Below are 57,030 nucleotides of genomic sequence, written 5' to 3'. Positions count from 1 at the left end.
GGTCCGGAAGGTAGACCGCTGCGCCCCCGCCGTCGCGCCGGGGTCGTCCCCGTTCCGCTCCCGTCGCGGCCCGCACACGAGGAGCCGGGAACCCGTCCCGGGTGCCCGGCTCCTGGTGACCTGGCGAGGGTCGTCCCTAGGCGCGCGACGGGCGCGCGACCCGGTCGTTGACGGGGCCCAGCGCGATGACCAGGCCGACGATCGCCGTGGCGATGTGCAGCACGTTGTCGGCGGCGTTGACGTTGAGGAAGTCCCAGCTCTGACCGATGGCGATCAGGCCGTAGACGAAGGCGGCGGCGTAGCCGACGGCGAGCAGCCAGCCGTAGGTGCGGGCACCGGCCAGCGTGCGCGACAGGGCGATGCCGGCCAGGCCGATGACGATGTGCACGATGTTGTGCAGCGGGTTGATCATGAAGATCAGCAGCATCTCGTCCTGGGCGTTGTCGGCGAAGTTGTCGAAGCCGGTGACGAAGAAGCCGACGATCCCGACGAGCAGGTAGACGACCCCGAACGCGAGCGCGAGGGTCTGGGGCCAGGCCTTGGCCGGGCGGGCGCCGGTGTTGCCTGCGGGTGCAGCCATCTGGGTCCTCCGAGTGGGTGGTGCGCGACCGAGTGGCGCGCGTCGTTGCTCCGGTTACCCCGGCGGGTCGTGGAGAACCGGAACTCATCCATTCGGACGAGGGTCGTGTCCGGACCGTGATCCGCGGGGCGGTGGTGCACGGGGTCTTCGCGCCGCACCGCCGTCCCGGTTCGGTCCTCACCCCTCGGGGGGACCCCGCCGGCCGGGCACGCGCGCGGCGTGCCCGGGCCGGGGGCTCAGGGACGCGGTGTCGGCCGGGGCCGGCGGACGACGAACGGGCCGATGGCCAGCAGGTCGACCGGCGCGGAGCCGAAGCACTCGAGGGCGTCGCGGGGGTCGTCGACCATCGGCCGGCCGGCGGTGTTGAGGCTGGTGTTCACCACGACCGGCAGCCCGGTGCGCCGCTCGAAGGCGGAGATCATCCGGTGCACGAGCGGCTCCGTGCCGGCGTCGATCGTCTGGATCCGCGCGGTGCCGTCGACGTGGGTGACGGTGGGGATGCGGTCGCGCCACTCCTCGGCGACGTCGTGCACGAAGAGCATGTACGGCGAGGGGATCGGCCCCCGGCTGAAGAGCTCCGGCGCCCGCTCCAGCAGCACCATCGGCGCCACCGGGCGGAACTGCTCGCGGCCCTTGACGTCGTTCATCCGCTCCAGGTTGGCCTCGAAGCCGGGGTGGGCCAGCAGCGACCGGTGGCCCAGCGCCCGCGGGCCGTACTCGCTGCGGCCCTGGAACCAGGCCACGATGCCGTTGTCGGCGAGCACCTCGGCCACGGCCTCGGCCACGTCGTCGGGCCGCTCGTAGTCGATCGCCGCGGTCTGCAGCCGGCGCTCGATCTCGTCGTCGCTCCAGCCGCGCCCGAGCGCCGCGCCGGGCATGGGCTCGGTGCGCTCGCCGAGCTCGGCGGCCACGTGCAGGGCCGCGCCGAGCGCGGTGCCGGCGTCCCCGGCGGCCGGCTGGACCCAGACGTGCTCGAACGGGCCCTCGGCGAGGATGCGGGTGTTGGCCACGCAGTTGAGCGCGGTGCCGCCGGCCATCGTGAGGGTCTTCTCGCCGGTCTGCTCGTGCACCCAGCGGGCCAGCTCGACCAGCACCTCCTCCAGCCGCGTCTGCACGCTGGCGGCGAGGTCGGCGTGGTCCTCGGTCCACCGCTCGTCCTTGCCGAGGCGGGGGGCGAACTCGGCGAAGTCGATCTTCTCGGTCACGAAGCCCCCGTCGCCGGTGGCCCGGACGAGCTCGGACAGCTCGCCGAGGAAGCGCGGCTTGCCGTAGGAGGCCATCGCCATGACCTTGAACTCGTCGGAGCTGCGCAGGAACCCGAGGTGGTCGGTGAGCTCCTCGTACATCAGGCCCAGCGAGTGGGGGAGGGCCTGCCCGGCGAGGATCTCCAGCTGCCCGTCCACGTAGCGCCCGGCGAGGTGGCTGTGCGCCTCGCCGCGGCCGTCGAGCACGAGCACCGCGTTGTCGCGCTGCGGCGCGGCCTTGCCGGCGGAGGCGGCGTGGGCGACGTGGTGCTTGACGAAGTGCACCTTCGCCGGGTCCAGGCCCGGCAGCGCGTGGGCGAGGAAGTCCGGCGCCATCTGCGCGTACCTCTTGCGCATGACGTCGCCGTCGTCGAAGAGCCCGGTCTCCTCGGGGGTGACCATCAGCGCCGGGTCGAAGGAGTACGCGACCGCGTCGAGCTCCTCGGGGCGGATGCCGGCCTCGGCCAGGCACCACGCCGCCGACAGCTCGGGCAGCTCCCACGCGCTCCAGGGCAGCGGGCGCTTGCCGTGCTTGCGCCGGCTGAACCGCTCCTCCTCGGCCGCGGCCACGACCCGCCCGTCGACGACGAGCGCCGCCGCCGGGTCGTGGTAGATGGCGTTGATCCCCAGGACCTTCACCCGTGCACTCCTCCCAGCCGGGCGCCGTGCCCGGGCATCTGCTTGATCATCGACGTGCCGGGGCGGTCGCGCAGGGCGAGCGCCCGATGGGGTGGACCCGGCGACCGCTGCTCAGCCGCCGCGGACCTGCAGCAGGTCGTTGCGCTCGACCGCGGCGAGCGCCAGCGTCTTGTAGCCGACCTCCTCGAAGAGGACCACGACGCGGTCGTCCTCCACCCGCATGACCACGCCGGCGCCCCACTCGGTGTGCACCACCGGGGTCTCGGGCGGGAACGGGGTGTCGGCGTCCCCCCCGGCGGGCTGCTCGTGGGAGGTGCCGGCCGAGCAGTTGTCGCAGTTGCCGCACTGCTCCTCGAGCTGCTCGCCGAAGTAGCCGAGCAGGTACTGGCGGCGGCACTCGGTGGTCTCGGCGTAGCCGCGCATCATCTCCACGCGGCTCTGGTCGACGCGCTCGTGGTGCTCGGCCAGCTCGCGGGCCGCGCGGGCGGCCTCGCCGGGCGCCGGAGCACCCTCGGCCGGGTGGGCGGCGCCCTCCTCGTCGAGGACGACGGCCGACACCTGCTCGAGCAGGTTGAGGTCGCGGGCCAGCGGGGTGGCCGGGCGGCCGGTCTCCTCGCGCAGCTGCTTGACGTCGACGCCGTCGTCCACGCCCGCGGCCGGCGCGGCGGCGACCAGCCCGGCCACCTGCTGCAGCTCTTCCTCGGCCGGCGCGCCCGCGGCGAAGAACCGGCGCAGGCCGAGGTCCTCCTGCCGGTACACCAGGACGGCGAGCGCGGGCTCGCCGTCGCGGCCGGCCCGGCCGATCTCCTGGTAGTAGCTGTCGACGGAGTCGGCGGGCTCGGCGTGGACGACGAAGCGGGTGCCGGGCTTGTCGATGCCCATCCCGAAGGCGGTGGTGGCGACGACGACGTCGAGCTCGTCGTCCATCCAGGCGCGCTGGGTGTCCTCGCGCTCGCTCTTCTTCAGGCCCGCGTGGTACGGCCGGGCGCGCAGACCGCGGTCGGTGAGCGCCTCGGCGAGGTCGAGGGTGCCCTTGCGGGTGGCGCTGTAGACGATGCCCGGTCCGCGGCCGGCCTCCACCTCGCCGGCGGCCCGGTCGATCACCGCCTGCCGCTTGGCGTGCGCGTCGGCGTGCTGGTCGACCTCCAGCCGGATCTCGGGACGGTCGAACCCGGCGACGACGACCTCGGGGTCGCGCATCGACAGGCGCTCGACGATCTCGGCACGGACCGGGGGAGCGGCGGTGGCGGTCAGCGCCAGCACGGTGGGGTGGTCGAGCTGCTCGACGACCTGGCCCAGCCGCAGGTAGTCGGGGCGGAAGTCGTGGCCCCACGCGGAGACGCAGTGCGCCTCGTCGACCACGAACAGCGCGGGTGCGGCCTCGCGGATCGCCTCGACCACCTCGGGCTTGGCCAGCTGCTCGGGCGCGAGGAACAGGTAGCGGACCGTTCCGTCCGCCAGCCCCTCGAGTGCCTCGCGCTGGTCGCCGGCGGAGAGGCTGGAGTTGAGCTGGGCGGCCCGGCCGACGGCGTCGCCGAGCTCGGCGAGCCGCTCGACCTGGTCGCGCTGCAGCGCGATGAGCGGGGAGACCACCAGCACCGGGCCGTCGAGCAGCTGCCCGGCCACCTGGTACACCGCCGACTTCCCGGCGCCCGAGGGCAGCACGGCCAGCGTGTCCCGGCCGGCGAGCACGGACTGCATGGCCTGCTCCTGGCCCGGGCGGAACCCGTCGAAGCCGAGGACGTCGCGGGCCGTCTCCCTCAGCCGACGGGTCCGGACGGAGGCCGAACCCCCGGCGGGGTTGTCCTGCTTCTCTCGGGGCACCGGCACGCGCTGCCCGGGGCCCGAGATCGGCAAACGGAACGCTGATGGGCACGGAGCGTTCCCGCGGGAACGCGGCGGTCAGGTGTGGGGCGCCCCGTGTCCGGTTCCCTCGTTCCCGGTTGCCCCGTTCCCTCCCGCGAGGCGCCGGAGCAGGTCGCGGTGGTTCATGAGGACCCCGACCGCGTACCGCAGGTCCATCCGCTCGCCGCTCACCGGCATCGTGTCGGCGAGCGACGGCTCGCCGACAGGGAACAGCGCCTGGCGCATCGCAGCGACGCCCTGCTGCACGGACCCCGATCGACGCGGGCGCGCGGGTGCCCGGCCGGCGCGTGGACCGGCGGGGGAGCGCCTCGGCCGGGGCGCTGGACCACCCGGGCGGCTGCTGCCGGACCCTCGTCGTCCGGCCGTCGTCCGCCGCCGCTGGGCGGACCGTGTCGGCTGGGCCTCACCGGACTGGCATCGGGCGGCCACTGGTCGGCGGCCGATCTCGGCGTCGATGGGGTGGACGCCGGTGAACGGGTCGGCGGTCGTCGGCCCGTCCGCCGCGTCCCCGGCGACCGGGTGGTCGTCGAGGCCGGCCAGGCCGCCGTCGAAGGCGGCGTCGGCGGTGCCCCAGACGTGGCGTCCGTCCGGGGCGGTGACGACGAGCCTGCCGTCGACGCGGGTCATCACCAGGTCGAGGTCGTGCACCAGGCCGTGGTCGACGTCGCACAGCAGCACCAGGTTGGTCAGGTCGGTGCGCCCGCCGAAGAGCCAGTGCCGCAGGTGGTGGGCGTGCAGTCGCTCGATGCGCGTCTCCGGGCAGCCGGGCCGCGCGCACCCGCCGTCGCGGCGCAGCAGCGCCCGGCGCTGTCCCTTGCTGGCGCGCCGCCGTCTGCGGCCCAGCGCGAGGGGTTGGCGACCGCGCTCCAGCATGGTCACCACCGTGGCGTCGCAGAGCACGCGCCGGGCCTGGGCCGCTGTCAGGGCGGGGCCGCCGTCGAGGTGCGCCCGTCCGGCGGCGGAGTCGTCGGCGAGGACCGCGGCGTCGACGTGCACGACGACCTCGCGCCGGGGCGGGTCACCGGGACGGCGGTCGGCGTCGACACCGGCGCGGGCCAGGGAGGCGAGGGCGCTCAGGCGGCGGGCGGTGCTGCGCTCACGGGCCAGTCCGGCCAGCTCGTCGTCGTCTGCGCAGCGGCGGTGCAGCTCCTGTCGCTCCTGCCGGTCCGAGCCCTGGGCCGGCCCTGCCGCCCGGGTGCGTGCGTTCTGCGCGCGTTCGCGCCGGGCCTCGCGCTCGGCGACCGACTCGATGGCGGCCAGCACCTCGGCGCCGGGCTCGGGGCGCATCCGCAGCCGGAGGACCAGCATCCCGTCGTCGTCCCAGGAGTGGTCGAAGGACTCCCGGCTCTCGGGCCGGTCGGTGTCCGGGCGGTCGGCGCGGCGCCAGGAGCGGACGAAGCGCTCCAGCTGGGCGGCGGTGACCGTCACGGCGAGGTCGAGCAGCGGCTGCTCGGTGTCGGGCTCGGCAATGCGGGTCAGGGCCCGCACCTTGGAGTACGACAGCCGCCCGTCGGCGAACGCCGCCTCGACGAGAGGGAGGGACTGCAGGGCCCGGGCCACGCGGACGTGCTCGCGGGCCGCGCCCGGTGCCAGCCCGCACTGCCAGGACAGCCAGTGCCCGCACGAGCGGGTGCCCCAGCCGTGCCAGCCGCCGCGCTCGTCGAACTCGGCGACCAGGCGCAACCAGGCAGCGGTGGCGGCGGCGAGGCGGACGGCGCCGGCGGTGATGGCCCGGGCCAGTTCGGTCAGCGGACTGCCGGACGGGTGCGGGGTGCTGCTCGGCTCGGACACGACGCCTCCTGATCGATCACGTGTTCGGATAATACGTGTCGACAGTGACAGAAACCGCAGCTCAGGTCGGTAGTAGCGTTCCCGCGGAGACGCGGCCGGGCACGTTCCCGCGGAGACGCGGCCGGGCACGTTCCCGCGGAGACGCGGCCGGGCACGTTCCCGCGGAGACGCGGCCGGGCACGTTCCCGCGGAGACGCGGCCGGGCACGTTCCCGCGGAGACGCGGCCGGGCACGTTCCCGCGGAGACGCGGCCGGGCACGTTCCCGCGGAGACGCGGCCGGGGCGGCTACCGCAGGTGGCGGGAGCCGACGTCGGCGGCCTCGGCGGCGGAGCGGCCGGCCCACCAGCCGGCGCCGTCCACGGACGAGCTGCTGCGGCTGCTGCGCACGCCGGGGAACAGCTCGGTGAACGCCTCGTCGACGGCCTCCTGCCGGGAGCGCAGCACGGGGAGCAGGTCCACACCGCGGTCCGTCGCCGCGGCCCTCGTCGCCTGCTCACGGGCGCTGGTCAGCCGCTCCCCGACACGGCCGGCGTAGCCCAGCAGGAACGCGCGTCGGAAGGAGCGGGAGGCCGAGCGCCGTCGTGCCGCCCGCTCGGCCGCGCCGAGTGCCTGGCCCGCCTGGAGCAGCAGCGAGGTGAACAGCAGCTCGACCGCGTCGAGGTCGGCGGGGACGCCGACCAGGGTGGCGATGCCCAGGTCCGGGTACCAGACGAGCCGGACGCCGTTGGCGCGGGCGACCACGTCGAGCAGCTGCACCTTCGCCCGGACGTACGGGTCCACGACGTGCACCCGGCGGGTGGCCACGTCGACGCGGCGTGGTGCGGTGCCGCCGTCCAGGAGCGCCGTGTCCACCGCGTAGCGGGTCATCAGCTCCTGCGCCTTGCCGGTGAGAGCCTCCGCCTCCTCGGGGAAGTCCGTGGACTCCGCCTTGGCCAGCAGCGCGCGGATCCGCCGCAGCACCCGTGCGTCGTCGCGCGGGGACGCCACCGCCGGACGGCGGGGACCTGCCTCCCTCCCGGCACCCCAGGCGGACGGCGGGGGCACCAGCCGCTCCACACGGGGGAGCGTGCGCAGCGTGGTCGCCAGCCGCAGCACCTCGCGCCACGCCTCGCCCGCCGGTCGCCCCTCCGCCCGGTGCCAGGCCGCGACCACGGCCGGGGCGCCCGCGGTCAGCGCCCCGAGCTCACCCAGCTGCGCCAGGCACGGCTCCGGCGCCCGCGACGCCGCGTCGGTCGCCCGGGCGTCCTCGGTGACCAGCGCCACCGCCAGCCGCGCCGTCCGGGCGCTCGACCCGCGGCCGACCGCGTGCGCGACGTCGGCCGGCTGCCAGCCCCGCTCCCAGACGTCGGCGAGGGCCGACAGCAGCGCGCCGGTGGCGGCGCCGGAGGCGTCCACGCCGGGGTCGCGCGCGGCCAGGACGCCGGCGACCCCGTCCGTGTCGTCGCCGCCGGGACGCCAGTCGCCCCCGAGCAGCAGGTCGCGGAGCCAGGCGTCGTCGGCGGTCGGGGTCCTCATGCCCGCGATGCTGCCCCGGCGGCCGCGCGCGACCCGGGAGGCCTGTGGACGCCGGGCCGTCGTCCACAGGCCTCCCGGAGCGTCACCGCGGACGGCGGAGCCAGTCCCGCTCGATCCGCTCCGCGCCCGCCGGCCGCCCCAGGAGGAAGCCCTGGGCCTGGGGGCACCCCAGCTCCCGGAGACGCCGGAGCTGCTCCTCGGTCTCCACGCCCTCGGCGGTGACGGTGGCGCCCAGGTGCCCGGCCAGCGCGAGGACGGCGGACACGATCGCGTCGGTCGGACGGTCGCCCGGTAGCCGCGCGACGAAGGAGCGGTCGAGCTTGAAGGCCTGCGGTGTCCGCTCCCGCAGCGCGGCGAAGCTGGAGTACCCCGTGCCGAAGTCGTCCACGGCGAGGATGACGCCGGCCGCGGTGAAGCGCTCCAGGGCCGCCCGCGACCCCGGCTCCATGGCGCAGGACTCGGTCATCTCCAGCTCCAGGGCGTCCGCGGGCAGCCCGAGGCGGTCGAGCAGGTCGAGGACGCGCGGGGCGAAGTCGGCCGGCAGCAGCTGACGCGTCGAGACGTTGACCGCCACCCGCGGCGTGGCCTCGGGACCGAAGACCCGTCGCCACCGCGCGGCCTGGCCGCAGGCCTGCTCGAGCACCTGCAGGCCGAGCTCGTGGATCAGCCCGGTCTCCTCGGCCGCGGGGATGAACTCGGCCGCCGGGACGTCCCCGCGCTCGGGGTCGTGCCACCGGGCGAGCGCCTCCACGGCCGCCAGCCGGCCGTCGGCCACCCGCACGATCGGCTGGTAGGCGACGGTCACCGCACCGGCCCCCACCGCGTGGCGCAGCGCGGCGCGCAGTCCCAGCCGGTCCCGGGTCTGCCGGCGCAGCGGCTCGTTGAAGACCTCGTAGCGGTTGCCCCCGGCCGCCTTGGCGCGCTGCAGGGCCATGTCGGCCGCCCGGAGCACCTCCTCGGCGTGCCCGTCCCCGTCCGGGCCGGCCGCGCTCCCGCGCTCCTCGCGGAGCCGCGGCCGGGCCAGCCCCTCGGCGTCGGCGACCGCCACCCCGACGCTGCCGGTCACGACGACCTCCCGGCCGTCGAGGGCACACGGCTCGGCCAGCGCGGCGAGCAGCCGCTCGGCCACCCCGGCCGCCTCCTCGACGCCGGTCACGCCGTCGAGGAGGACGGCGAGCTCGTCACCGCCCAGGCGGCTGACCAGGTCGCCGGGCCGCACCGCCCCCTCCAGCCGGCGCGCGACCGCGACCAGCAGCTCGTCGCCGGCGTCGTGCCCGAGCTGGTCGTTGACCCCCTTGAAGCCGTCGAGGTCGCAGTAGAGCACCGCGAACCGGCCGTCTCGACTGCGCTCCGCGCGGTGCGCCGCGACCTCCAGGCGGTCCATCAGCAGGACCCGGTTGGCCAGCCCCGTGAGCGAGTCGTGCACCGCCGCGTGCTCGGCGGCCGCGACGCTGGCCTGCCGGCCGGTGACCAGCGCGCCGAGGGTCAGGCCGGCCAGGGTGAGGGTCACCAGCCCGAGCTGCAGCCGCAGCGGGCTGTCCACGACGTCCCGGCCGACCAGGGCCACGGCGACGGCGTTGGCCCCGAGGACGGCGAACACCACCCGGGGCAGCCCGCCGCGGACCGCGATCCAGATCAGCGGCACGTACACCAGGTAGGCCAGGTCCAGCCCACCGACGGCCGGTTCGCCGTAGGCCAGGTACACCGTCGCGAGCAGCAGGGTGGCCTGCCCGGCGATCTCCAGCCGCTCGTCCAGCACCCGGGCGGCGAGCCGGCCGGCCCACCGCGGCCGGACCCGGCCCGGCCACACGGGGCGCTCGTGCCCGGGTGCGCCCCGGGGCGGACCGTCGAGCGGCGGCCGGTCCCGCCACAGCGCGGGCACCGCCCGGCTCGCGACGAGCAGCGCGGGGGTGAGCACCCCGACGCCCGTGGCCCGGCCGGACCAGAAGCCGAGGACGCCGCGGAACAGCTCACCCCAGGTCAGCAGCCCGGCGACCGTGTACTGCAGGACCTGGACGACCGCCACGACGAACGGCCCGGCGACGGCGGCCAGCGCCAGCAGCCAGACCACGTCGCGCTGACCGGGCAGCCGCGGGTCGATCCGCAGGCGCCGGAGCAGCAGCCAGGCCGCGGTCGTGTAGACGACGGTGCTGACGACGGCGCTGAGCCAGATGCTCACCCAGCTCACGTCCGGCCCGCTCACCACCAGCCCGTGCAGCGGGTCGGTCAGCAGCAGGAGCGGGGCGTAGCGCAGCCCGAACACCAGCAGCAGGGCGAAGCTCAACCCGGTGGGCGGGTACCACAGCGACACCTCCTGCCGAGCCTGGAAGACGCTGGCGACGACGTCCAGCCCCAGCCAGAGCCCCAGGTACGCCACCGAGACGATCAGCGGACCGCGCCACCGGCGCATGCTCGTCGCGTCCCCCTGTCCCCCTCGGCCGGACGGCCGCCGGCTGCGTCCTCCCTGCCCCGGGCGGACGGCCCTACACCCGGGGGCGCGCGGGGCCGGCCACTAGCCTGCCGCGGTGACGACCAGCTACCGGATCGCCGAGGCCGCGGCCCTGCTCGGGGTCAGCGACGACACGGTGCGCCGCTGGATCGACAGCGGCCGGCTGCCCGCGTCGCGCGAGGGTGGCGGCCCGGCGCACGTCGACGGTGCCGACCTCGCCCGCCTCGCCGCGGACCTGCACGAGGCGCCCGAGCCCGGCGCCACCCGCGGGTCGTCGGCCCGCAACCGGCTGGCCGGCATCGTCACCCGCGTCGTCCGCGACACCGTGATGGCGCAGGTGGAGATCCAGGCCGGGCCCTTCCGGCTGGTCTCGCTGATGTCCCGCGAGGCCGCCGACGAGCTGGGCCTCGAGGTCGGCGTCCGCGCCGTCGCGACGGTGAAGGCCACCCAGGTCAGCGTCGACGTCCCCTGATCTGCGGACAGCGCATCCGAGTGGCCGGCCGCACCAGCGGAGCTGAATCGTCTACTGTCCCGCACGTGCGGAGTGGGCGGATCCTGGCGGGACTGGCGACCCTGGCGGTGGTGGTGGCCGGGTGCGGGGGAGGCGACGACGACGCTGCGGCCTCGACGGCGGCGGCGTCCGCGAGCGGCCCGACCGGCACGGTGACCGTCTTCGCCGCCGCCTCGCTCACCGACGTGTTCACCGACCTCGGGCAGCGGCTGGAGGAGGAGCACGACGGGCTCACCGTGCAGTTCAACTTCGCCGGCAGCTCGGCGCTGGCCACCCAGCTGACCCAGGGCGCCCCCGCCGACGTGTTCGCCTCGGCCAACGGCACGCAGATGGCGGTGGTCACCGACGCCGGCCTGGCCGAGGGCGAGCCGGCCGTCTTCACCGCCAACGTGCTGCAGATCGCCGTCCCCGCGGGCAACCCGGCCGGCGTCACCGGCCTGGCCGACTTCGGCCGCGAGGACCTCACCGTCGCCGTCTGCGCCCCCGACGTGCCCTGCGGGGCGGCCTCGGCGGACGTCTTCGCCGCCGCCGGGGTCACGCCCCGCCCCGACACCCTGGAGGAGGACGTGCGCGCCGCGCTCACCAAGGTCGAGCTCGGTGAGGTCGACGCCGCGCTGGTCTACACCACGGACGTCGTCGCCGCCGGGGACGCCGTCGAGGGCATCGCCGTCCCCGAGGCCGAGGACGCCGTCAACGACTACCCGCTGTGCACGCTGGCCGCCGCGCCCAACCCCGAGGGCGCGCGGGCCTTCGTCGACCTGGTGCGCTCCGAGGAGGGGCAGCAGGCGCTCGGGGCGGCCGGCTTCCGGGCGCCGTGAGGCGGGAGCGCACCCCGGCGCCGCTGCTGGTCCCCGCGGCCCTCGCGGTCGCCTTCCTCGTCCTCCCGCTGGCCGGGCTGCTGGTCCGGACGCCGTGGTCGCAGCTCGGCACGCTGCTCACCGCGCCCGGCGTCGGGCAGGCGCTGCGGCTGTCGGTCGTCTCGGCGACCCTGGCCACCCTGGTCTCCGTCGTCCTCGGCGTGCCGCTGGCCTGGGTGCTCGCGCGGTCGCGGGCGCGCGGGCGGGCGGTGCTGCGGGCGCTGGTCACCGTGCCGCTGGTGCTGCCGCCGGTCGTCGGCGGCGTCGCGCTGTTCCTCGTGCTGGGCCGGCAGGGCATCGTCGGCAGCTGGCTGGCCGAGACCACCGGGATCACCATCCCGTTCACCACGGCCGCGGTGGTCATCGCCGAGACGTTCGTCGCGATGCCGTTCCTCGTCATCAGCGTCGAGGGCGCGCTGCGGGGCGCCGACGTCCGCTTCGAGGACGCCGCCGCCACCCTCGGCGCCGACCGTTGGACCACCTTCCGCCGGGTCACCCTGCCGCTGGTCGCGCCCGGCGTCGCGGCCGGCGCGGTGCTGTGCTGGGCGCGGGCGCTGGGCGAGTTCGGCGCCACGATCACCTTCGCCGGCAACTTCCCGGGGACGACGCAGACGATGCCGCTCGCGGTCTACCTCGCCCTGCAGCGCGACCCGCAGGCGGCGATCGTGCTGTCGCTGGTGCTCCTGGTCGTCTCGGTGGCCACCCTGCTGCTGCTCCGCGACCGCTGGCTGGGCCGGGGCGCCGCGGCGTGACGCTGGCCGCGCACGTCGTCGTCCGCCGGGGCCCGCTCACCGTCGACGTCGCCCTGGACGTCGCCGACGGCGAGGTGCTCGCCGTCCTCGGGCCCAACGGCGCGGGCAAGTCCACGCTGCTGCGCGTGCTGGCCGGCCTGCTGCCGCCCGACGGCGGCCGGGTCGCCGTCGACGGCCGGCCGTGGGACGACGTGGACGCCGGCGTGCGCCTGCCCGCCCACCGGCGCCCGCTCGGGATGGTCTTCCAGGACCACCTGCTGTTCCCGCACCTGTCGGTGCTGGACAACGTCGCCTTCGGCCCCCGCACGCGCGGGGCGTCGAGGGCCGCGGCGCGGGAGGCGGCGGCCGCCTGGCTCGACCGCGTCGGGCTGGCCGACCTGGGCGCCCGCCGGCCCGGGCAGCTCTCCGGCGGGCAGGCGCAGCGCGCGGCACTGGCCCGCGCACTGGTCGGCGACCCCGCGCTGCTGCTGCTCGACGAGCCGCTGTCGGCGCTGGACGCCCGGACCCGGCTGGCCGTCCGCGCCGAGCTGCGCCGGCACCTCGCCGAGTTCGGCGGCAGCACCGTGCTGGTCACCCACGACCCCGTGGACGCGACGGCACTGGCCGACCGGGTGCTCGTGGTCGAGGACGGCGCCGTGGTGCAGGCCGGGACGCCGGCCGACGTCGCCCGGCACCCGCGCACCGACTACGTCGCCCGGCTGGTCGGGCTCTCGCTGCTGCCGGGCACGGGGGAGGGGCTGGCCGTGCGGCTGGCCGGCGGCGGGGTGGTCGCCGTCGCCGAGCCCGCGGCCGGCCCCGTGCTGGTGGCCATCCGCCCGGAGTCGGTGGCGCTCTACCCGTCGCGGCCGGGAGGCAGCCCGCGCAACGCCTGGCCGGCGCGGGTGGCCGGCGCGACGCCCCACGGCTCCACGGTGCGCTGCGAGCTCGACGGCGAGGTGCCGCTGCTCGCCGACGTCACCGCGACCGCGTTCGCCGAGCTGGGGCTGGCCCCGGGCTCGCCGGTGTGGGCGGTGGTCAAGGCCTCCGAGGTCACCGTCTACGCGCGCTGAGACGGGGCGCGCTGCAAGGGTGGGGGGCATGAGCACGGTCGCCGGGCTGGTCCTCGCCGCGGGCGGGGGCCGCCGCTACGGGATGCCCAAGGCGCTGGTCGAGTATGGGGGCAGCTTGCTGGTCGAGCGGGCGGTGCGGACGGCGCGGGCGGTGTGCGACCCGGTGCTCGTCGTCCTCGGCGCCCGCGCGGTGGAGGTCTGGCGCACCGCCGACCTCACCGGCGCCACCGTGCTGGCCAACCGCGACTGGGGGACCGGCATGGCCTCGAGCCTGCGCACCGGCCTCGACGGGCTGCGCGGCTGGCCCGGGGCGGTCGACGCCGCGCTGGTCACGCTGGTGGACACGCCGGGGATGACGCCGGAGGCGCTGCGCGCGGTCGCCGCGCACGCCGCTCCGGACGCGCTGGCGGTGGCCGCCTACGACGGCGTCCGCGGCCACCCGGTGCTGCTCGGGCGCGAGCACTGGGCCGGGGTGGCCGCCACCGCGACCGGCGACGAGGGCGCCCGCCGCTACCTGTCCGCGCACGCCGTCACCGAGGTCGACTGCACCGGCCTGGCCGACCCGGTCGACCTCGACGTGCCGCCCGGCGGGGTAGCTTCGGCGCCGTGACCGCCGGCCTCCTCATCGCCCGAGTCGTCGACGAGCCGCTGTCGGTCGCCGAGCACGAGCAGGCGGTGTCCGACCGCGGTGCCGGCGCTGTCGTCTCCTTCTCCGGGGTCGTCCGCGACACCGACGGCGGCCGGTCGGTGACCGAGCTCGAGTACGTCGGGCACCCCACCGCCGAGGCGGTCATCGTCGAGCTGGCCGAGGAGTTCGCCGCGCGGCCCGAGGTGCGCGCGGTCGCCGTCTCCCACCGGGTGGGGCTGCTGGGCATCGGTGACGTGGCCCTCGCCTGCGCGGTCAGCGCGGCACACCGCGGCGAGGCCTTCCGTGCCTGCGCCGAGCTCGTCGACGAGGTCAAGGCGCGGCTGCCGATCTGGAAGCGGCAGGTCTTCACCGACGGCGCCGAGGAGTGGGTCGCCTGCCCCTGAGGGCACCCGTGACCCGTGACCGGACCGTGGCCGTGGGTGCGGCCGAGGTCCTTGACCCGGCCGGTCGCCCGTGGCACAACAGGCGCTGGCTCCAAGGGTGGGGCGCGGTCTCGGGGGCACGTCACCGCAGCGGACGGGAGGTGCAGGCCCGTGGTCGCGCCGCAGCGGGACGCCCACCTGGAGGCGATGCCGCTCTGCTACGTCTCCGTCGACGCCGCCTGGCGGGTCACCTACGTCAACGCCGCCGGTGAGGCCGTCCTCGGCCGGACCTGGGACGAGCTGGTCGGCACCGACTGGTGGGCGGCCTTCCCGGCCACCGTGGACAGCGAGTTCGGCCGCGCCTACCGCCAGGCCGTCGCCACCGGGCACGCGCAGACCGTCGAGGCCTTCCACCCCGCGCCGCTGGACCGCTGGTTCGAGGTCCGCGCCGTGCCGCTGGCCGCCGGCGGCCTCGCGCTGTACCTCTCCGACGTCACCGACCGCCGGCTGGCGCAGGACCGGCTCGCGCTGCTGGCCCGGGTGGGCGCCGAGCTGACCGGCACGCTGGACCTGGCCGAGGCGGTGCGCCGCATCCCGCGCCTGGTGGTGCCCGAGCTCGGCGAGGGCTGCCTGCTCACCGTGCTCGACGACGAGGGACGCCCCCGCGACCTGGGGTCGTGGCACCGCGACCCGGCCCTCCGCGACGTCCTGGCCCGCTACGCCGCGGTGCGGCTGCCCGCCATGCCCGCGGCGGCGCCGGTGGTGCGGGCGCTGGCCGGGCAGACCGTGGCCGCCGACGGCGCCGACGTGCTGGCCGCCATGCCCGACTCGGAGGCGCACGGGCTCTACCGCACGCTGGGCACCCCCGCGGTGCTCGCCGTGCCGCTGCCCGGCCGCGAGCGGGTCATCGGCGCGCTGACCTTCCTCGCCGGCGCCACCCCGGTCGACCCGCTCACCGCCCGCGAGGTGGCCGGCCGGGTGGGCCTGGCGCTCGACAACGTCCGGCTCTTCGCCCGCCAGCGCCAGCTGGCCGAGGCGCTGCAGCGCAGCCTGCTCACCCGCCCGCGCCGGTCGGAGCTCGGCCGGATCGCGGTGCGCTACACCCCGGCCGCCGAGGCCGCCCGGGTCGGCGGCGACTGGTATGACGCCTTCGTGCAGCCCGGCGGGGGCACCACGCTGGTCATCGGTGACGTCGTCGGGCACGACACCGCGGCGGCCGCGGCGATGGGCCAGCTGCGCTCGCTGCTGCGCGGCATCGCCGTCTACAGCGACGCCGGCCCGGCCGAGGTGCTGCGCGGGCTGGACACCGCGATGGCCACCCTCGGCGTCGACACCCTGGCCACCGCCGCCGTCGCCCGCTTCGAGCGGACGCCGCAGGACGCCGCGGCCGGGCGCACGCGGATGTGCTGGTCCAACGCCGGGCACCTGCCGCCGCTGCTGCTCCGGCCCTGCGGCACCCCGGTCGCGCTGCCCGAGGGTCCCGGCGACCTGCTGCTCGGCGTCGACCCGCAGAGCCCGCGCACCGAGTCGGAGGTCGCCCTGGAGGCCGGGACGACGGTGCTGCTCTACACCGACGGCCTGGTCGAGCGGCGCGGCAGCGACCTCGACGCGGGCATGGCCCGGCTGGTGGCCGCCGCCCGTGAGCTGGCCGACCGGCCGCTCGGCGCGCTCTGCGACGAGCTCATCGAGCGGCTGGTGCAGGGCCGGCCCGAGGACGACGTCGCCCTGGTCGCCCTGCGCCTGGGCGGCTGACCGCCCTCGGCGCGGGTCAACCGACGGTGCGGCCGTCCTCGTCGGTCCGCCGGGGCGTGCCGGAGCCGCGGGCGGCCTCCCCGGCGCGCTCCTCCTCGAGCTCCACCTCCGCCTCCAGCCGGTGCGCCTCCCCGGCCACCTGGGCCGCGGCGTCGCCGTGCGACTGGCCGTAGACCTCCTCGGCCCGGCCGAGCAGTTCCTCCGCCTTGGCCTTGGCCCTGTCGATGAAGCTCATCGCGCTCCCGTCCTCTCCTGACCCCGGTGGGCAGCGTCCCGGATCTCGCCCACGAGCTCCTCCAGGATGTCCTCCAGCGCCACCACGCCCACCACCCGGCCACCATCGGTCACCGCGGCGAACTGTGCCCGCCCGGCCTGCATCACGCCGAGGGTGCGCCGCAGGTCGTCGGCGGCGGCCACCCGCGGCAGCGGCCGGGTGATGTCGCGGACCCGCGGCTCGGGGGCGCCGTCGGGCACCAGCACGTCCTTGACGTGGACGTAGCCGAGCAGCCGGTCGCCCTCGGCCACCGGGAAGCGGGAGAAGCCGGTGGCCGCGGCCGCCCGCTCGACGGCGGCGGTGCCCTCGCCCGGGGCGACGACGGTCAGCGCCGAGCGCGGGATGAGCACCGAGCGGGTGTCGCGGTCCTCCAGCCCCAGCGCGCCGGTGAGCAGCTCGTGGCCGCGCTCGTCGAGCAGGCCGCCGGCCCGCGACTCGTCGATCAGGCCGGCCACCTCGTCGCGGGTGAACGCGCTCGCCACCTCGTCGCGGGGCTGCACCCGCAGCAGCCGCAGCACACCGTTGGCCAGCGCGTTGAGCGCGACGATGACCGGCTTGAGCACGGTGACGACGGCGGCCAGCGGCGGCGCCAGCAGCAGGGCCGCGCGGTCGGGCCCGGCCAGCGCCAGGTTCTTGGGGACCATCTCGCCGATCACCACGTGCAGCGCCACGACGACGGTGAGCGCGATGACGAAGGCGATCGGGTGCACCAGCGCCTCGGGCACCGAGAGCAGCGTGAACACCGGCTCCAGCAGGTGCGCGACCGCGGGCTCGCCGATGGCACCCAGGCCCAGCGAGCAGACGGTGATGCCGAGCTGGGCGCCGGCCATCATCAGCGACACCCGCTCCATGGCCGCCAGCGTCGTCCGGGCGCGGCGCGAGCCGGCCTCGGCGAGGGGCTCGACCGACGAGCGGCGCGCGGAGATGAGCGCGAACTCCGCGCCCACGAAGAAGGCGTTGGCCAGCAGCAGCACGACGGCGACCAGCACGCCGACCCAGTCACCCACGGCCGGCCTCCTGCTCCTCGCCGGACGTCGCCGGCAGCGCGCCGACGACGGCCCGCTCGACGCGGGTGCCGTCGACCCGCTCGACGCGCACCCACACGCCGGGCGGCAGGCCCTCAGCCTCGGCGGCCAGCTCCGGCGGCAGGGGAGGGCGCGCCTCGATCCGGTCGCCGACGTCGGGGATGCGGCCCAGCACGTGCAGCACCAGCCCGCCCAGGGTCTCGTAGTGCCGGTCGGCGGGCACCGCCAGGCCGGTGGCCGCCGCGACCTCGTCGGGCCGCAGCAGGCCCGACACCGACCAGGTGCCGTCGCCGCGGTCGACGACGTCGTCGCCGCTGTCGGTGTCGTGCTCGTCGGTGAGGTCGCCGACGAGCTCCTCGACGAGGTCCTCCACGGTCACCACGCCGTCGGTGCCGCCGTACTCGTCGACGACGACGGCCATCTGCAGGCCGCCGCGGCGCAGGTCGCCGAGCAGGTCGTCGAGCCGGCGCGACGTCGGCACGAACAGCGCCGGCAGCATCACCGCCGACACCGGGGTCCCCTCGCGCCGGTCACGGGCGACGGCGAGGGCGTGTTTCACGTGCACCATCCCCACGACGTCGTCGACACCGGCGGCCGAGACGACCGGGAAGCGGGAGTGGCCGGACTCGCGGGCGACGGTGAGCACCGCGGCGACCGGCGCCTCGGCGTCCACGGTGGTCATCCGCGTGCGCGGGGTGGCGGCGTCGCTGGCGCGCAGCTCGCCGAAGGCCAGGCCGCGCTCGAGCAGCACCGCGGTCTCGGCCGGCAGCGTGCCCTGGCGGCCCGAGCGGCGGACCAGCGAGGTCAGCTCCTCGGGTGAGCGGGCCGAGGCCAGCTCCTCCTGGGGCTCGACGCCGAACAGCCGGCGCAGCAGGACGTTCGCCCCGCCGTTGAGCAGCCGGATGACCGGCGACGTGGCCCGGGTGAAGCCCCGCTGGAAGCCCGACACGGCCTTCGCGGTGCGCAGCGGCTCGCTGATCGCCACGTTCTTGGGCACCAGCTCGCCGACCACCATGGTCAGCACGGTGGCCAGGACCAGGGCGAGGGTGATCGACACCGACCGGGCCGCCGCGCCGGAGAGGCCGACCGACTCCAGCGGCCCGCGCAGCAGGGCCGCGATGGAGGGCTCGGCGACGAAGCCGATGGCCAGGTTGGTGACGGTGATGCCCAGCTGGGCGCCCGAGAGCTGGGTGGACAGGGTGCGCAGCGCGGCGAGCACGCCGGGCGACCCGCGCACGCCCTCGGCGGCCTCGCGCTCGACGGTGGCCCGGTCGACGGTCACCAGGGCGAACTCGAAGGCGACGAAGCCGGCGCAGGCCAGGACCAGCGCCACGCCGACGAGGACCAGCAGCCACTCGATCACGGGGTGACCTGGGCGGCGGGGGAGGGCAGGGGACGGCTCGTATGGTGAGGCGAGCTCACGAGGGGGCGGTCATCCTCCGGCGAAGGGGGGCAGCACGTCGACGACCGCCCCGGGTGCCAGCTGCAACGCACGGTCGCGCGTCTGCGTTCCGTCGACCAGGAACGAGCAGGCGGTGAGCACCCGCTCCAGCCGCTCGCCGTGGACCGCCACGATCGCGCCGACCAGCTCCTCCAGCGTGCCGGCCGCGCAGGTCTCGGTGTCCACGCCGGCCGCCGCGCGGGCGCCGGCGAAGTAGCGGACGGTGACGGTCCCGCTCACGGCCGCTCAGCCGCCGATCGCCGACATGGGCCGGCTCGGCTGCAGGAAGCTCGGGTCGTCGATGCCGTGGCCGGGGAGCTTGGCCAGCGTGGCGATCCGCCAGCGGTCGGCGAGCTCGGCGTCGGTGGCGCCCTCGCGCATCGCCGTCCGGAGGTCGGACTCCTCGCGGGCGAACAGGCAGTTGCGGATCTGCCCGTCGGCGGTGAGCCGGGTGCGGTCGCAGGTGCCGCAGAAGGAGCGGGTGACCGAGGCGATGACCCCGACGGTGGCCGGGCCGCCGTCGACCAGCCAGCGCTCGGCAGGGGCCGAGCCGCGCTCCTCGGTGTCGGGCTCGAGCACGTGCGCCGCCGAGAGCCGCTCCAGGATGTCCTCGGCGGTGACCATCTCGCCGCGGGTCCACGCGTGGTGGGCGTCGAGCGGCATCTGCTCGATGAAGCGCAGCTGGTAGCCGTGCTCGAGGCAGAAGTCGAGCAGGGGGACGGCGTCGTCCTCGTTGATCCCGCGCAGCAGGACGGCGTTGACCTTCACCGGGGTCAGCCCGGCGTCGTGCGCGGCCCGCAGGCCCGCGAGGACGTCGTGGAGCCGGTCGCGGTGGGTGAGCTGCCGGAACCGCCCGCGGTCGAGGGTGTCGAGGCTGACGTTGATCCGGTCGAGGCCGGCCTCGGCGAGGGCCGGCGCGACCCGGGCCAGGCCGATGGCGTTGGTGGTGAGGCTGACCTCGGGGCGCGGGGTGAGGGCGGTGGCCGCCGCGACGATGCCGACCAGGCCCGGGCGCAGCAGCGGCTCGCCGCCGGTGAAGCGCACCTCGCGGATGCCGAGCTCCTCGACGCCGATGCGGACCAGCCGGGCGACCTCGTCGTCGGTGAGCTGCTCGACCTTGGGCAGCCACTGCAGCCCCTCGGGCGGCATGCAGTACGTGCAGCGCAGGTTGCAGCGGTCGGTCAGCGAGACGCGCAGGTCGGTGGCGACCCGGCCGTGCCGGTCGACCAGCCCGCCGGTCCCCGGCGCAACACCGCTCGGGACGCCGTCGGACGGCCGGGTCCGGGGGTCGGGGAGGGGTGTGGCGCTCACGCCTGCGAATGTAGTGGCGGAACCGGGGCGCGTCCCCGTCCCGTACGGATCGGGTCCGGAAACACCGCATCCGCGGACGCGACGGGGTTCCCCTGCCGCGTCCGCGGATGCGGAGCGCTGCACCGACGTTGCACGCCGGCGGTGGTTCAGCCGATCGGGGTGGGGGCGGTCGGGTCCGGCGGCACCGGCACGGAGCCCTGGATGCGGTTGCGGGCCTGGCAGTCGGTGGTGCAGTTGGTGGCGCCGGCCGACAGCTCGACCGCGTCCTCGCCCAGCACGCCGCCCATCCGGCCGCCCGAGGCGACCGACCAGCGGGTGGTGGTGGCGGTCTGCTCGAGCTTGGTGGCCACCTGCGGGCTGTCCTTGCCCAGCAGCATCTGGTGGGTCGCGTCGGCGGGGACGCCGTCGCCGAAGTTGATCTTCCCGGTGTACTCGTTCACGAAGTAGAAGAGGCCGGCGCCGAGGGTGTGCACGTACTCGACGGCGGTGCCGAACTCCTGCTCCACCTGGAAGATGCCGCCCTGCGGGGCGTCCTTCGACTGGACCTTGAACTTCCCGGCGGCGGTGCTGAACTCGGTCACCAGGACGTCGTCGCGCAGCCGCAGGTCGCTGATCCGCACGCCGCGCAGCTGGGCCGCGGTGAGGACGGGGACCTTGGAGGCGAACACGACGGTGGGGGCGGTGACCATGCGCTCCGGGCTCGGTGCACCGGTCAGCGTGTAGTCGTAGACACCCAGCGTCGCCGGGTCGATCCTGTAGGTGACGTGCGTCCCGCGGACGACGATCGGCCCGGTCGGCGTCACGCCCTGCAGGCGGGTCTCGCGACCGGCGGCGGGGTCGTAGGTCCGGCCGTTGACGGTGACCGAGAAGTCGCCGCCGGCGCTGCCGCCCTCGCCGGCGCCGTCGTCGCCGCCGGCCCACGCGGTGCCGGGGGCGAGCAGGGCGGTCAGCGCGAGCAGCAGGACCAGCAGGGGGCGGAGGGGCAGCGGGCGGTGCTGCCGCGGGGAGGGCGCCACGGGGCTCCTTCGGACGGTGTGCGGGACGTCACCCAGAGTGCATGAAGCTTCATGCACCTGGGCGGCGACACGCGGGTCCGGGCGAAACCGGGACGACGCCGGGCGAGGCCGTTGGCTACGGTCGAGGACGCCACCCGAGGGTCCGGCGGGCACCCCCGCACTCGCCTGTGGCCAGGAAGCGCGAGAGAACCCGTGTCACCCCGCACCGTCCTCGGTCCCCTGCTGGGTCCGTACGCCCACCTGTTCCGCGCCGTCCCCGGTGCGGCCTGGTTCTCCCTCGCCGGCTGGGTCGCGCGCCTGCCGCTGCCGATGCTGGGCCTGGGCGCCGTGCTGCTCGTCGAGGGCTACTCCGGCAGCTACGCGCTGGCCGGCGCCGTCTCCGGGACGCTGGCGCTCTCGGCCGCCGTCGCCGGGCCGCTGTGGTCGCGGGCGATGGACCGCCGCGGGCAGGGCGCCGTGCTCCGCCGGGCGATGGCCGCCTACCTGGTCACCGGCCTGTCGCTGGTGGCCGTCGTCGTCGGGGACGCGCCGACCTGGACCTGGTTCCTGCTCGCCGCGCTGACCGGGGCGAGCCTGCCCAACATCGGCGCGATGGTGCGGTCCCGGTGGGCGGCCGCCCTGGCCGACGCCGAGCGCCGGCAGACCGCCTTCGCCTTCGAGGCCGTCGTCGACGAGGTGGTGTTCGTCGTCGGCCCGCCGCTGGTCACCGTGCTCGGCACGCTGGTGGCGCCGGCGGCCGGGTTCACCACCGGCATCGTGCTCGGCACGGTCGGCGGCCTGTGGCTCGCCCGCCAGCGGGGCACCGAGCCAGCGGTGGTGCCGGTCGCGGCCGGCACCACCGGCGGCGCGGCGCCCCGGCGGACGGCCGCGCTCACCCCGGCGGTGCTCGTCGTGTGCGCCGCCTACCTCGGGGTCGGCACCGTCTTCGGCGCCATGGACGTCGTCGTCGTGGGCTTCGCCGAGTCGGTCGGCGCGCCGGCGCTCGCGGGCCTGGCGCTGGCCCTCTACGCCGGCGGGAGCCTGCTGGCCGGCCTGGCCTACGGCGTCGCCCGGCTGCGCGGCTCGCTGGCCGCGCGCTTCCTCGTCACGGCCGTCGCCTTCGGGCTGGCCGCGCAGGCGCTGTGGGCGGTGTCCTCGCTGCCGCTGCTGGTCGGCGCCGGGTTCCTCGCCGGGCTCGCCGTCGCCCCCGTGCTGGTGTCGGGGGCCTCGCTGGCCGAGTCGCGGGTGCCGCGGGCCGCGCTCACCGAGGCGCTGGCCTGGACCAACACCGGGCTGACGCTCGGCGTCACCGCGGGCTCGGCGCTGGCCGGTGCCGCCGTCGACGCGTGGGGCGCGCAGCGGGCGTTCGCCGTCCCGGCGCTGGCGGCCGCCGCGGCCGCGCTCATCGCGCTGGCCGGGGCGCCGCTGCTGCGCACCCGTCCGGCGGCTCCGGCCGAGGGAGCCGTGTCACGGGTTGGGGACGCGGTCGGCGGGTAGGCGGACGGGACGGGAGCCTGGCGCGCCACCGGATGCCGCGCCGCCCACCGTCCACCACCGAGAGGGGCAGCCCGTGGCCACCGTGCCCACCATCCGCCTGAACAACGGCGTCGAGATCCCGCAGCTGGGCTTCGGCGTCTACCAGATCCCGCCCGAGGAGACCGTCGAGGCGACGCGCACCGCGCTCGAGGTCGGCTACCGGCACATCGACACCGCCGAGATGTACGGCAACGAGAAGGAGGTCGGGCAGGCCGTCCGCGAGTCCGGCATCGACCGGTCCGAGGTGTTCGTCACCAGCAAGCTCAACAACGGCTTCCACCGCCGCGACGACGCGCTGCGCGCCTTCGACCAGACGCTGGCCGACCTCGGCTTCGACCAGCTCGACCTGTTCCTGATCCACTGGCCGCTGCCGACGATCGACGTCGACTACGTCGAGACGTGGAAGGCCATGGAGGAGATCTACGCCGGCGGCCGCTGCCGGGCGATCGGCGTCTCCAACTTCAACCCGCACCACCTGCGCCGGCTCTTCGGCGAGACCGAGGTGCGCCCGGCGGTCAACCAGATCGAGGTGCACCCCTACCTCGCCAACGACGAGGTGCGCGCCTTCGACGCCGACCACGAGATCGTCACCGAGGCCTGGTCGCCGATCGCGCAGGGCAAGGTGCTCGGCGACCCGGTGGTCACCCGCATCGCCGAGAAGCTGGAGCGCACGCCGGCGCAGGTCGTGCTGCGCTGGCACGTGCAGCGCGGCGACGTCGTCTTCCCGAAGTCGGTGACCCGCAGCCGGGTCGAGGAGAACTTCGCGCTGTTCGACTTCGAGCTCGACACCGGCGACATGGCCGCGCTCACCGGCCTCGACCGCGGCGAGCGCACCGGCCCCGACCCGGACACGTTCGACTACGTGCCCCGCTGACCTGCAGCGCCCCGACGGCCGCCGTCCCCTCGCGGGGCGGCGGCCGTCGTCGTCCCCGGGTCCCGGAGGGCTGGTCGCGGTGTGATCCGGAGGATCAGGGTGTCGTCGTCACGAAGTCGATGAGCTCCTCGACGCGGCCGATGAGGGCCGGCTCGAGGTCGGTCCAGGTGCGCACCCGCGCCAGGACGCGCTGCGCCCAGACGTAGCCCGTGTCGTCCTCCCAGCCCAGCCGGCGGCAGACGCCGGTCTTCCAGTCCTCGCCCCTCGGCACCGTCGGCCACTCCCGGATGCCGACGACGGACGGCTTGACCGCCTGCCAGATGTCGATGAACGGGTGGCCGACCACGAGCGCGTGCTCGCCGGGGGCCCCGGACCCCGCCCTCATGACCTCGGCGGCGATCCGGGACTCCTTCGACCCGCGCACCAGGTGGTCGACCAGCACGCCCAGGCGCCGTCCCTCCGACGGGCGGAAGTCGCGGACGATGCCGGGCAGGTCGTCGACGCCGTGCAGCGGCTCCACGACGACGCCCTCGATGCGCAGGTCGTGGCCCCAGACCTTCTCCACCAGCTCGGCGTCGTGCTTGCCCTCGACGTAGATGCGGCCCTCGCGGGCGACGCGGGCGCGCGCACCGGCGACGTAGGTCGAACCGGAGGCACTGCGGGTGGGCGTCGCGGGCCCCTTCGGCGTGGGGCGCACGAGCACGACCGGCCGGCCGTCGACCCAGAAGCCCGGACCCAGGGGGTAGGCGCGCACCTTGCCGAACCGGTCCTCGAGGTGGACGACGTCCTTCTCGCAGCGCACGACGGCGCCGACGAACCCCGAGCTGGGGTCCTCGACCACGAGGTCGCGCTCGGCGGCCACCTGCGGCGGCGGCTTCTTCACCGTGCGGGGGTGCACCAGGCTGTCGTAGGGGGAGCGGGGCGGCACGACCCCAGGAGAGCCGATGACGGCGCCCGCACGGTGGCGGCGCGCCGTGAGCCGGGTGCGCGACACGCCCGGACGGCCCGGTGCTCGCGGAGCGTGACGACGCGTCGGGGTCCGGGCGACGCCGTCCGCGTGCCGCTCACGGCGCGGTGACCTGCGAAGACGCGCCGTCCCGGCCGGGCGGGACCGGGGGTCCGGGCGCCGGCGGCGGCCGTCACCCGCTGTCCGCGGCAAGAGAGATCGACTCGGCCCGTTTCGGCCCGTCCTCCCCGGTCACCCATCCACCCGACCGTTACACCACAGCTCAGATGGGAGCGACAACGACGATGATCGGCACCGACACCATCAGCCGTGTGATCGGGCAGGACGTCTACGACGAGTCGGGCGACAAGATCGGCTCCGTCTCGGAGGTCTACCTGGACGACGAGACCGGTCAGCCGGAGTGGGCCACGGTGCGCACCGGTCTGTTCGGCACCAAGGAGTCCTTCGTCCCCCTCCGTGAGGCGGACCTGACCAACGACGGCCTGCGCGTCCACGTGAGCAAGGCCCAGGTCAAGGACGCCCCGAAGATCGACACCGACGGCCACCTGTCCCCGCAGGAGGAGCAGGAGCTGTACCGGTACTACGGCCTGGGCTTCGGCTCGGGGACGCAGACCACCACGCAGACCACCACGGACACCGGCACCGCGGGCACCTACTCGATGGACCAGTCCCGCAGCGACCAGGACCTGACCACCGCGGGCACCGGCACCGCCGGGATGGCCACGGGCACCGCCGGGACCACCACGGGCACCGCCGGTCACCTGGGTGACCGCGACCGGGACGGCATCCCCGACCGCATGGAGAACCGGGCCGGCACCGTCGGCCACGACACCTCCGGCCCGACGACCGACAACGCGATGACCCGCTCGGAGGAGCACCTCGAGGTGGGCACCCAGCGCGTCGAGGCCGGTCGCGCCCGGCTGCGCAAGTACGTCGTGACCGAGAACGTGACCGAGACCGTGCCGGTCTCGCGCGAGGAGGTGCGGGTCGAGCGCGAGCCGATCACCGAGGCCAACATGCCCAACGCCATGGACGGCCCGACGATCTCCGAGGAGGAGCACGAGGTCACGCTGCACGCCGAGCGTCCCGTCGTCTCCAAGGAGGCCACCCCGGTCGAGCGCGTGCGCCTGGACACCGAGACCGTGACCGGTCAGGAGACCGTGAGCGGCGACGTCCGCAAGGAGCAGATCGAGGTCGACGGCGGCACCACCGGCGTGGCGGGGACCGGCACCACCACCGGGACCACCGGTCACGACGACCGCGGCCTGGTGCAGAAGGCCAAGGACGCCCTCGACCGCGACAACGACGGCAAGATCGGCCGCTGAGCGGCCCCTCCTGCGGGAGGGATCCACAGCACCCGACCGCGACGGCCGGCCGGAGGACCTCCTCCGGCCGGCCGTCGCGCAGTGTGAGGGAGGGCACCTGCCCGACCGGCGGTGGGTCGCCCCGCGCCCGAGGTGGGATGCTCGCGGCGTGACCGAGACCACGGCTGCCCCGTCGTCCGCGCCCGGCGCCCCCTTCGACGGGCCCGACGCGCTGGCCGCCGCGCTGCGGGACACCGGGTACCTGCCCGACGAGGGCCTGGCCACCGCCGCCTACCTGGCCCTGGTCATGCGCCGGCCGCTGTTCCTGGAGGGCGAGGCGGGCGTCGGCAAGACGGCGCTGGCCCGGGCGCTGGCCGAGGTCACCGGCCGCCCGCTGTACCGGCTGCAGTGCTACGAGGGCCTGGAGGCCAGCCAGGCGCTCTACGACTGGGACTTCGGCCGCCAGCTGCTGCACCTGCGCGCCGCCGAGGCCGCGCACGCCACCGGGGACACCGAGCGGCTGGAGGCCTCCCTCTACGACCGCCGCTTCCTGCTGGCCCGCCCGCTGCTGCAGGCCCTCGAGGACTCGCCGAGCGTGCTGCTGGTCGACGAGGTCGACCGTGCCGACGACGAGTTCGAGGCCTTCCTGCTCGAGGTGCTCTCGGACTTCACCATCTCGATCCCGGAGCTCGGCACCGTGCACGCGGAGGTCCCCCCGCTGGTGGTGCTCACCTCCAACCGCACCCGCGAGGTGCACGACGCGCTCAAGCGCCGCTGCCTCTACCACTGGCTGCAGCACCCCGACTTCGACCGTGAGGTCGCCATCCTCCGGACCCGGCTGCCCGAGGTCACCGAACAGCTGGCGCGCGAGGTGGCCCGGGCGGCGGCGAAGCTGCGCACCCTGGACCTGCTCAAGCCGCCGGGGGTGGCCGAGGCGATGGACTGGGCCAGCGCGCTGCACGCCCTCGGCGCCCGCGACCTCGACCCCGACCTCGCCGCCCGCACGCTCGGGGCGGTGCTGAAGTACCGCGAGGACACCGACCGGGTGCACTCGCTGGCCCGCGGAGCGCTGTTCGGTGGAGGCTGAGCGGGACGTCGTCGAGGTCGTCCTCGGGTTCGCGCGGACGCTGCGGTCCGCCGGGGTCGCGGCCTCGCCGGACCGGGTGGAGGCGATGCTGTCGGCGGTCGCGGCGCTCGACGTGCTCGACCCGACCGACGTCTACTGGTCCGGCCGGCTGACCCTGTGCGCCGGTCCCGACGACCTCGACCGCTACGACGCCGCCTTCGCCGCCTGGTTCGGCGGCGAGGCGCCCCGGCGCACCACCCCCGCCGCGCAGAAGCCGCCGACCCTGGCCGCCTCCGCGCCGGTGGACCCCGGCACCGGCTCCGGCGAGGACGGCGAGGACGCCCCCGACCTGGCCGCGCAGGCCAGCGGCGAGGAGGTGCTGCGGCACCGCGACGTCGCCGACCTCACCCCGGCCGAGCGCGAGCACCTGCGCCGGCTGTTCGCGCTGCTGGTGCCCGCCACGCCGATGCGCGCGTCCCGCCGCCGTCGGGCCGCCCCGCACGGCGCGGTGCACGCCTCGCGCACGGTGCGGCGGGCGCTGCGCGACGGCGGGGAGGTCACCCGGCTGCTGCACCGGCGGGCGCGGCCCCGGCCCCGGCGGGTGGTCCTGCTGGTCGACGTCTCCGGCTCCATGGCGCCCTACGCCGACGCGCTGCTGCGCTTCGCGCACGCGGCCGTGCGGGCCCGGCCGGCGTCGACCGAGGTGTTCACCGTGGGCACCCGGCTCACCCGCGTCACCCGCGAGCTGCGGCTGCGCGACCCCGACCGGGCCCTGAGCGCCAGCGGCGAGGCCATCCCCGACTGGTCCGGCGGCACGCGGCTCGGCGAGGTGCTCAAGGCCTTCCTCGACCGCTGGGGCCAGCGCGGCACCGCCCGGGGCGCCGTCGTCGTGGTGTGCAGCGACGGCTGGGAGCGCGGCAGCGCCGACCTGCTGGGCGAGCAGATGGCGCGGCTGCGCCGGCTCGCGCACGCCGTCGTCTGGGTCAACCCGCACAAGGGCCGCGCCGGCTACGAGCCGCTCACCGCCGGCATGCAGGCCGCGCTGCCCGCGGTCGACGCGTTCGTCGCCGGGCACAGCCTGGCGGCCTTCGAGGAGCTGTCGGGGGTGATCTCCCGTGCCTGAGCAGGCGGGCGACAGAGAGGTGGACGACGGTGCGTGACGTGCTCGACGACCTGGTCGGCTGGTGGCAGGCCGGGGAGACGGTCGGGATGGGGACGGTGGTGGCCACCTGGCGCTCGGCGCCGCGGCCGGCCGGGGCGTCCATGCTGGTCGGTCCCGACGGGACGGCGGTCGGCAGCGTGTCCGGCGGCTGCGTGGAGGGCGCCGTGTACGAGGAGGCCAAGGACGTCGTCGAGACCGGCGTGCCGACGCTGGAGCGCTACGGCGTCAGCGACGACGACGCGTTCGCCGTCGGCCTGACCTGCGGCGGCATCCTCGACGTCTTCGTCGAGCCGGTGTCGCGCGAGTCCTTCCCCGAGCTGGGCGAGATCGCCGAGTCGGTGGGCCGGCACGAGCCGGTCGCCGTCGTCACCGTGGTGCGCGGGCCGGCGGACCGGATCGGCCGGCGGCTGGTGCTCTGGCCCGACCGCAGCTCCGGCACGCTGGGCCTGCAGCGTCTCGACGACGCCGTCGCCGACGACGCGCGGGGCATGCTCGCCGCCGGCCGCACCGGCACGCTGACCTACGGCCACGACGGCGAGCGGCGCGGCGACGAGCTGACCCTCTTCGTGTCCTCGTTCGCCCCGCCGGCGCGGATGGTGGTGTTCGGCGCCATCGACTTCGCCGCCGCCGTCGCCCGGGTCGGGTCGTTCCTCGGCTACCGGGTGACCGTGTGCGACGCGCGGCCGGTGTTCGCCACCGCCCGCCGGTTCCCCGACGCGCACGAGGTGGTCGTCGAGTGGCCGCACCGCTACCTGCAGGCCGAGGTCGACGCCGGCCGCATCGACGAGCGCACCGTGCTGTGCGTGCTGACCCACGACCCGAAGTTCGACGTCCCGCTGCTGGAGGTCGCGCTGCGGCTGCCGGTGGCCTACGTGGGCGCCATGGGCTCGCGGCGCACCCACGACGAGCGGCTCGACCGGCTGCGCGAGGCCGGGCTGGCCGAGGACGAGCTGGCGCGGCTGTCCTCGCCGATCGGGCTGGACCTCGGCGCCCGCACGCCCGAGGAGACCGCCGTGTCGATCGCCGCGGAGATCATCGCCGGGCGGTGGGGTGGCACGGGTGAGCGGCTGACCGGCACGGAGGGCCCGATCCACCGCACCGCCGAGAGGTGAAGGACCCCTCGGCCCCCCCACCACTCGCAGGCTCGCGGCGGGACCCTGCCGAGGGGCCGGACGGCGGGTCGGTGACCGAGCCCTCGTACGTCCACGAGGTCGAGGTCGTCGGGCTGCTGGTCTCGCCGGCGCACCGCTACGACGGGCGGCCGGGTGGCGTCGTCCCGCCCCAGGACGGCGACCGGGTCGAGCGGGTCGAGGTGCGGGCCGGGCACGGCGTCGTGGGGGACCGCTACGCCGGCCGGCCCGCGCACCGGGACGCCGCGGTGACCGTGCTGGCCGCCGAGTCCGTGGAGGCGCTGGCCGCCGAGCTCGGCACCGGCCCGCTGGACCCGCTGCTGACCCGCCGCAACGTCGTCCTGCGCGGCGCGCAGGTCGAGGCGCTGCGCGACGAGCGGTTCGCCCTGGACTGCGGCGAGGGGGCGGTGCTGCTGCAGGGCGGGCGTCCGGCCAACCCGTGCGCCTGGCTGGACACCGTGCTGGCACCCGGCGCCCACCGGGGGATGCGCGGCCGTGGCGGCGTGCGCTGCGCCCCGCTCACCGACGGCGTGCTGCGGCTGGGTCCGGCCGTGCTCACCTGCGCCGTCCCGCTCGACCCGGCGCGGGCGGGGGAGGCCCACCGGGTCCTGCCGCGCCGCCGCTGAGGTCCTGCGCTCCCGGGGCACCCCCGTCCGGGGGTGGTCGCGGTCACACCCCCGGCCGACGATGGCGCCGGGTCGCCCAGGCGCTCCACGAGCCGTGCGACCGGGCAGCGTCCGCGTAGCAGATCCGGTACGGCTGGTGCCGGGGACTGGAGGATCGATGAAGACCAGGGCAGCCGTCCTGCGCGACACCGGGCAGCCGTTCGAGATCACCGAGCTGGAGCTCGACGAGCCCAAGGCCGGCGAGGTGCTCATCCGCTACGTCGCCGCCGGCCTGTGCCACTCCGACGAGCACCTGCGGCACGGCGACATCGTCCCGCAGTTCCCCATCGTCGGCGGGCACGAGGGCGCCGGCGTCATCGAGAAGGTCGGCCCGGGCGTCACCCGGCTGCAGCCCGGGGACCACGTCGTCTGCTCGTTCCTGCCGGTGTGCGGCCACTGCCGCTGGTGCTCGACGGGCAAGTCGAACCTCTGCGACATGGGCGCGTCGATCCTCGTCGGGAACCTCCCCGACGGCACCTTCCGGTTCCACGACGCCGACGGCAACGACTACGGCGGCATGTGCATGCTCGGCACGTTCTCCGAGCGCGCCGTCATCAGCGAGAACTCCGCGGTGAAGGTCGACCCCGACCTGCCGCTGGACAAGGTCGTGCTCATCGGCTGCGGCGTCCCCACCGGCTGGGGGTCGGCGGTGCACGCGGCGGCCACCGAGGCCGGCGACACGATCGTCATCTACGGCATCGGCGGCATCGGCATCAACAGCGTGCAGGGTGCGGCGCTGGCCGGGGCCCGCAACGTCGTCGCGGTCGACCCGCTGCCCAACAAGCGGGAGGCCGCCGAGCAGCTGGGCGCCACGCACAGCTGCGAGACCGCCGAGGAGGCGCAGGAGCTGGTCCAGGAACTGACCCGCGGCGTCGGGGCGGACAAGGCGATCATCACCGTCGGCGTGGTCGACGCGAAGGTGGTCACCGACGCGGTGAACACCATCCGCAAGGGCGGCACGGCGGTCATCACCGGCCTGGCCGACCCCACGAAGAACAACATCGAGCTCAGCAGCTCGCTGCTCACGCTCTTCGAGAAGACGGTCAAGGGCAGCCTCTTCGGCTCGGGCGACCCGTTCCACGACATCCCGAAGATGATCGAGCTGTACCAGTCCGGCGACCTCAAGCTCGACGAGCTGATCACCAAGACCTACACCCTCGACCAGGTCAACGAGGGCTACGAGGACCTGGTCAACGGCAAGAACATCCGCGGCGTGATCGTCTACGACACCCCGCCGCTGGAGGGCGCCCCGGCCTGACCTCCCCGAGGCCTGCACACTGGTCGGCACGGGCCGGTGTGCAGGCCTCCGCCGTCCGCCGTGGAGGCAGGAGCCGAGGGAGGAACCGCGTGGGGAACCCGACCGCGCCACACCCGGTCATCGGGCTGCAGCGGGAGCGCGAGGTGCTCGCCGTGGCGCTCCGGACCAACCGGCACGTCGTCCTCGAGGGGCCGCCGGGCACGGGCAAGTCGACGCTGCTGCGCGCCATCGCCGCCGACGCCGGCCAGGAGGTCGTCTTCGTCGAGGGCAACGCCGAGCTGACGCCGGCCCGCCTGATCGGCCAGTACGACCCCGCCGCCGTCCTCGCCGAGGGCTACGTGCCCGCGAGCTTCACCGACGGGCCGCTGCTGACGGCGATGCGCGGGCACGGGCTGCTCTACCTCGAGGAGCTCAACCGCATCCCCGAGGAGACGCTCAACGTCCTCATCACGGTGCTCACCGAGGGCGAGATCACCGTGCCCCGGCTCGGGCACGTGCGCGCGGCCGCGGGCTTCCGGCTCATCGCCGCGATGAACCCCTTCGACGCCATCGGCACCGCGCGCGTCGGGCAGGCCATCGCCGACCGGATGTGCCGCGTCGTCCTCGGCTACCAGGACGCCGCCGCCGAGCGGGCGATCGTCGGCGCGGTCACCGGGGCGCCGCCGGCGCTCATCGGCCTCGCCGTCCGGCTGGTGCGCGCCTCGCGCGAGCACCGCGACGTCCGGATGGGCTCCTCGGTGCGCGGCGCCACCGACCTGGTGCTGCTGCTCGGCGGCCTGCTCGACGTCCGCGGGCAGTCGGGCCTGGGTGCCGAGGGCGCCCGCGAGACCGCCCGGGACGCCGCCTACGCCGCGCTGTCGGGGCGGATCCGCGTCGCCGACGGCGTGGAGCGCACGCCCGAGGCGGTCATCGACGACATCCTCGACGACGTCTGGCCCGAGACCGCCCCGCCACCCGAGGAGCCGGACGCCGACCGGCCCGACGCCGCACCCGCGGACGCGGGTGGTCAGGGAAAAGGTGAGGGCCCGCCGGAGTCCCCGGCGGGCACCGACTCCGCGTCCGCGCTGCGCCGCGACCGCCGCGGCGGCAGCACCCGCCGGCAGACCAGCCGCCGGGAGATGGCCGCCCGGCACGAGTCCTTCGCAGAGGTCAGCCCCGAGGTCGGCGAGCTCGACGAGGAGGCCTTCGCCGCACTGATGGCCGAGGACGCCGACGCCGCGGCCGCACTCCTCACCGACCTCGCCGCGGCCACCGACCGCGAGCTGCGCGCGGCCGCCCGGCGGCTGGCCGGCCGGGTGTTCCTCCAGGTCGGCCGGGTGGGCCGCACGCGCACCCGCGGCACCCGCCGGCTGGTGCCCGACCGGCACGGGGACGGCGACCTCGACCTCGACCGCACCCTCGACCGCTGGGACCTCGGCACCCCGCTGCAGCCCGGCGACCTGGTCACCCGCCGGTGGACCGGGCTCCGGCGCGCGGTCTGCCTCGCCGTGGACACGTCCGGGTCGATGACCGGCCTGGGCGTGGCGATCGCCGCGGTGGCCGCGGCCGGTGTCGTGCTCACCGGCGACGAACGGCTGCACACCAGCCTGATCACCTTCGGCCGCGAGGTGGAGGTGGTGCAGCGGCAGGGGCAGCGGCGGGCCGCCGAGGACGTCGTCACCCACCTGCTGACGCTGCGCGGCCACGGCATGACCGACCTCGCCGGTGCGCTGCGCGCCGCGCGCCGGCAGCTGGCCACCGAGGTCGCCGACGAGCGGGTCGTCGTCCTGCTGTCGGACTGCCTGCACACCACCGGCGACCCGCCCGAGTCGGCGCTCGGCGGGTTCGACCGGCTGCACGTGCTCTGCCCGCTGCCCACCCCCGAGGCCGAGGAGGCCGCCCGGTCGCTGGCCGCCCGCGGCGGCGGGACGGCGCAGATGGTGCGCACGGTGCGCGACCTGGGCCCGGCGCTCACCCGCCTGCTGGGGTGAGGATGGCCGCGTGGTGCTGGAGCTGACGCGACCGATCGTGCAGGCCCCGATGGCCGGCGGGCCGTCGACGCCGGCGCTGGCCGCCGCGGTGTCGGAGGCCGGCGGGCTCGGCTTCCTCGCCGCGGGCTACCGGACGCCGGAGGCGGTGCGCGAGGACGTCCGGGCCGTCCGGGGGCTGACCGGCGCGCGGGTCGGCGTCAACGTCTTCCTGCCCGGTCCGCCCGGCGACGACGAGGCGGTGCGCCGCTACGCCGCCGAGCTGCGGGCCGAGGCCGACCGGTGGGGCGTCGAGCTGGGCGAGCCCCGCGCCGACGACGACGCGTGGGAGGCGAAGGTCGCCGTCTGCGTGGAGGAACGGGTGCCGGTGGTGTCGTTCACCTTCGGCCTGCCCCGCCCGGACGTCGTCGCCGCGCTGCACGACGCCGGCGCGCTGGTGCTGGTCACCGTCACCACGCCCGAGGAGGCGGTCGCCGCCCGCGACGTCGGCGCCGACGCGCTGGTCGTGCAGGGCGTGGAGGCCGGCGGGCACCGCGGCGGGTTCCGCGACCACGACGGGGAGGGCGAGTACGGGCTGCTGGCGCTGCTGCGGCTGATCGCCCGGGCCGCGGACCTGCCGATGGTCGCCGCCGGCGGGCTGGTCGACGGTCCGTCGGTGGCCGCGGCGCTGGTGGCCGGAGCGGAGGCGGCGCAGCTGGGGACGGCGTTCCTCGCCTGCCCCGAGGCCGGCACCGGCCACGCGCACCGCGAGGCGCTGGCCGGATCCGCCGGCACGGCGCTGACCCGCGCCTTCAGCGGCCGGCGCGCCCGCGGGCTGGTCAACCGCTTCCTCGCCGAGCACACCGCCACCGCCCCGTCGGCCTACCCGCAGGTGCACCACCTGACCACGCCGCTGCGCGCCGCCGCCCGGACGGCCGGCGACGCCGACGGCGTCAACCTGTGGGCCGGGCAGGCCTACCGGCTCGTCGAGCCGCGGCCCGCCGGTGAGCTGGTGCGCCGGCTGGCCGACGACGCGCACGCCGCCCTGGTCCGCGCCGCCGCGCGCTGAGCGCCGGTCAGGGCAGCAGGCCGAGCCGGCGGGCGCGGACGACGGCCTCCAGGCGGGTGTGCGCGTCGAGCTTGGTCATCGCCGAGCCCAGGTAGCTCTTCACCGTCTCCGGCCGCAGCGACAGCCGGGCGGCGGCCTCCCGGTTGCTGCAGCCCAGCGCCACCTGGGTGAGGACGTCGACCTCGCGGCCGGACAGGTGCACCGGCACGGTCCGGTGCGGCGCGGCCTCCTCCCGGCTGCCGCCGCCGAGTGCGGCCAGCCGGGTGCAGGCGGCGAGCAGCCGGTCGCGCAGCGCCGCGTCCTCGGTGGCCTGGGCGACCAGCCGCAGGTCGGCGTGCACCGCGCGCACCTCCTCCCACCGGACGGGGTCCTCGGTGGCCGGGGGGCCGGAGGAGGCCGCGGCCATCAGCGCCAGCCGCCGGTCCACCTCGTCGCGGACGGCGAGCTCGGCGGCCATCCGCGCCGCCGCGCGGCCCAGGGCCTCGCGCACCCGGTCGCCCACCGCCCCGTTCTCCCGGCTGGCGGCGTAGAGCACCGCCCGCGGGCGGCCCCCGACCAGCACGGGGGCGGCGGCCACCGTGCACAGCCCCTCGGCCAGCACCGGGCCGTCGTAGTCGTGGGTGATGTCGAGCGCGCTCGAGTAGTCCTCCACGCCGGCCGGCCGGCCCTCGCGCAGCACCCGGCCGCCGAGCCCTGCACCCGAGCGCACGTCCAGCCCGCGCAGGTACCCGGTGCGCGCGCCGACGATCTCCTCGATGCGGACGCTGTCGGTGCCCACCGGCCCGGCGAACGCCACGCTCATCCCCGAGCCGGCGCGGACCTCGCGGACGGCGGCGCGCAGCGCGTCGCGGTCGTCGGGGCGCGCGACTGCCGGCAGGGACACCCAGGACCTCCTCGCTCGGCGGCGACGCCAGTGACCGCGGTCACGTTACCGCAGGTCATGGACCCGCCCCGCGGCGCCGGTGACCCCCGGCCGACCGGCGCGAACGGGGGTGGTGGCGCGCCCGGGGCCGGGCGGACCATGCACCGGTCCGCACCCCCCGACGACGAGGAGCGCCGATGCCCGGCACCGCCACCTCCGCCTACCGCGCCGCCCGCGACCAGCTCCTCGCGCTGCGCGGCGACCCCGCGCGGGCGGCCGCCGAGTTCCGCTGGCCGGCCATCGAGGGGCCGTTCAACTGGGCGGTCGACTGGTTCGACGAGATCGCCCGCGGCGTCGACCGACCGGGGCTGGTGATCAGCGAGGAGGACGGCGCCGAGGGCCGCTGGTCGTTCGCCGAGCTGTCCCGCCGCTCCGACCAGGTGGCCGCCTGGCTGCGCGAGCGCGGCGTGCAGCGGGGGGACCGCGTCGTCCTCATGCTCGGCAACCGGGTGGAGCTGTGGGAGTCGATGCTCGCGGTGATGAAGCTCGGCGCGGTGATTATGCCGACCACCACCGCGCTGCCGCCGGCCGACCTCACCGACCGCATCGGCCGCACCGGCGCCCGGCACGTGGTCGCCGACGTCGCGGAGGCCGGCAAGTTCGCCGACGTCCCCGGTGACTACGGCCGGGTGGTCGTCGGTGGCGAGGCCGCCGGCTGGGCGCCCTACGCCGACTCCGCCGGCGCGCCGGACGCACCGCTCGGCCACCCGGGCACGGAGCCCGGCGACCCGCTGCTGCTCTACTTCACCAGCGGCACCACCAGCCGGCCCAAGCTCGTCGAGCACACCCAGGTCAGCTACCCGGTCGGGCACCTGTCGACGGTGTACTGGCTGGGCCTGCAGCCCGGCGACGTGCACCTCAACATCAGCTCGCCCGGCTGGGCGAAGCACGCGTGGAGCTGCTTCTTCGCCCCGTGGGCGGCCGAGGCCACCGTCTTCCTCGCCAACTACAAGCGCTTCGACGCGAGCGCGGTGCTGACCCGGGTCCGCGACGCCGGCACCACCACCTTCTGCGCGCCGCCGACGGTCTGGCGGATGCTCATCCAGGCCGACCTCTCGGGCGGCCCCGGGCAGCTGCGGGAGGTCATCGCCGCCGGCGAGCCGCTCAACCCCGAGGTCATCGAGCAGGTGCGCCGGCAGTGGGGGCTGACCATCCGCGACGGCTACGGCCAGACCGAGACGACGGCCCTGGTGGGCAACCCGCCCGGCGCGGAGGTGCGGCCGGGCTCGATGGGCCGCCCGCTGCCGGGCGTGCCCGTGGTGCTGGTCGACCCGATCACCGGGCAGCAGGGGGACGACGGCGAGATCTGCCTGGACCTCTCGCAGCGGCCGCTGAACCTGATGACCGGCTACCAGGGCGATCCCGAGCGGGCGGCCGAGGCGATGGCCGGCGGCTACTACCACACCGGGGACGTCGCGACCCGGGACGCCGACGGCTACATCACCTACGTCGGGCGCACCGACGACGTCTTCAAGGCCAGCGACTACAAGATCAGCCCGTTCGAGCTGGAGAGCGTGCTCATCGAGCACCCGGCGGTGGTCGAGGCCGCCGTCGTCCCGGTGCCCGACCCGGTGCGGCTCGCCGTGCCCAAGGCCTACGTCACCCTCGCGCCGGGCTGGGAGCCGGGGCCGGAGACGGCGCTGGCGGTGCTGCGGCACGCGCGCGAGCGGCTGGCGCCGTTCCTGCGGGTGCGACGGGTGGAGTTCGCGGAGCTGCCCAAGACGATCTCGGGCAAGATCCGCCGGGTCGAGCTGCGCGAGCGCGAGGCGGAGCTGGCGCCGCGGGGCACCGGCACCGACTACGCCGACACCGACTTCCCGGAGCTGCGGGGGAGCTGAGGTGTCCGCCGGCGCGGTCGTGCTCTGCCTCCACCTGGGGGCAGAGCACGACCGCGCGGGGAGGAACCCCTCGGCTCAGCGGTCGGCGTCGGTGTAGACGACCATCCCGCGGATGTTCTTGCCGTCGCGCATGTCCTGGTAGCCCTGGTTGATGTCCTCGAGCGAGTACTTCGTGGTGGCCAGCTCGTCGAGCTTGAGCTGGCCCTCCTGGTAGAGGCCGAGCAGCTCGGGGATGGCCGCCCGCGGGGCCAGCCCGCCGAAGATGGCGCCCTGCAGGTCCTTCTGCAGCAGGGTCAGCTCGAACAGGCTGAGCTTGACGTCGGTGTTGGCGGCGTTGCCCATGCCGGTGACGACGGCGCGGCCGCCCTTGCCGGTGAGGCTGAGCGCGGTCTGCACGTCCTCGCCCTGGATGTCGCCGACGGTGATGATCGTCTTGTCCGCCATCCGGCCCCAGGTCAGCTCGTTGACCTTCTCGGTGGCCTCCTCGGCGCTCTCGAACACGTGGGTGGCGCCCAGGTCCATGGCCCACTCGCGCTTGCGGGCCACCGGCTCGATCACCATGACCCGCTTGGCGCCGGCCGCGGCCGCCCCCTGGACGGCGTTCATGCCGACGCCGCCGGCACCCATGACGACGACGTTCTCCCCGGGGCGGACGTCGGCGACCCTGGTGGCCGAGCCCCACCCGGTGGTGACGCCGCAGCCGACCAGCGCGGCGATCTCCAGCGGGATGTCGGGCTCGATCTTGACCACCGAGGCCTGGTGCACGGTGATGTAGGGCGAGAACGTCCCGAGCAGGCACATCGGGATGACGTCCTTGCCCTGGGCCTGCACGCGGTAGCTGCCGTCGGAGATCGCCGTCCCGGCCAGCAGGTTGGCGCCCAGGTCGCAGAGGTTCTGCATGCCCTTCGAACAGGGCGGACACTGCCCGCACGCGGGGATGAAGGCGGTGACGACGTGGTCGCCCTCCTGCAGCCCGGTGACGCCGGGGCCCACCTTGGTCACCACGCCGGAGCCCTCGTGCCCGCCGATGACCGGGTAGAACGCGACCGGCGTGCCGCCGGTGACCAGGTGCTCGTCGCTGTGGCACAGCCCGGAGGCGGCCAGCTGGACCTGGACCTCGCCCTCCCGCGGGTCACCCAGCTCGATCTCCTCGACCGACCACTCCTCGCCGACACCCCACAGGATCGCGCCCTTGGTCTTCAACCCTCGTCCCTCCGTCCGGCCCCGCCCTCGTCGGCGGGGCTCCCGGCGCGTGTGCGCCGCGCCTCAGACTCATTCGGGACGGAACCGTCGTCAAGTGCGGGCGGGTCCGGTCAGCGCCCGGGGTCGACGGTGACCGCGCTGAAGGGCAGGTGCGGCTCCACCCACGGGAAGACGACGAACAGCAGCAGCGCGCAGGCCGCCAGCGCGAGCAGCAGCGACAGCGCCGCGCGGGTCGCCGTCCCGCCCGGCAGGGAGCGCCAGATCCAGCGGTACACCGCTCCTCCTCAGCCCTCGGTCAGGGCCGGCGGCCCGTCGGGTGCCTGCGCCCTCGTCACGCCGGGACCGTCGAGGACGGCGTGCACGACCAGCCGCTGCTGCGCCGAGTACCGCGGGTGGCAGGTGGTCAGGGTCAGGTAGGCGCCGGTGGGCCCGGCCCCCGGGGCGCCCGGGGTCGGCGCGATGACCTCCGTCCGCGACGGCGCCACGACCTCGACGCCCGGGATGCCGCTGGGGTCGGCCGTCACGTCGCCGGAGACCGGGTCGCCGAGCACGCGGTAGGTGAACCAGCCGTCGGCGGTCTCGACCACGACCGGGTCGCCCGGGCGCACCGCGTCCAGCTCGAGGAACGGCGAGCCCCGGCCCACCCGGTGCCCGGCGAAGGCGGCGTTGCCCGGCTCGCCCGGGGCCGCCGTCCCGACGTAGTGGCCCGGTCCCTGCGACAGCTGGTCCTCGGTGGTGCCCTCCAGGACCACCCGCGACCAGTCCTCGCCCAGCCGCGGCACGTGCAGCACGACGTAGGGCTCGCCCACGCCCACCGGCGCCGGGGGCGCGGGGGCCCGGTCCCCGGCGGGCGGCGCCGCTGTCCACTCGGTCCGCAGCCGGTCGGCGAGCCGGTCCTGGTCGCGGGCGGTGAACAGGTCGGTCACCCAGAGCTGGTAGACGGCGTACAGCAGCAGGACGACGCCGGCGGTGACCAGCGTCTGGCCCAGGCCGCTCGCGAGCGTGCGCCACACGTCGGCGCGGGCGACCGGAGGGGCGTCTGCCATGGCCGGACCACGATGCCAGGCGCCCGCGGCCGGTCGGCGACACTGGGCGGCGTGTCGGGTCCCGCGCCGGTGGTCGTCGTCGGCGCCGGCCCCGTCGGCAGCACCGCGGCCCTGCTGCTGGCCCGCCGCGGGCTCCCCGTGCTGCTGGTCGACCGCCGCTCGCAGCCCTACGGCCTGCCCCGGGCGGTGCACCTCGACGACGAGGCGCTGCGGGCGCTGGCCGACGCCGGGGTGGCCGGGGAGTTCCTCGCGCGCAGCCGCCCGATGGCGGGACTGCGGCTGCTCGACGCCCGGCACCGCGTCCTCGCCGAGTTCCGGCGGCGGCCGGACGCCGGGCGGCACGGCTGGCCCCAGGCGTCGATGTTCCACCAGCCCGACCTGGAGGACGTGCTGCGCGCCGCGGTCGCCCGGACCCGGCGCATCGAGGTGCGTCGCGGGGCGGAGGTGGTCGGGATCGAGGAGGCGGACCGGTCCGTCACGGTCACCCTGCTCGACCACGGCACGGGCGCGCCGCGCACCGTCGTCGCCTCGGCGGTGCTGGGCTGCGACGGGGCGAGGAGCACCGTGCGCGACCTCGTCGGCGCCCGGATGCGCGACCTCGGCCGGCCCGACCGCTGGCTGGTGGCCGACCTGCGCTCGGCCGCGCCGCTGCCCGTGTGGCCCGGCGTGCACCAGGTCTGCGACCCGGACCGCGCGGCCACCTTCATGCCCGTCAGCGGCGACCGGTACCGCTTCGAGGCGCGGCTGCTGCCGGGAGAGACGCCGGAGGACGTCGACCTCCCCGCCCTGCTCGCCCCCTTCGGTGCCCGCGACGCCGAGGTCGTGCGGGCGGCCGAGTACGTGCACCGCGCCCAGGTGGCCGACCGCTGGCGCCACGGGCGGGTGCTGCTCGCCGGCGACGCCGCCCACCTCACCCCGCCGTTCGTGGGCCAGGGTCTCGGCCTGGGGCTGCGCGACGTGCACCAGCTGGCCTGGAAGGTCGCCGACGTCGTCACCGGGGCGGCCGGGGAGGACCTGCTCGACACCCACCAGGCGGAGCGGGCGCCGCACGCGCGGGCCCTGGTGCGGCTGGCCGCGCTGGTCGGGCGGCTGATGACCGGCGGGGGAGCGGTCGCGGCGCCGCTGCGCCGGATCGTGCTCACCGTCCTGGCGCGCGTCCCGGCGCTGGCCGCCTACGCCACCGACAGCCGGACGCCGGCGCTGCGCCGCGGACCGCTGGTCGACCGGCGCGGCCGGGCCGGTCGCCGGCTGGCCGGGACGCTGGTCCCCCGGGCCCGGGTGCGCGTGGACGGCCGGGAGTGCCGGCTCGACGACGCCCTGGGCGACGGGCCGGCCGTGCTGGAGGCGGCGGGGGACGCCCTGGTCGTCGAGGCCGGCGGGCGGCGGCGGGTGGTCGAGGACGTCGACGGCACCCTCACCGCGTGGCTGCGGGCCGCCCGGGCCACGCGGGTCGCCGTCCGGCCCGACCGGATCGTGCGATCCGCGCGCTGAGGCGTCGGCCGCGGACCCCGGGGTAGGAGCCTGCCCATGCAGATCGACAAGGACACCATCCTCCAGCTGCTGCGCTCCCAGGGTGACGACGCCAAGGCGCAGCAGGCCGACCAGGAGCTCCCCGGCCAGGTGGACACCGACCAGCACGCGGGGCTGCTGCAGAAGCTCGGCCTCGAGCCCGCCGACCTGATCCGCATGGTGACCGGTGGCGGCGGTGGCCAGGGCGGCGGTCTGGGCGGCGCGATCGGCGGCATCCTCGGCCGCTGACCGACCCCGGACCCGTGCCCGTCCGCGGAGGTGCCCGGCGCACCTCCGCGGACGTGCCCGACGGCGGAGCGGATCCGATCGCGCACGACCCTGTGACGGACGTCACGACTCGGCTATCGTGAGCGGGCCGCCCCCTCTCCCCGGAGGTCGCCGTGCCCGTCGCCGTGCCCGTGGTCGACCGCACCCCCGCCCCGCCGTCCCGCCCGACGCGGTGACCGCCGTCCCCCTGCGGGCCGGGCCGTCCGTGACCCGCCTCCCGGTCGACCCGGACCCGTGGCCCGCCGAGCCGGTCGGTGCCCCGGCCCGCGGCGGGTTCACCAAGTACCTGGTGCCCGAGGTGGTCTTCGGGTGGGGCGCGCTGTCCGAGGCCGGGTTCGCCGCCCGCCGGCTGGGCGCCCGTCGGCCCTTCGTGGTCACCGACGCCGGGCTGGTCGAGGCCGGCTGGCTCGCCGAGCTCGCGGGGCACCTCGCCGACGCCGGTCTGTGCCCCACCGTCTGGTCGGGGCTGACGCCCAACCCCAAGGACACCGAGGTCACCGAGGGCACGCAGCGCTACCTCGAGAGCGGCTGCGACGTGATCATCGGCCTGGGCGGCGGCTCGGTGATCGACGCCGCCAAGGCCGTCGCCGTCGTCGCGAGCAACGGCGGGCACATCCTCGACTACGAGGGCGTGGACAAGGTGACCGCGGCGATCCCGCCGACGGTCATGTGCCCCACCACGGCCGGCACCGGCGCCGACGTCTCCCAGTTCACCGTCATCACCGACACCACCCGCCGGCTCAAGGCGACGCTGATCGGCCGGGCGCTGGTCCCCGACATCTCGGTCACCGACCCGCGGCTGCTCACCACGATGCCCGACGACCTCGCCGCCGCCACCGGCCTCGACGCGCTCACCCACGGCATCGAGGCGCACGTCTCGCGCGCGTCCGGGCCGCTCACCGACGTGCACGCGCTGCACGCGATCGAGCTCATCTGCGGCTCGCTGCGGCGCTCGATCGACGTCCGGGACGACACCGCGGCCACCACCGGCATGGCCCAGGCGTCGCTGGAGGCCGGGCTGGCGTTCACCAACGCGATCCTCGGCGCGACGCACGCGATGAGCCACCAGGTCGGCGGCCTGCTCGACGTGCCGCACGGCGTGGTCAACGGCGTGCTGCTGCCGCACGTCATCCGGTTCAACGCCCGCGCGGTGCCCGAGCGCTTCGTCCCGGTGGCGCGGGCCATGGGCCTCGACGTCACCGGGCTGCCCGCCGACGTGGTCGCCGAGGTCACCGCCGACGTGGTCAGCCGGCTGGCCGCCGACCTCGGCTGCCCGAGCCGGCTGTCCCAGCTCGGGGTCACCGAGGCCGACGTGGAGACCCTGGCGACGACGACGCTCGGCGACGCGTGCCTGTCCACCAACCCGCGGGACGCCGACCGCGCCGACGTCGCCGCGCTGTTCCGGGCCGCGCTGTGACCGCCGGGTCCCCGGAGGGTGCCGGCCGATGAGCGCCCCGGGGATCCCCGAGCTCACCGGGCTGCGCTCGTCCAAGCCCAGCTGGTACGCCGAGTACCGGCAGACCGCCGAGAACCTGCACCGCGCGCTCGACCAGCTCGGGCACATCGCGCAGGTGCTGTCGGCCACCGGCGAGGGCGCCCACGCGCTGTGCCGGGCCGTCGTCGACGCGACCGCCGAGCAGCTCGGCGCGCCGTGGGTGGTGCTCGCGCTCACCGACGACGCGCTGCCGCTGGCCCGGCCCCGGCTGGTGGGCCGCGGGCCGGCGGGGCGGCCGGTGGGGGAGCCGGCCGCGCTGCCCGGGGTGGTCGCCGGGCCGGTGGGGGCGGCGCTGGCGGCCGCGGGCACCGAGCCGTGGCAGTCCGCCGAGGGGGCGGTCGTCGTCCCGCTGGTGGTCGACGGCGACCCGGTGGGCGCGCTGGTCGCCTGCGGCGGGCCGCGGCGCACCGCCACCCCCACCGACCTGACGATCCTGCGGATCGTGGCCAACCAGTCGGCCGTCGCGCTGCACGCCGACCACCTGCTCGCCCGCTCCGAGGCGCTGCGCCGGCAGACCGAGCGGCTCTACGCCGAGGCCGACCAGCGCGCCCGCGACCTCGCCGAGCGGCACCGCCAGCTCGCCGAGGCCGAGCACCGCCTCGACGTCGCCGCCCAGCGGGAGGCCGTCGACGCCGAGCGGCACCGGATCGCCCGCGAGCTGCACGACAGCGTGGCCCAGCACGTGCTCTCGGCCGGGATGACGATCGAGTGGTGCCGGCCCGAGGTGGCCCACCACGCCGAGGTGCACGAGCGGCTCGGGCACGCCAAGGCGCTCACCCGCGAGGCGGTGGAGCGGCTGCGCGGCGCCATCCACGCGCTGTCGGTGCACGAGGCCGACGTCCCCGGCCCCGGCCTGCCGGCGCTGCTCGACCGGCTGCCGACGGTGCCCGGGCTGGCGGTCGCCGTCCGGGTGGAGGGCCGGCCGCGGCTGCTGCCGCCCGAGGCCGAGCACCAGCTGTTCCGGATCGCCTCGGAGTGCCTGTCCAACACCGCCCGGCACGCGCGGGCCGCCCGGGCCGTCGTCCGGCTGGGCTACCGGCCCGCCGAGCTGCGCCTGTCGGTGGCCGACGACGGCACCGGCGACCCCGAGACCCTGCGCCGCGCGCTGCGGGCCGCGGCCCGGCGCGACGACGGCTACCACCGCGGGCTGCGCAACATCAACTCCCGCTGCCGGGAGCTCGGCGCCTCGCTGCGGTTCACCCGCGCCCGCATGGGCGGGGTGCGGGTGGAGGTCCGGCTGCCCCTCGTCTCCGAGTCCGCGCCCCCGGAGGAGACCGGTGACTGACCCGATCCGGCTGGTGATCGTCGACGACCACGCCATCGTCCGGCAGGGGCTGCGCTCGGTCCTCGAGCGGGAGCCGGACATCGAGGTCGTCGGCGAGGCGGCCACGGCCGCCGACGCGCTCGACCTGGTCGCTGCCGCCCGGCCGCACATCGTGCTGCTCGACCTCAAGCTCTCGGCCGGCTCCGACGTCGCCGGGCTGAGCCTGTGCGGCGAGCTCACCGCCCGCACCCCGGCCCCCGGCGTCCTGGTGGTGACCACGTTCCTCGACGAGCGGCTGGTGCTCGAGGCCATCCAGCGCGGCGCCCGCGGCTACGTGCTCAAGGACGTCGACGCCGTCGCGCTGGTGGCCGCCATCCGCGCGGTGCGCCGCGGGGAGAGCGCCTTCGACAGCCACAGCGCGGCGATGGTGGTGCGCTCGCTGGCCGCGCCGGCGACCGCGCCGTCACCGTCGTCCCCGTCGCTGACCGACCGCGAGCGGGAGGTGCTGACCCTGCTGGCCCGGGGGCTGTCCAACGAGGCGATCGGCCGGGAGCTCTACATCTCGGCGACGACGGCGAAGTTCCACGTGACCAACCTGATGCGCAAGCTGGCGGTGTCCCGCCGCGCCGAGGCGGTCTACGCCGGCTCCAAGCTCGGCCTCATCTGAGCACGTCCGCGGAGCTGCCCCGTGCACGTCCGCGGAGTTGCCCGGGCTCAGGCCTCGGCGATGCGCTTGATCGCGGCGAGGGTGGCCGGGACGCCCTCGTGCGCGGCGCGGGTGCGGGCCTCCACCTGCTCCTGCGCCCGGTCCCCGTAGCGCTCGGCCATGAACGCCAGCCCGTCGGGCAGGAACGCCCACGACTCGGTCAGCCGCGTGCCGCCCTCCACCGGCTCGAGCGTGTAGCCCCAGCGCGCCCGCGAGCCGCCGACCGCCCACGCGAACTCCCGGCCCCGGTCGGCGGCCACCACCTGGCTGCGCGTCTCCCAGGTGCGCTCCGGGGTGACGTTGCGGCCGGTGAACCAGTCGCCCACCGCGCCGGTGGCGCCCTCGTCCCACCAGCAGGCCACGCAGACCGGACTCCACTCGCCGGTGCGGGTCACGTCGCTGACCAGGTCGTACACCGCCTCCGCCGGGGCGGCGACGACGATCGAGTCGGAGAAGGTCAGCTCGGCGCTCACCCCGGGAGTCTCGCACCGGCACGTGGCGGAGGGACACGCCGACGACACGCGGGGACACGCTCGGTGTGGTCGACGACACGCCCGATCCGGTTCCACGAGCGGTGACGGGCACGCCGGGGGCCGCCGGCCGACGGTGTCGGACGGCCTCCGGCCGACCCTAGCGTGGCGCGACATGACGACCACCGCGACGAGGTCCGGACGGGTCCCCCTGGGCGACCGGACCGTGCACCGCCTGGGGTTCGGCGGCATGAAGCTCACCGGGCCGCGGGTCACCGGGCCCCCGGCCGACCGCGGCGCCGCGCTCGCCGTCCTGCGCCGGGCCGTCGAGCTCGGTGTCGACCACGTCGACACCAGCGGCCTCTACGGGCCGCACGTGGTGAACGACCTGATCCGCGAGGCCCTGCACCCCTATCCCGACGGCCTGGTCATCGTCACGCGGGTCGGCGCCCGCCGGACGCCGGACGGCGGCTGGGACGAGGCGCTGACGCCGGGCGAGCTGCGCCGGTCGGTGGAGGAGGACCTCGAGCACCTCGGCCTCGACGCGCTGCCCGTCGCCAACCTGCGGATGCCGGGTCTCGGCGAGCCGGGCGAGCGCTCCCTCGGGGAGCCGCTCGAGGCGCTGGACCGGCTGCGGCAGGAGGGGCTGGTCCGCCAGCTCGGCGTCAGCCACGTCACCGGCCGGCAGGTCGCCGAGGCCCGCGGCACCGCCCCGCTGGCCTGCGTGCAGAACCACTACAACCTGATCCACCGCACCGACGACGCCCTGGTCGACGACCTCGCCCGGGACGGCATCGCCTACACGGCGCTGGAGGGGGTCTCCTACACCTCGTTCTTCCCGATGGGGGAGATGGGCCCGGCCCAGGCAGCGGCCCTCGACGCCGTCGCCCGGCGGCTGGGGGCGGCTCCCGTGCAGGTGGCCATCGCGTGGCTGCTGGCCCGCTCCCCGAACGTGCTGGTCATCCCGAGCGCCACCTCGGTCGCCCAGCTGGAGGACCTGCTCGCGGCGGGCGAGGTGACCCTCGGCCCCCGGGACACCGAGGAGCTGGACCGCGTCGTCACCCTGGGCGGGCCGCCTCCCGGCGGACCGCCGGCGTGGGGCGGCGGGAGCGGCCCCGTCCCCCAGCCCCGCGGGCGGCACGGCGGCCCCTGATCAGCGGGACGAGGCACGGGTGACGACGTCGGTCGCCCAGCTCTCCAGGCCCGAGTGGTCGCGGATGACCTCCACCCGGTCGCAGTACTCGGCGTACGCGGGCAGGTCGCAGCCGCCCAGCGCCCAGGAGTAGCGCGGCTCGGGGGTCAGCCAGATCGTCTCGCGCACCCGGCGGGTCAGGTCGCCGAAGACGTCGAGTCGCGGGGTGTTGCCGTTGCCGCGGCCGTCGCCGAGCACCAGCAGCGTGGAGCGGCGGGTGAACGCGCCGGAGTGGTCGGCGGCGAGCGTGGCGAAGACCGTGCCGTAGTCGCTGGAGGCGTCGACGTCGACGACGTCCCCGCCGAACACCAGCCCGAGCGCGTGCTCGAGGGGGTGCTCGTCGAACAGGTCGGTGATCTCCACGACGTCGTCGACGAAGGCGAACGTGCGCACCTGGGCGAACACGTCCTGCAGCGCGTGGACGACGTGCAGGCTGAACCGCGCCGTCGTCCGCACCGACAGGCTCACGTCGGCCACCACGACCAGCCGCGGCTTGTCCTCGGCCAGCCGGGTGGTCACCGGCCGGAACGGGACGCCGTCGTAGCGCAGGTTGCGACGCATCGTGCGGGAGACGTCGACCCGCCCGCGCGGTGACTGCCGCTTCTTGTGGGTCAGCCCGCCGTGCAGCGAGGTGGCCAGCCGGCGCAGCGACTCCTCGATCCGCGCCCGCTCCGACTCCGTGATCTTCTCCACCGGCGCCCGGGCCAGCTCGCGCTCCTCGATGGCCAGCTCGGTCATCTCGGCGAGCTTCTGCAGGTGCGCGGCCAGCAGCTCGGGCAGGTCCTCGATCACCCCGGCGAGCTGGCGGCGCAGCGCCTCGGCGACCTCCGGGTCGAGGTCGCCGACGGGGTCGGCCAGCCAGTCGCGCAGCGCCTGCTGCTGGGCCACCGTCAGCTCGACGTCCATCGGCGTGCCGCCTGCGCGCACCAGGTCGCCGGGCAGGCCCGGGTCGTGCAGCCGCGACACCTCCAGCTGGACCTGCTGGGCGTCGTCGGCCGGCCCGGCGGGGCTCTCCGAGGACAGCACGATCTGCTGGGTCAGCGAGGCCAGGTCGATCTTGTTCGCCTCCTGGTGCAGGTTGTACTGCGCGGCGAGGTCCTCGGGGCGGAAGAAGTCGCGGATGTCGACCGGCTTGCCGTGGCTGTGCCCCTCCTGGACGTCGGTCGGCGGCTCCGGCGACCAGGTCATCCGGGTCAGCTCGCCGGTGTCCTCCAGGTCGTCGTGGGCGTGCCCGTGGCCCTCTTCGGCCTCGACCACCGGCCGCAGCGTGAAGAACCGGGCGAAGGTGTCGGCGAAGACCTCGGCGTCGCGGCGGTCCTTGAGCAGCGCCGCCCCGAGCGCCGCCTCCAGCGCGGCCCGGTCGCCGACCCCCACGGCGGTCGCCGCGGCGAAGGCGTCCACGGCCTCGGCGGTGGACACCCGCATCCCGCGCAGCCGCAGCAGACGGACGAACCGGTGCAGCGCCGCCTCCATCAGACCGGCCGGCGCCGCGCGCCGCCGCGGTTGCCGGCGAACGACCGCGCGCCCTGCCCGGCCCGCACCTGCCTGGGCACGCCCGGTGCGTCCGCGGGGCCGCCGCGCGCGCCGAAGGAGTCGTCGTGCCGGCCGGGGGTGTCCTTGGCCGCCCGCACCCGCCGGCCGTCGTCGGCGGGGTGGTCGCCGTGGTCGGTGTGGTCGCCGTGGTCGTGGCCGGTGTGGTCGTGGCCGGTGTGGTCGTGGTCGTGGCTGTGCCCGCCGTGGGTGTGCGACCCGTGCGAGTGGGTGTGCCCGGGGCCGTGGTCGTGCTGCAGGGACGACGGCACGGTCGCGTTGGGGTCGACCAGCCGCGGCAGCGCCTGCCGCGAGCGCTCCACGTCGCGCTCGTACTTGGCGACGACGGAGACGGTGTCGGCGAGGACCTCGGCGTCGAGCTCGCCGACGCCGAGCACCGCCAGCGTGCGGGCCCAGTCGATCGTCTCGGAGATGCTCGGCGCCTTGCGCAGGTCCAGGCCCCGCAGGCCCCGCACGACGTCGACCAGCCGCTGCGCCGCGGCGTCGCCCAGCCCGGTCCGCTTCGACCGCAGGATCTCCAGCTCGCGGTCGGCGTCGGGGTACTCGAGGAACAGGTGCAGGCAACGCCGCTTGAGCGCGGCCGACAGGTCGCGGGTGTTGTTCGACGTCAGCACGACGTAGGGCGCCTGCCTCGCCACGAAGGTGCCGAGCTCGGGGACGGAGACCTGGTACTCGGCGAGCATCTCCAGCAGCACCGCCTCCAGCGCCTCGTCCGCGCGGTCGACCTCGTCGACGAGCAGCACCACCGGCTCCTCCGACCGGATCGCCTCCAGCAGCGGCCGGGGCGCGAGGAAGCGCTCGTTGAAGAACGCGCTGTCCGCGCCGGCCACCCGCTCCACCGCGGCCTCGAGGGTGTCGGTGTCGGCGAGCAGCTGCGCGGTCTTCTCCCGCAGGATCTGCGTGTAGAGCAGCTGCTTGCCGTAGTCCCACTCGTAGAGGGCCTTGGTCTCGTCCTGGCCCTCGTAGCACTGCAGCCGCAGCAGCCGGCGGCCGGTGGCGGCGGCCAGCGTCTTGGCCAGCTCGGTCTTGCCCACCCCGGCCGGGCCCTCGAGCAGCAGCGGCTTGGCCAGGCGGCTCATCACGAACGTCGTCGTCGCCAGCCGCCGGTCGGTGATGTACCCCTGCTCGGCGAACGCGCGGGCGACGTCGTCGGGGCTGTCGAAGTCGGCCGGCGCGGGGTCGGCGGGGACGGGCTGGACGGTCAACGAGGCTCCTCGTGCGAGGGAGAGGGGCGGGGTGACGGACCCGTCACCCCGCCCCACGGGAGGTCGGTCAGGACAGGAGGTCGTCGAGGTCGCCGTTCATGCAGTGCTCGACCACCGGCCGCACGGTCTCGAAGGTGCACTCCTTGGCGTTGCCGGGGGTGCAGGCGTCGCCGAGCACGTGGTGGGTGATCCGGTCGACGTCGGTGTCGTCGCCCTTGATGACGCTGGCCTGCTCGTAGAACTTCGTCGGGCCCTGGCCCAGCCGGTTCTTGGAGTAGCTGTCCTGGGTGACGTCGGTGAACTTCTCCGGGATGCCCACGTCGCGCAGCAGCCGGATGGCGGCGGCCAGGGCGGCGTCGGCGGCCTGCGGGGCGGTCATGCCGTGGGTGTCCACGCCCATGGCCTCGGCGATGTCGGCGAAGCGCTGGTACTGCGTGGGCATGTTGAACGCCCAGACGCGGGGGAGGGCGACCGCGTTGTTCAGCCCGTGGTGGGTGTCGTAGAAGGCGCTCACCGCGTGGCTGATCGAGTGGATGATCCCCAGGCCGCCGGAGTTGAACGCCTGCGCGGCGATGTACTGGGCGTACATCATCCCCTGCCGGCCGCCGAGGTCCTGGCCGTTCCACACCGCCTGGCGCAGGTGCTGGTCGGTCAGCTTGATGGCGTAGAGCGCGTTGCCCAGCGACGGCGGGAAGTCCAGCCGGGAGACGTAGGGCTCGCTGGCGTGGGCGAGGACGTCGAAGCCGCACTGCGCGGTGTAGTCGATCGGGCAGTCGAAGTACAGGACCGGGTCGTCGATCGCCAGCGTGGCCAGGCAGTGGTCGTCGAAGGCCACGTACTTGTGCGGGTTGTCCGGATCGGTCGTGGTGTCGGTGATGACGTAGGCCCAGGAGGTCTCCGAGCCGGTGCCGGCCGTCGTCGAGACGGCGATGTGCGGCGGGTTCTTCGGGTTCTCCGACTGGTTGAAGCCCTCGAACTCGTTGACGCTGCGGCCGTCGTGGGCGACCGAGATGCGCGCGCCCTTGCAGGCGTCGTGGCTGGAGCCGCCGCCGATGGAGACGAAGCTGTCGCACTGGTTCTCCTGGTACAGCGCGACGGCGTCCATGACGTTGTAGTCCTTGGGGTTGGACTCCACCTTGTCGTAGACGACGACCTCGAGGCCGTGGTAGCGCATCGACTCGGCGATCTTCTCGACGATGTTCGACCCGCGCAGGCCCGACGTCATGATCAGCGTCTTCGTGAAGCCCAGCTTCAGCGCCTCGGGGCCGATGATCTCGTGCGCGCCCGGGCCCATGAGCGCCCGGGGGAACGGGTGGAACTCCTTGATGGGGAAGGGCTTGAGGAGTTCTTCGACCTGCATGGGAGGGGTCCTTCCGTCTGCCTGCGGAGCCGTCGGGCGGGACGCTAGGAGCGGCGTCCCCCTCCCCGGCAGGGGTCCCGGGTGGGAACCGGCCGACCGGAGGAGCAGGTCGGGCCGTCCGGTCAGGTGCACCTGCCCGACCGGCCAGTGCCGTCGGCCCCTGCCGCCGGGACAGCGGGCATGCTGCGGGGGTGACCACTGCCACGACCTACGACGTCGCCGCCGTCCGGGCGGACTTCCCCGCGCTGCGGGCCGGTGCCGCGCACTTCGACGGGCCGGGCGGCTCGCAGGTCCCCCGCCAGGTCGCGCACGCCGTCGCGGCCACCCTCGGCTCGCCGATCGCCAACCGCGGCTCGGTCACCGAGGCCGAGCGCAACGCCGACGCCGTCGTCGTGGCCGCCCGGGCCGCGGTCGCCGACCTGGTCGGGAGCGACCCCGGCGGCGTCGTCTTCGGCCGCTCGATGACCCAGCTGACCTACGACCTGTCCCGCGCGCTGGCCGCGGGGTGGGGTCCGGGCGACGAGGTCGTGGTCACCCGCCTCGACCACGACGCCAACGTCCGGCCGTGGGTGCAGGCCGCCGCCGCCCGCGGGGCCACCGTCCGCTGGGCCGACCTCGACCCGGCCACCGGCGAGCTGACGCCCGAGGCGGTCGCCGCGGTGGTCGGCGAGCGCACGAGGCTGGTCGCCGTCACCGGCGCCTCCAACCTGATCGGCACCCGCCCCGACGTCCCGGCGATCACCGCCCTGGCGCACCGGGTCGGCGCGCTCGCCTACGTGGACGGCGTGCACCTGACCGCGCACGCGGCCGTCGACGTCGCCGCGCTCGGCGCCGACCTCTACGCCTGCTCGCCCTACAAGTTCCTCGGCCCGCACCTGGGCTGCGTCGTCGCCGCGCCGGCGCTGCTGGAGACGCTGCACCCGGACAAGCTGCTGCCCTCCACCGACGCCGTCCCCGAGCGCTTCGAGCTGGGCACGCTGCCCTACGAGCTGCTCGCCGGCACCACCGCGGCGGTCGACTACCTGGCCGCGCTCGGCGGGTCCGACGGCGACCGTCGCGCCCGGCTGGTCGCGGGCATGGCCGCCGTCGAGGCGCACGAGGACCGGCTGCGGCAGCGCGTGGAGGACGCCGTCGAGGAGCTGCCCGGCGTCACGCTGTGGTCGCGCGCGCGGCACCGGACGCCGACGCTGCTGCTCACCTTCGCCGACCGGCCGGCCGCCGAGGTGTCCCGCGCGCTGGCCGCCCGCGGCGTCAACGCCCCGGCGAGCAACTTCTACGCGATCGAGGCCTCCCGGCGGCTCGGCCTCGGCGACGCCGGCGGCATGCGCGTCGGGATGGCGCCCTACACCGACGACTCCGACGTCGACCGCCTGCTGGAGGGCCTGCGCGAGGCGCAGGAGGGGTGACCTCCCCGGGGCGTCCGCGGGCGTGGCGGAGAGCTCCTAGGCCCCGGCGCGCAGCTGCGGGAAGCCGGTGGCGAGCTGGTGGAAGGCGGCGCGCAGCGTGTCGGCCAGCGAGGCGGACTCGTCGGCGAGCCACACCTCGAACGCGGTGGTGGCCGCCGCGCGGGTCGCCGTGGCCACCATCCGCGGCAGCAGCGCGGCGGGGTCCTGGCCGCAGCGGCGGGCCACGTAGTCGGCGACCACCCGGTCGACGTCGGCGTAGCGCACCTGGGAGTGCGCCAGCAGCGCCGGCTCGGTGAGGATCAGCCGCATCCGCTGGCGCAGCAGGGGCAGGTCGGCGGCGGCGTAGTCGTTGACCTCGACGTAGGCACCGAAGACGGCCGCCAGCACCGGGACGTCGTCGCCGGCCTCCTCGAGCAGCCGCGCGAGCCGCTCGACGTGCCCGGTGAAGTCGCCCCAGACGGCGTCGGCCTTGCTGCCGACGTGCCGGAAGAAGGTGCGCCGGCTGGTGTGCGCGGCCGCGGCGATCTCCTCGATCGTCACCTGCTCGAAGCCCGCGGCGGTGAACAGCTCCAGCGCCGCCTGCTCGATGCGGGCCCGGGTCGCCGCCCGCACCCCGCCGACCGGGCGGGGGGTGGCCACGCCGGTCCGGGGGACGACGGCCACGGGGTGGCCCAGCGGCATGCTCACCCCTCCATCCTGGCCCACCCGGTCGGCCAGGGACGCCCCCACCGACCGGACGGGGGACCGTGACCGGGGACACCGGCGCCCTTGCCGGTGGCACCCGGTGTCTCTAACGTCCTCGCCATCCCCGTCCCCCGGAACCCGGAGGTCCGCATGCCCGAGACGACCCAGACCGAGACGCAGGCCGAGACCCAGACCGCCGTGGCCGAGGAGGCGCTGGTCGAGGAGTCCCTCGTCGAGGAGGTCTCCATCGACGGCATGTGCGGCGTCTACTGAGCCGACCGAGATGACCTCGACCGCTCCGGCCGCAGCCGTCTTCGACCCGGCTCTGCCGTGGCGGCGCGCCCGGTCGGTGGCCCTGCGGCCGGAGCCGTTCGGGGCGCTCGTCTACCACTTCGGCAACCGGAAGCTGTCCTTCCTCAAGTCGAAGACGCTGGTCACCGTCGTGGAGACGCTGGCCGACCACCCCAGCGCCGACGCGACGCTGGTCGCGTGCGGTGTGCCCGAGGCCCAGCGGCCCGCCTACGTCACGGCGCTGGCCGACCTCGCCCGCTCCCAGATGATCGAACGAAGGACCTCGCTGCCCCCCGAGAAGGACCCTCCTGCCCCCCACCGCTCGCAGGCTCGCGGCGGGACCCTGCAGGAGAGCCGTTCAACCCTCGCGGCGGGCCCCTGCACCGAGGCCGAGACGAACCAGGAGATCCTGTGACCGCCGTCGTCCCGGAACGCCCGACCGGCGGGCGCCTCGTCGACCAGTTCGAGTACGGCCTCGACGCCCCCATCTGCCTGACGTGGGAACTCACCTACGCCTGCAACCTGGCGTGCGTGCACTGCCTGTCCTCCTCGGGCCGGCGCGACCCGCGCGAGCTGACGACGGCCGAGGCCGAGGGCGTCATCGACGAGCTGCAGCGGATGCAGGTCTTCTACGTCAACGTCGGCGGCGGCGAGCCCACCGTGCGGCCGGACTTCTGGCACCTGCTCGACTACGCCATCGGCCACGACGTCGGCGTCAAGTTCTCCACCAACGGCGTCAAGCTCGACCGGGCCCGCGCCGCGCAGCTGGCGGCCACCGACTACGTCGACGTGCAGATCTCCCTCGACGGCGCCACCGCGGAGGTCAACGACCGCGTCCGCGGCGCCGGCTCCTTCGCCACCGCGACCCGGGCGCTGGAGAACCTCGCCGAGGCCGGGATGAAGGACGTCAAGGTCTCCGTCGTCGTCACCCGGGAGAACGTCTCCCAGCTCGACGACTTCCGGGCGCTCACCGACCGCTACGGCGCCCAGCTGCGGATCACCCGGTTCCGCCCGTCGGGCCGCGGCGCGGACGTCTGGGACCAGCTGCACCCCACCCAGGCCCAGCAGCGCGAGCTGTACTCCTGGCTGCTGGCCAACGGCGACCGGGTGCTCACCGGCGACTCGTTCTTCCACCTGTCGGCCTACGGGCAGGCGCTGCCGGGCCTCAACCTCTGCGGTGCCGGGCGCGTGGTGTGCCTGATCGACCCGGTCGGCGACGTCTACGCCTGCCCGTTCGCCATCCACGAGCAGTTCCTCGCCGGCAACGTGCGCGGGGAGGGCGGCTTCCAGCGGGTGTGGCAGCACAGCGACCTGTTCGCCGAGCTGCGCAGCCCGCAGACCGGTGGCGCGTGCACGAGGTGCGCCCACTTCGACGCCTGCCGCGGCGGCTGCATGGCGGCCAAGTTCTTCACCGGCCTGCCGCTGGACGGCCCCGACCCCGAGTGCGTGCAGGGGTACGGCGAGTCGGCGCTGGCCGCCCGCGACGCCGACCTGGTCGCGCCGCGCAGCCACCTCGACCACTCGCACACCGGCCCGGTGCGCGGCCAGCCGACGCTGCTCGGCATGCCGTCGCTCCCGCCGGCGAAGGCCTGCGACGAGTCGCCGCTGGCGGGCCTGCAGCTCGGCTGACCGGCTCGGCGGACCGGCTCAGCGGATCGGGGCGACCACCGGCCCCGACCCCTCCGGCAGCAGGCCGGGCGCGAGGTCGGCCAGCGTCATGGTGAGCAGCAGGGCGACGAGCAGGGCGAGGGTGAGCACGGGGCACCTCCGGGGCGGGTGGACCCCCGCCCCGGGCGCCCCGCGGTCGCGGGGTGCCCGGGGAGGGGCATCCCGGAGGGTCGTCGCCGTCCCTGAGCGGGCCCGGTGACCCGCCTGGGAGTCCGCTGGGTGCCCCTCGTCAGGGCAGGTCGACGACGTCCTTCTCCCCGGTGTCGGGCTGCGCGCCGGTGGCCTTGGCCTTGACGAAGCTCAGCGCCGTCGCCAGCCGGTTGCCGGGGCTGTCCCAGTACTCCGCGGTGTCGCCGTCGACCTTCACCAGGACGACGGAGGGGTCCTCGGGCCCCTGCGGCAGCCAGGCCTCGACACCGGCGTTCCACAGCTCCTTCTTCTTCGCGACGTCGTCGACGACGCGCGCGGTCCCGGTCAGCGAGACCCACGTGCCGCCCGAGCCGACGCCGACGTTGACCTGCGGCGAGGCCTGCACGTGGCCGAGCCAGGGGGCGTCGTGCTCGGCGAAGAACCACAGGTCGCCGTCGAACTCGACCTCCTGCAACGCCATGGGCCGGCTGGTCAGCCGCCCGTCGGGCATGGTCGTGGTGAGGAAGCCGATCCTCTGCCCCTTGAGGAGTCCGGCGACCTTGGCGGTGGCGTCCTGCGAGTCGGTGGTCATGACCCTGCCGTTCCCCGGATCGGCTCCGTGACACGGACGACACCCCGGCGTACCGGAATGGATCGGCAGTCGGTTGCCTTCGCCAACGTCGTGACCACCACCCAGGACCGGCCGGCCGCCGCGCCCGCCGTCATCGACCGGCCGGGGACGGCGCGCACCGCACTCACCCTCGGCGCCTTCGTGGCGCTCGGCCCGCTGACGATCGACATGTACCTGCCCGCCCTGCCCACCATCGCCGACGACCTGCGGACGAACTCGGCGACGGTGCAGCTCACGCTCACCGGCACCCTGGTCGGCCTGGCGCTGGGCCAGCTGGTGCTCGGCCCGCTGTCGGACGCCCTCGGCCGCAAGAAGCCGCTGCTGGCCGGCACCGCGCTGCACGTCGTCGCCTCGCTGCTGGTGCTCGTCGCGCCGTCGATCGCCGTGCTCGGGCTGCTGCGCTTCCTGCAGGGCGTCGGGACCGCGGCCGGCGCGGTGATCGCCCTGGCGGTCGTGCGCGACCTGTTCTCCGGTCGCGCCGCGGCGACGATGCTGTCCCGGCTCTTCCTCGTCCTCGGCGCGGCCCCGGTCCTCGCCCCCACGGTGGGTGGGGAGGTCCTGCGCTTCACCTCGTGGCGGGGCGTGTTCCTGATCCTCGGCCTGTACGGCCTCGCCCTGCTCGTCCTCGGCTGGTTCTCCGTGCGCGAGACGCTGCCGCCCGAGCGGCGGCGCAGCAGCGGCGTCGCCGGGACGCTGCGCAGCTACCGCGGCCTGCTGCGCGACCGCGCCTACGTCGGCCTCGTGCTGGTCGCCGGCCTGACGATGGCCGGGCTGTTCAGCTACGTGTCGGGCTCCTCGTTCGTCTTCCAGGACCAGTTCGGCCTCGACGAGCAGCAGTTCGGCCTGCTCTTCGGCGCCGGCGCCGTGTGGCTGATCGGCGCCACCCAGCTCAACCCGGTCGTGCTGCGCCGGTTCTCCCCGGCCCAGGTCCTGGTGGCCGGCACCGTGGGCGGCGCGCTGGCCGGCGCGGTGCTGGTCGTCCTCGCCGGCACCGGCACCGGCGGGCTCTGGGCGGTGGCGCTGCCGCTGTGGGCGGTGCTGTTCAGCTCGGGCCTGGCGCTGCCCAACGCCCCCGCGCTGGCGCTGTCCCGGCACGGCGAGGCGGCCGGCACCGCGGCGGCGCTGCTCGGGGCGGTGCAGTTCGGCGTCGGCGCGGTCGTCGCCCCGCTGGTCGGCCTGCTCGGCAACGACGCGGTCGCCATCGGCACGGTCGTGGTCGCGGCGCTGGTCACCGCGATCGTCGTCCTGGTGGTCGTCGTCCGGCCGTGGGAGCTGCCCGACGACGTGTCCGACGAGGTGGCCGCGGCCGCCTAGGCTGGCGCGGTGCCCGACCTGGCCGGCGCCGCGTGGCCGGAGCTGCCCGACCGGCCGCTGGTGGTCGTCCCGCTGGGCTCGGTCGAGCAGCACGGCCTCCACCTGCCGCTGGCCACCGACACCACCGTCGCCGAGGCGGTGGTCCGGGGGGCGGGGCTGGACGCGGTCGTCGCGCCGGCCGTCCCCTACGGCGCCAGCGGCGAGCACGAGGGGTTCCCCGGCACCGTCTCGATCGGCACCGCGGCGCTGACCACCCTGCTCGTCGAGTACGGCCGCTCGGCCTGTCGCTGGGCGGGCCGGCTGCTGGTCGTCAACGGCCACGGCGGCAACCTCGACGCGCTGCGCGCCGCCGTCCCGCAGCTGCGCGCCGAGGGCCGCGACGCCGCCTGGTTCCCGTGCGGCGTCGCCGGCGGGGACGCGCACGCCGGGCGCACCGAGACGTCACTGCTGTTGCACGTGGAACCAGGCGGAGTGCGGACCGACCGGTCCGTCGCGGGCGAGACGGCGCCGATCGCCGAGCTGCTGCCACGGCTGCGGGCCGAGGGCGTGCGCGGGGTGAGCCCGACCGGCGTGCTCGGCGACCCGGCCGGCGCCTCGGCCGCGGAGGGCGCGCGGCTGCTCGCCGGCATCGCCGCCCGGCTGACCGCCGCCGTCGGGCGCTGGGACGTCGGGGCGGACGGCCGGCTGCGCTGAGATGCTCCTATGCCTCGTCAAGCGGTCAGCACGTGGTGGATCTCGCGGGCGATGTAGCGCTTGAGGCAGCGGATGATCTCGAGGTTGCTCAGGCCTTCGGCTCGTCGGCGGGCGGCGTAGTCCTG

The 57,030-nt window shown here is 75.9% G+C and carries 53 protein-coding genes and 1 pseudogene; 31 read left to right on the top strand and 23 right to left on the bottom strand.

Annotated elements, in window-relative coordinates; all coding sequences use genetic code 11:
- Positions 1-136 precede the first annotated feature (136 nt).
- The 6 genes from LY71_RS20850 to LY71_RS20825 form a co-directional block, all read right to left on the bottom strand.
- Positions 137-580, bottom strand: coding sequence for a DUF4383 domain-containing protein (locus LY71_RS20850; RefSeq protein ID WP_106281374.1), 444 nt, complete (start codon positions 578-580; stop codon positions 137-139).
- A gap of 236 nt (positions 581-816) precedes the next feature.
- Positions 817-2,463: a carbamoyltransferase family protein gene (locus LY71_RS20845; RefSeq protein WP_106281372.1), complete on the bottom strand. Its 1,647-nt coding sequence runs from the start codon at positions 2,461-2,463 to the stop codon at positions 817-819.
- 111 nt (positions 2,464-2,574) lie between these two features.
- Complete coding sequence (locus LY71_RS20840; RefSeq protein ID WP_281261627.1) at positions 2,575-4,287, bottom strand: RecQ family ATP-dependent DNA helicase; 1,713 nt, start codon at positions 4,285-4,287, stop codon at positions 2,575-2,577.
- 78 nt (positions 4,288-4,365) lie between these two features.
- Positions 4,366-6,120: an HNH endonuclease signature motif containing protein gene (locus LY71_RS20835; protein WP_106281368.1), complete on the bottom strand. Its 1,755-nt coding sequence runs from the start codon at positions 6,118-6,120 to the stop codon at positions 4,366-4,368.
- Between the two features lie 286 nt (positions 6,121-6,406).
- Complete coding sequence (locus LY71_RS24575; RefSeq protein WP_106281366.1) at positions 6,407-7,636, bottom strand: DUF2786 domain-containing protein; 1,230 nt, start codon at positions 7,634-7,636, stop codon at positions 6,407-6,409.
- 82 nt (positions 7,637-7,718) lie between these two features.
- The gene (locus LY71_RS20825; protein WP_106281364.1) at positions 7,719-10,046 is read right to left on the bottom strand and encodes a putative bifunctional diguanylate cyclase/phosphodiesterase; all 2,328 of its coding nucleotides are present in this window, start codon (positions 10,044-10,046) and stop codon (positions 7,719-7,721) included.
- Positions 10,047-10,161: 115 nt separating this feature from the next.
- Here LY71_RS20825 and LY71_RS20820 point away from each other — a divergent pair, with 115 nt between their 5' ends.
- The 8 genes and pseudogenes from LY71_RS20820 to LY71_RS20790 all read left to right on the top strand — a co-directional run bounded on the left by LY71_RS20820 (position 10,162) and on the right by LY71_RS20790 (position 16,017).
- The gene (locus LY71_RS20820) at positions 10,162-10,557 is read left to right on the top strand and encodes a TOBE domain-containing protein (protein WP_106281362.1); all 396 of its coding nucleotides are present in this window, start codon (positions 10,162-10,164) and stop codon (positions 10,555-10,557) included.
- 65 nt (positions 10,558-10,622) lie between these two features.
- Complete coding sequence (gene modA, locus LY71_RS20815) at positions 10,623-11,414, top strand: molybdate ABC transporter substrate-binding protein (protein ID WP_106281360.1); 792 nt, start codon at positions 10,623-10,625, stop codon at positions 11,412-11,414.
- On the top strand, positions 11,411-12,205 hold the full coding sequence (locus LY71_RS20810; RefSeq protein ID WP_106281358.1) for an ABC transporter permease: 795 nt from the start codon (positions 11,411-11,413) through the stop codon (positions 12,203-12,205). Before modA ends, LY71_RS20810 begins: the two co-directional genes overlap by 4 nt.
- Positions 12,206-12,234: 29 nt before the next feature.
- Positions 12,235-12,678: pseudogene (locus LY71_RS24755) on the top strand (ATP-binding cassette domain-containing protein); the annotation flags it as partial.
- Between the two features lie 90 nt (positions 12,679-12,768).
- A complete protein-coding gene (locus LY71_RS24750; protein ID WP_425433038.1) occupies positions 12,769-13,254 on the top strand; it encodes a TOBE domain-containing protein in 486 nt (161 codons plus the stop codon).
- A 28-nt stretch (positions 13,255-13,282) separates the two neighbouring features.
- Positions 13,283-13,864 carry a nucleotidyltransferase family protein gene (locus tag LY71_RS20800; RefSeq protein WP_106281354.1) on the top strand — a complete coding sequence of 194 codons (582 nt, stop codon included), beginning with the start codon at positions 13,283-13,285 and terminating at the stop codon, positions 13,862-13,864.
- Entirely contained in the window at positions 13,861-14,286 is a 426-nt protein-coding gene (locus LY71_RS20795; RefSeq protein ID WP_106281352.1) for a molybdenum cofactor biosynthesis protein MoaE, read from the top strand. The genes LY71_RS20800 and LY71_RS20795 overlap by 4 nt, the downstream gene beginning before the upstream one ends.
- 150 nt (positions 14,287-14,436) lie before the next feature.
- Positions 14,437-16,017, top strand: coding sequence for a SpoIIE family protein phosphatase (locus LY71_RS20790; protein ID WP_245888153.1), 1,581 nt, complete (start codon positions 14,437-14,439; stop codon positions 16,015-16,017).
- Positions 16,018-16,033: 16 nt separating this feature from the next.
- Here the strand turns inward: LY71_RS20790 and LY71_RS20785 are convergent, their stop codons facing one another.
- The 6 genes from LY71_RS20785 to LY71_RS20760 all read right to left on the bottom strand — a co-directional run bounded on the left by LY71_RS20785 (position 16,034) and on the right by LY71_RS20760 (position 21,084).
- On the bottom strand, positions 16,034-16,252 hold the full coding sequence (locus LY71_RS20785; protein ID WP_106281350.1) for a hypothetical protein: 219 nt from the start codon (positions 16,250-16,252) through the stop codon (positions 16,034-16,036).
- On the bottom strand, positions 16,249-17,298 hold the full coding sequence (locus LY71_RS20780) for a hemolysin family protein (protein ID WP_106281348.1): 1,050 nt from the start codon (positions 17,296-17,298) through the stop codon (positions 16,249-16,251). Before LY71_RS20780 ends, LY71_RS20785 begins: the two co-directional genes overlap by 4 nt.
- Positions 17,291-18,679, bottom strand: a complete 1,389-nt coding sequence (locus LY71_RS20775) for a hemolysin family protein (RefSeq protein ID WP_106281346.1) — start codon at positions 18,677-18,679, stop codon at positions 17,291-17,293. The genes LY71_RS20780 and LY71_RS20775 overlap by 8 nt, the downstream gene beginning before the upstream one ends.
- A 69-nt stretch (positions 18,680-18,748) precedes the next feature.
- Positions 18,749-18,997, bottom strand: a complete 249-nt coding sequence (locus tag LY71_RS20770) for a MoaD/ThiS family protein (protein WP_106281344.1) — start codon at positions 18,995-18,997, stop codon at positions 18,749-18,751.
- 6 nt (positions 18,998-19,003) lie between these two features.
- Positions 19,004-20,068 carry a GTP 3',8-cyclase MoaA gene (gene moaA / locus LY71_RS20765; protein ID WP_106281342.1) on the bottom strand — a complete coding sequence of 355 codons (1,065 nt, stop codon included), beginning with the start codon at positions 20,066-20,068 and terminating at the stop codon, positions 19,004-19,006.
- A gap of 146 nt (positions 20,069-20,214) precedes the next feature.
- Entirely contained in the window at positions 20,215-21,084 is an 870-nt protein-coding gene (locus LY71_RS20760; protein WP_106281340.1) for a hypothetical protein, read from the bottom strand.
- A gap of 192 nt (positions 21,085-21,276) precedes the next feature.
- On the opposite strand from LY71_RS20760, the gene LY71_RS20755 reads away from it, so the two are divergent.
- Both LY71_RS20755 and LY71_RS20750 read left to right on the top strand, forming a co-directional pair.
- Positions 21,277-22,560, top strand: a complete 1,284-nt coding sequence (locus tag LY71_RS20755) for an MFS transporter (RefSeq protein WP_106281338.1) — start codon at positions 21,277-21,279, stop codon at positions 22,558-22,560.
- 73 nt (positions 22,561-22,633) lie between these two features.
- Positions 22,634-23,473, top strand: a complete 840-nt coding sequence (locus LY71_RS20750) for an aldo/keto reductase (RefSeq protein WP_106281336.1) — start codon at positions 22,634-22,636, stop codon at positions 23,471-23,473.
- Between the two features lie 94 nt (positions 23,474-23,567).
- Here LY71_RS20750 and LY71_RS20745 read toward each other — a convergent pair whose 3' ends face one another.
- The gene (locus tag LY71_RS20745; RefSeq protein ID WP_106281472.1) at positions 23,568-24,401 is read right to left on the bottom strand and encodes a DUF3097 domain-containing protein; all 834 of its coding nucleotides are present in this window, start codon (positions 24,399-24,401) and stop codon (positions 23,568-23,570) included.
- A 323-nt stretch (positions 24,402-24,724) separates the two neighbouring features.
- On the opposite strand from LY71_RS20745, the gene LY71_RS20740 reads away from it, so the two are divergent.
- The 8 genes from LY71_RS20740 (at position 24,725) to LY71_RS20705 (ending at position 34,040) form a co-directional block, all read left to right on the top strand.
- Positions 24,725-25,765 (top strand): PRC and DUF2382 domain-containing protein, encoded by a 1,041-nt coding sequence (locus tag LY71_RS20740; protein ID WP_106281334.1) that lies wholly within the window; start codon positions 24,725-24,727, stop codon positions 25,763-25,765.
- Between the two features lie 148 nt (positions 25,766-25,913).
- Positions 25,914-26,831 (top strand): AAA family ATPase, encoded by a 918-nt coding sequence (locus LY71_RS20735; RefSeq protein ID WP_106281332.1) that lies wholly within the window; start codon positions 25,914-25,916, stop codon positions 26,829-26,831.
- Positions 26,821-27,933 (top strand): vWA domain-containing protein, encoded by a 1,113-nt coding sequence (locus LY71_RS20730; protein WP_106281330.1) that lies wholly within the window; start codon positions 26,821-26,823, stop codon positions 27,931-27,933. The genes LY71_RS20735 and LY71_RS20730 overlap by 11 nt, the downstream gene beginning before the upstream one ends.
- Before the next feature lie 29 nt (positions 27,934-27,962).
- Positions 27,963-29,084 (top strand): XdhC family protein, encoded by a 1,122-nt coding sequence (locus tag LY71_RS20725; RefSeq protein ID WP_106281328.1) that lies wholly within the window; start codon positions 27,963-27,965, stop codon positions 29,082-29,084.
- A gap of 71 nt (positions 29,085-29,155) precedes the next feature.
- Positions 29,156-29,728, top strand: a complete 573-nt coding sequence (locus LY71_RS20720) for an MOSC domain-containing protein (RefSeq protein ID WP_106281326.1) — start codon at positions 29,156-29,158, stop codon at positions 29,726-29,728.
- 157 nt (positions 29,729-29,885) lie between these two features.
- The gene (locus LY71_RS20715; RefSeq protein WP_106281324.1) at positions 29,886-31,025 is read left to right on the top strand and encodes an NDMA-dependent alcohol dehydrogenase; all 1,140 of its coding nucleotides are present in this window, start codon (positions 29,886-29,888) and stop codon (positions 31,023-31,025) included.
- Between the two features lie 89 nt (positions 31,026-31,114).
- On the top strand, positions 31,115-32,995 hold the full coding sequence (locus tag LY71_RS20710; protein WP_106281322.1) for an AAA family ATPase: 1,881 nt from the start codon (positions 31,115-31,117) through the stop codon (positions 32,993-32,995).
- Between the two features lie 10 nt (positions 32,996-33,005).
- Complete coding sequence (locus LY71_RS20705; RefSeq protein ID WP_106281319.1) at positions 33,006-34,040, top strand: nitronate monooxygenase; 1,035 nt, start codon at positions 33,006-33,008, stop codon at positions 34,038-34,040.
- A gap of 7 nt (positions 34,041-34,047) precedes the next feature.
- On the opposite strand, the gene LY71_RS20700 is transcribed toward LY71_RS20705, so the two are convergent.
- Positions 34,048-34,923: a LuxR C-terminal-related transcriptional regulator gene (locus LY71_RS20700; protein ID WP_170121427.1), complete on the bottom strand. Its 876-nt coding sequence runs from the start codon at positions 34,921-34,923 to the stop codon at positions 34,048-34,050.
- A 176-nt stretch (positions 34,924-35,099) separates the two neighbouring features.
- Here LY71_RS20700 and LY71_RS20695 point away from each other — a divergent pair, with 176 nt between their 5' ends.
- On the top strand, positions 35,100-36,800 hold the full coding sequence (locus tag LY71_RS20695) for an AMP-binding protein (RefSeq protein WP_106281317.1): 1,701 nt from the start codon (positions 35,100-35,102) through the stop codon (positions 36,798-36,800).
- A gap of 75 nt (positions 36,801-36,875) precedes the next feature.
- Here the strand turns inward: LY71_RS20695 and LY71_RS20690 are convergent, their stop codons facing one another.
- From LY71_RS20690 to LY71_RS20685, 3 genes are all read right to left on the bottom strand, one after another.
- Positions 36,876-38,003: an NDMA-dependent alcohol dehydrogenase gene (locus LY71_RS20690; protein WP_106281314.1), complete on the bottom strand. Its 1,128-nt coding sequence runs from the start codon at positions 38,001-38,003 to the stop codon at positions 36,876-36,878.
- Between the two features lie 110 nt (positions 38,004-38,113).
- Positions 38,114-38,278, bottom strand: a complete 165-nt coding sequence (locus tag LY71_RS23615) for a hypothetical protein (protein ID WP_091116277.1) — start codon at positions 38,276-38,278, stop codon at positions 38,114-38,116.
- Positions 38,279-38,287: 9 nt separating this feature from the next.
- Positions 38,288-39,049 carry a class E sortase gene (locus LY71_RS20685; protein WP_106281312.1) on the bottom strand — a complete coding sequence of 254 codons (762 nt, stop codon included), beginning with the start codon at positions 39,047-39,049 and terminating at the stop codon, positions 38,288-38,290.
- Positions 39,050-39,100: 51 nt separating this feature from the next.
- Here LY71_RS20685 and LY71_RS20680 point away from each other — a divergent pair, with 51 nt between their 5' ends.
- From LY71_RS20680 to LY71_RS20660, 5 genes are all read left to right on the top strand, one after another.
- On the top strand, positions 39,101-40,540 hold the full coding sequence (locus LY71_RS20680; RefSeq protein WP_106281310.1) for a bifunctional 3-(3-hydroxy-phenyl)propionate/3-hydroxycinnamic acid hydroxylase: 1,440 nt from the start codon (positions 39,101-39,103) through the stop codon (positions 40,538-40,540).
- A 36-nt stretch (positions 40,541-40,576) separates the two neighbouring features.
- Positions 40,577-40,807 carry a hypothetical protein gene (locus tag LY71_RS20675; protein ID WP_091363597.1) on the top strand — a complete coding sequence of 77 codons (231 nt, stop codon included), beginning with the start codon at positions 40,577-40,579 and terminating at the stop codon, positions 40,805-40,807.
- A gap of 244 nt (positions 40,808-41,051) precedes the next feature.
- On the top strand, positions 41,052-42,263 hold the full coding sequence (locus LY71_RS20670) for an iron-containing alcohol dehydrogenase (protein WP_106281468.1): 1,212 nt from the start codon (positions 41,052-41,054) through the stop codon (positions 42,261-42,263).
- 28 nt (positions 42,264-42,291) lie between these two features.
- Positions 42,292-43,626: a GAF domain-containing sensor histidine kinase gene (locus LY71_RS20665; protein WP_106281307.1), complete on the top strand. Its 1,335-nt coding sequence runs from the start codon at positions 42,292-42,294 to the stop codon at positions 43,624-43,626.
- Positions 43,619-44,272, top strand: coding sequence for a MadR family response regulator transcription factor (locus LY71_RS20660; RefSeq protein ID WP_106281304.1), 654 nt, complete (start codon positions 43,619-43,621; stop codon positions 44,270-44,272). The genes LY71_RS20665 and LY71_RS20660 overlap by 8 nt, the downstream gene beginning before the upstream one ends.
- A gap of 47 nt (positions 44,273-44,319) precedes the next feature.
- On the opposite strand, the gene LY71_RS20655 is transcribed toward LY71_RS20660, so the two are convergent.
- Positions 44,320-44,784 carry an SRPBCC family protein gene (locus LY71_RS20655; RefSeq protein WP_245888151.1) on the bottom strand — a complete coding sequence of 155 codons (465 nt, stop codon included), beginning with the start codon at positions 44,782-44,784 and terminating at the stop codon, positions 44,320-44,322.
- A gap of 172 nt (positions 44,785-44,956) precedes the next feature.
- Between LY71_RS20655 and LY71_RS20650 the strand changes: the two genes are divergently transcribed.
- Entirely contained in the window at positions 44,957-45,934 is a 978-nt protein-coding gene (locus tag LY71_RS20650; RefSeq protein ID WP_106281299.1) for an oxidoreductase, read from the top strand.
- Here LY71_RS20650 and LY71_RS20645 read toward each other — a convergent pair whose 3' ends face one another.
- The 3 genes from LY71_RS20645 to mdo form a co-directional block, all read right to left on the bottom strand.
- Complete coding sequence (locus LY71_RS20645) at positions 45,935-47,446, bottom strand: VWA domain-containing protein (protein WP_106281297.1); 1,512 nt, start codon at positions 47,444-47,446, stop codon at positions 45,935-45,937.
- Positions 47,446-48,729: an AAA family ATPase gene (locus tag LY71_RS20640; RefSeq protein WP_245888150.1), complete on the bottom strand. Its 1,284-nt coding sequence runs from the start codon at positions 48,727-48,729 to the stop codon at positions 47,446-47,448. The genes LY71_RS20645 and LY71_RS20640 overlap by 1 nt, the downstream gene beginning before the upstream one ends.
- A 67-nt stretch (positions 48,730-48,796) precedes the next feature.
- Positions 48,797-50,089: an NDMA-dependent methanol dehydrogenase gene (mdo, locus tag LY71_RS20635; RefSeq protein WP_106281295.1), complete on the bottom strand. Its 1,293-nt coding sequence runs from the start codon at positions 50,087-50,089 to the stop codon at positions 48,797-48,799.
- 191 nt (positions 50,090-50,280) lie between these two features.
- Between mdo and LY71_RS20630 the strand changes: the two genes are divergently transcribed.
- Complete coding sequence (locus LY71_RS20630) at positions 50,281-51,495, top strand: cysteine desulfurase-like protein (protein WP_106281293.1); 1,215 nt, start codon at positions 50,281-50,283, stop codon at positions 51,493-51,495.
- Positions 51,496-51,531: 36 nt separating this feature from the next.
- Here the strand turns inward: LY71_RS20630 and mftR are convergent, their stop codons facing one another.
- On the bottom strand, positions 51,532-52,176 hold the full coding sequence (mftR, locus tag LY71_RS20625; RefSeq protein ID WP_106281464.1) for a mycofactocin system transcriptional regulator: 645 nt from the start codon (positions 52,174-52,176) through the stop codon (positions 51,532-51,534).
- A 153-nt stretch (positions 52,177-52,329) separates the two neighbouring features.
- On the opposite strand from mftR, the gene mftA reads away from it, so the two are divergent.
- From mftA to mftC, 3 genes are read left to right on the top strand one after another with little or no spacing between them, the layout of a single operon-like run.
- Positions 52,330-52,452: a mycofactocin precursor MftA gene (gene mftA, locus LY71_RS23835; RefSeq protein WP_211297460.1), complete on the top strand. Its 123-nt coding sequence runs from the start codon at positions 52,330-52,332 to the stop codon at positions 52,450-52,452.
- A 10-nt stretch (positions 52,453-52,462) separates the two neighbouring features.
- Positions 52,463-52,885, top strand: a complete 423-nt coding sequence (gene mftB, locus LY71_RS20615; protein ID WP_106281291.1) for a mycofactocin biosynthesis chaperone MftB — start codon at positions 52,463-52,465, stop codon at positions 52,883-52,885.
- Positions 52,882-54,099 (top strand): mycofactocin radical SAM maturase, encoded by a 1,218-nt coding sequence (gene mftC / locus LY71_RS20610; protein WP_106281289.1) that lies wholly within the window; start codon positions 52,882-52,884, stop codon positions 54,097-54,099. Before mftB ends, mftC begins: the two co-directional genes overlap by 4 nt.
- 268 nt (positions 54,100-54,367) lie before the next feature.
- On the opposite strand, the gene LY71_RS20605 is transcribed toward mftC, so the two are convergent.
- Entirely contained in the window at positions 54,368-54,859 is a 492-nt protein-coding gene (locus LY71_RS20605) for a pyridoxamine 5'-phosphate oxidase family protein (protein ID WP_106281287.1), read from the bottom strand.
- 90 nt (positions 54,860-54,949) lie between these two features.
- On the opposite strand from LY71_RS20605, the gene LY71_RS20600 reads away from it, so the two are divergent.
- Together LY71_RS20600 and mftE are read left to right on the top strand one after the other, a co-directional pair.
- Positions 54,950-56,212 (top strand): multidrug effflux MFS transporter, encoded by a 1,263-nt coding sequence (locus tag LY71_RS20600; protein WP_245888148.1) that lies wholly within the window; start codon positions 54,950-54,952, stop codon positions 56,210-56,212.
- Between the two features lie 9 nt (positions 56,213-56,221).
- Complete coding sequence (mftE, locus tag LY71_RS20595; protein WP_106281283.1) at positions 56,222-56,905, top strand: mycofactocin biosynthesis peptidyl-dipeptidase MftE; 684 nt, start codon at positions 56,222-56,224, stop codon at positions 56,903-56,905.
- Positions 56,906-57,030 lie beyond the last annotated feature (125 nt).

The sequence above is a fragment of the Geodermatophilus tzadiensis genome, assembly GCF_003002915.1.
In the GTDB taxonomy this organism is placed as follows: Bacteria; Actinomycetota; Actinomycetes; order Mycobacteriales; family Geodermatophilaceae; genus Geodermatophilus; species Geodermatophilus tzadiensis.
The sequence above is the reverse complement of the archived record's forward strand: the minus strand, read 5'-3'. Positions and strand labels throughout refer to the sequence as shown.

What these genes read in the sequence shown, in the direction of transcription:
- LY71_RS20850 (WP_106281374.1), bottom strand. Translation starts at nt 580, where the DNA reads ATGGCTGCACCCGCAGGCAACACCGGCGCCCGCCCGGCCAAGGCCTGG.
- LY71_RS24575 (WP_106281366.1), bottom strand. Translation starts at nt 7,636, where the DNA reads ATGAGGACCCCGACCGCCGACGACGCCTGGCTCCGCGACCTGCTGCTC.
- LY71_RS20825 (WP_106281364.1), bottom strand. Translation starts at nt 10,046, where the DNA reads ATGCGCCGGTGGCGCGGTCCGCTGATCGTCTCGGTGGCGTACCTGGGG.
- LY71_RS20800 (WP_106281354.1), top strand. Translation starts at nt 13,283, where the DNA reads ATGAGCACGGTCGCCGGGCTGGTCCTCGCCGCGGGCGGGGGCCGCCGC.
- LY71_RS20785 (WP_106281350.1), bottom strand. Translation starts at nt 16,252, where the DNA reads ATGAGCTTCATCGACAGGGCCAAGGCCAAGGCGGAGGAACTGCTCGGC.
- LY71_RS20740 (WP_106281334.1), top strand. Translation starts at nt 24,725, where the DNA reads ATGATCGGCACCGACACCATCAGCCGTGTGATCGGGCAGGACGTCTAC.
- LY71_RS20715 (WP_106281324.1), top strand. Translation starts at nt 29,886, where the DNA reads ATGAAGACCAGGGCAGCCGTCCTGCGCGACACCGGGCAGCCGTTCGAG.
- LY71_RS20695 (WP_106281317.1), top strand. Translation starts at nt 35,100, where the DNA reads ATGCCCGGCACCGCCACCTCCGCCTACCGCGCCGCCCGCGACCAGCTC.
- LY71_RS20685 (WP_106281312.1), bottom strand. Translation starts at nt 39,049, where the DNA reads ATGGCAGACGCCCCTCCGGTCGCCCGCGCCGACGTGTGGCGCACGCTC.
- LY71_RS20675 (WP_091363597.1), top strand. Translation starts at nt 40,577, where the DNA reads ATGCAGATCGACAAGGACACCATCCTCCAGCTGCTGCGCTCCCAGGGT.
- LY71_RS20665 (WP_106281307.1), top strand. Translation starts at nt 42,292, where the DNA reads ATGAGCGCCCCGGGGATCCCCGAGCTCACCGGGCTGCGCTCGTCCAAG.
- LY71_RS20650 (WP_106281299.1), top strand. Translation starts at nt 44,957, where the DNA reads ATGACGACCACCGCGACGAGGTCCGGACGGGTCCCCCTGGGCGACCGG.
- LY71_RS20645 (WP_106281297.1), bottom strand. Translation starts at nt 47,446, where the DNA reads ATGGAGGCGGCGCTGCACCGGTTCGTCCGTCTGCTGCGGCTGCGCGGG.
- mdo (WP_106281295.1), bottom strand. Translation starts at nt 50,089, where the DNA reads ATGCAGGTCGAAGAACTCCTCAAGCCCTTCCCCATCAAGGAGTTCCAC.
- mftR (WP_106281464.1), bottom strand. Translation starts at nt 52,176, where the DNA reads ATGCCGCTGGGCCACCCCGTGGCCGTCGTCCCCCGGACCGGCGTGGCC.
- mftA (WP_211297460.1), top strand. Translation starts at nt 52,330, where the DNA reads ATGCCCGAGACGACCCAGACCGAGACGCAGGCCGAGACCCAGACCGCC.
- mftB (WP_106281291.1), top strand. Translation starts at nt 52,463, where the DNA reads ATGACCTCGACCGCTCCGGCCGCAGCCGTCTTCGACCCGGCTCTGCCG.
- LY71_RS20605 (WP_106281287.1), bottom strand. Translation starts at nt 54,859, where the DNA reads ATGACCACCGACTCGCAGGACGCCACCGCCAAGGTCGCCGGACTCCTC.